Raw genomic sequence first — 56,980 nt, 5'->3', positions numbered from 1 at the left:
GGTGTTCAGGCCCGCGGTGACGAGGTCACCGATCGACTTGGCGAGGGTGGAGATGGCCCAGGGCAGATCGATCACCGTGCTCGCCTCCGCCACGGCCTGCACGAGCTTGCCGGTGAGCCCGGTGACTATCTTGGCCAGTTCGACCGCGTAGTCGACATTGGCCTTGGCGATGTCGAACAGCCACTGGCTGATGAACTCCGCCTTGACCACGGTCTCGTCGACCGCCGCCTTCTGCTTGATCGCCTTGGAGTTGTAGGCGCTGGCCGCGTCCCCGGTCCACTTGGCCAGGTTCTGGTTGTCCGGCTCGGTGGTGACGAAGGACAGGTTCGACACCGGAGACTTCACATCGGTGACCCAGCGGAAGCTGATGTTGATCAGTGAAAGCACCGGCAGTTGGTGCTCCAGGGCGTGATCGACCCGATCGAGAACGTTGTTCAGGCCGCCCCGGACGTCGTCCAGATTGTTTTTGATCCACCACAGCGCGGCCGGCCCGAGCAGCCACTTCCAGCTGTTCACCTTGTCCACCAGCTGGTTGAAGCTCTCGATCGCGGTGTCGATGCCGGTACGGATCTGGTCGAAGGCCTTGTTGAACGGCTCGCCGTACTCAAGCTGACTGGTCGTTGGCTGCACCCTGTCGTCCTTCGCGCTCAGTGGGTGTAGATCTGGTTGAGGTCCAGAGAGATGACCGCGTCGGCGTCGTCGTACTCGTCGGCGATGCGCCGAAGGGCGTCACCGATCTGCTCGAACTCGGTCACCGCCCCGCCGAGGACACCGACCAGGAAGCGGTGGAAGTCCCGGTAGGCCGCGGAGTGCAGGACGACGTTCGCGTCCCCGATGAAGAAGGCCGAGGCGTCCAGGTGCAGCTGGTCCGCCGCCAACTTGATCAACTGCGCCCGGTCGGACAACCTGAGCCACTTGCCGCCTTCGTCGCGCACGGCCTCGGTGATGACGGAGACTTCCTGCATGTCGAAACCTCAGGGTCGATTCTGGGAGCGGACCAGAGCGTACGTCCGGAACAGGGCATGCGCCTCGTACCGCAGGGCGGCGGCATCCAGCTGAGCGATCCGGCGGACGTCACCGACAATCGAGACGACACCCCCGTCGCGCATCCGCAGGGTCAGCACCCCGGACGGGCTGGCGACCTCCTGTTCGGACACCATCTGCGGCGGGCGAGCCAACCCTTCGAGCTCGATGTCGAGGTCGTGCAGGGTCTGCCAGGTCTGCCGCAGCCACTGCTCGTCGTCGGGTCCGACCTCGCTGGTGCTGGCGGCCTCGCCGGTGTTGTTCGGCTGCGGCCGGGCGGCCTCGTTGGAGTCTGCTCGCAGCTGCCGCAGGGCGACGGTCTCGACGGCCGCCTGCACCGCGGTCGTGTACGCCGTGAAGAGGGCCTCCGGGGCACCGCTGACCCCGACCCGGCTGCGCCAGTCGCGGGTCACGGTCACGTCCTCGACCTGACCGGCGGAGTCCACGACCACGGTGATGGCACCCGTGGGGTCCTGACCGGAGTGGGTGCTGGGCCGCCGATCGCTCTCCGCCCGACGCAGGGCCAGGGTGACCTGTTCCCGCAGTTCCTCGTCGCTGCCGAGGGAGTCCAGGGTGGCCAGGGACAGGCGTATGTGCCGTCTGTCTTCGCCCATTTCTCCCACCCCGTAGCGTCGACGAAACACATCGATACCGTCTTCGAACGCGAAGCAGGGTCACCGTACCGCAGAAGGGTGACGGCTTCGATCCCCTGGCCCCGCTGGGCGACGCCCTGGTCAACGCCATGTACGACCCTCCCCTGCGCCGCGCGATGCGGGTCGACCCCCCGGCCTGGCTGATCCGGGCCGGGCTGCACCTGGCGCTGAAGACCCGCGCCCGGCTGCTGCGCTGGTTCGGCAGGCCCCGGGCCACACCGTTGTTCGCCGACGGCATCCAGACCAGGACCTACCCCGAGGGGTACGACATCAGCCGACTCGGCCCACCGGAGCCCGCCGCACCCCCGCCGCCCGCGGACTGAGTCACCTCCCAGCCGGCGGACCGCAGGTGGCCTGCACCGTTCAGCGCCGGACGGTCAGGGCGGACCTCCACTCCTCGGCCGGGGTCAGGGGGACGGGTGCGGGGCGTTCGGCCGTCGTGGTCAGCTCGATCCGTCGGCCCTCTTCGGCCGAGCGGAGCAGGGCGGTCATGATGTCGAGTACGTGCAAAGCCAGTTCACCGCTCGCCCGGGGCGGACGGGTGTCGTCGGCCCGGACCAGGTCGATCAGGCCGACCCCCCGGGCGGCGGCCACGTAGCCGGCCCGCGGTTCCAGGGCCCGCCACTCGGGGTCGTCGAGGGCCCGGCGGCGGACCGTGCCGTCGAAGTGGTTCGGATCGGGTACGGCCAGGGTGCCGGCCTCCCCGTGCACCTCGATCGGGGCGGCCGTCGTTCCGACACCGTCGAAGCTGGTCGTCAGGGTGGTCAGGGCACCGTCCGCGTGTTCCAGCACCCCGGTCACATGGGTCGGCACCTCGACCGGGATCCGCTGCCCCTGGCGGGGACCGGAGCCGATGATCCGGACATCCCGCAGCCGACTGGCTGCCCCGATCACCGCCCGGACCGGCCCTAGCAGGTGGACCAGCGCCGAGAGGTAGTACGGCCCCATGTCCAGCAGCGGGCCCCCGCCGGGGGCGTAGTAGAAGTCGGGTTCGGGGTGCCAGCGCTCATGCCCGGGGGTGACCATGACCGCCGATGCCGCCATCGGGCGGCCGATCAGCCCACCCTCGATGGCCGCGCGGGCGGTCTGGGTACCGATGCCCAGCACGGTGTCCGGGGCACACCCGACCCTCACCCCGGCCGCAGCCGCCCGGTCGATGATCGACCGGCCCTGCGGAAAGGTGGCCGTCAGGGGCTTCTCGCCGTAGACGTTCCGGCCGGCCTCGATAGCGGCGCCCGAGATCTCGGCGTGCGCCGCCGGGATGGTCAGGTTGAGCACGGTGGTCACCTCGGGGTGGCGCAGCAACCCCTCGACACTCACCGCCTCGGCACCGGGGATCGCGGCGGCGGCCGCGGCGGCCCGGGCCGGGTCCAGGTCGGCCACCGCGACGATCCGCACGGCGGGATGCCCGGCGAGGGTCTCCAGGTACGCGCGGGAGATGAACCCCAGACCTACGATGCCGACGCCGTGCGGGTCGCCCACACCATTCCCCTCTCGATGACGGTACGCACGCTCGCGTGCTCCAGCACGTCGAGGCTGTGTCCCGGGGTGGTCACGACGATCCGCCCGGCGCCCCAGTGTCGGGTCCAGATCGCCGGCGAGGTGACCGGCCGGTGCCACGGCTGCCATTCCCGACTGGGGTGGGTGGTGGTGGCCAGCACCTCGATCAGGTCGTCGTGCAGCACCCAGTACTGCTCGGTGACCAGTTCGAAGTCCTCGATCCCGGCGGTGATCGGATGCTCGGCACCCAGGGGGGTGATGGTGATCGAATGGGGGAGGAAGTTGTCCTGCTCGGTGCCGCAGCGGTCCTGCGGCCGGACCCCGGGGTGGGTGGCGAACTGGCCGCCCACCAGGTGCAGGTACTCCGCGTTGGCCCGGAAGGAGTCGACGATGCCGCCGTGCCAGCCGGTGAAACCCGTACCGGCGGCGACCGCGGCGGACAGCCCGGCCACCTGCTCCGCGGTGATCTGCGACATCGTCATGCACTGCACTATCAGGTCGGTGTCGGCCAGTTCGGCGGCGTCAGAATAGATCTCCGTCGACTCCTCCACCCGGACCGTGTATCCATTGCCTTCCAGGAAGGGAATGAACAGCTCCGTAGCCTCGACCGGCCGGTGTCCCTCCCACCCACCTCGGACCACCAGGGCTCTGCGCCGCGCCACTGACCCTCCTTTCCGGTTCGTCGCTGGGGGGGGTCACTGCTCCCACCCGACCGACGTCCGCATCATCCATCGACAACCGTACCCGTCTTGCGGTCTCCACAGTGGCGCAGCCGAGGCACCCTGCGGGACCGGACGGATACCCCGTTTGTCGTGGAGTCGACTCAGGTGGACGCCCCAGTCCGACATACGACGGTAAGGAAGCCGAATTCGCTTCGGGGTATGGCTACACTCTGTCCGGCCCTCGGCTCAAGCCGATCGGCCGCCCGCGATCCGGTAGGGACGAGGAGACGAACTGTGACCGGTCCAGAAGCGGCTCCGCCGGGGGTCGACATGAACGCTCCGAGCATCGCCCGGGTCTACGACTTCTTCCTCGGCGGCAAGGACAACTTCGCCGTGGACCGCGCGGTCGCCGAACACGCGGTCCGGATAACCCCGGACGGCCCGCAGGCCGCGCAGGCCAACCGCGCCTTCCTGCGGCGGGTGGTGCGCTTCCTCACCGCCGAGCAGGGGGTCAACCAGTTCCTGGATCTCGGCTCGGGCCTGCCCACCCAGGGCAATGTGCACCAGGTGGCGATGCAGCACGACCCCCAGGCACGGGTGGTCTATGTCGACAACGACCCGATCGTGCTGGCCCACGGGCGGGCCCTGCTGGCCGGCGACGGCGCCACCACGGTCGTCCAGGCCGACATCCGCTCGCCGGAGGCCATCCTGCAACACCCGCAGGTGCGGCAGGTGCTGGACTTCGACCGCCCGATCGGGTTGCTGCTCTTCGCGATCCTGCATCACCTCAGTGACGACGAGGACCCCAAGGGGGTGGCGGCGAAGCTGATCGAGGCCCTGCCCTCCGGCAGCTACGTGGCGATCTCCCACTTCCGTGATCCCGGTGAGCGGCACCCGGAGGCCTCCCGCAAGGCCCACGAGGTGGAACGGGTCTTCAACGAGTCCCTCGGCACCGGCCGGTGGCGTACCGATGAGGAGATCCTCTCCTTCGTCGAAGGCCTGGAGGTGCTGGAGCCGGGGCTGGTGCCGCTGCCCGAGTGGCGGCCGGAGCCGGACGAGACCACCGCGGACCAGAGCGACACCTACCACACCTTCATCGCGCTGGTCGCCCGCAAGCCGTGACGCCCACCCGGCGGCGGCCGATCTCCCTACGGGTGGATCGGCCGCCGCCGGCGCGTCAGGTCGACCTGGCCGGGCACCGGTCGGAGCGGGCGCCGAGCCCGCCCGCTCCGACTCCCTGGCGCAGGACTACCGCTTGCGTACGGTCAACTTCTGGTGGTTGCCGGCGTGACCCTGGTAGGTGGGGTTGCCGGAGTAGGCGACATGCACCTGGTACTGGCCGGGTTGCAGATCGGCGGTCGGCAGGTCGACGACCACCTTGCCCTCCACCAGCGACACGACCTGCACGGCTCCCCCGAAGGTGACCGTGACCTCCCCGGTCGGGGTGGCGGCCTGCTTCTTCGGCCCGCCGGCCGGCTCGACGGTCACCTTCAGCTCGAAGGTGCCGCCACGGGCGACCGACGCCGGGGCGGCCTTCGCCTTGACCTTGACGGCCTTGGATCCGGCGGGCACCTGAACTGAGGCCGTACCTTCCGAGGCCTTCAGGTAGTCGTGGCCGAGGTACTCGGCCTTGACCGTCCGGGTGCCCGCGGGCAGGCCGGTCGGCAGGGTGACCGTGGCCGCGCCGTCGTCCAGGTAGGCGACCGTCGACCAGGAGCCCAGGCTGAAGCGCACCTGACCGCCGGTCTGGAACCCGTCAGCCGCGGTGACCGTGGCGGTGGCCGTGGTGGTCTGGGCCCCGCTGGCGTACGCCTCGACGGTCACCTCCGTGGTGGTCGTGACATCGCTGTTCGGGATTCCCCGGATGTCGTTCCACTCCCGCAGGGTCAGCGGGATCACCGTGCCGTGCCGGGGACGGACGACCCCGGCGTTGGTCATCGTGATCGCCTTGGGGTTCCAGGTAGGTGCCTCGATGTCCTCGTGGCAGGCGGCCTGGTAGCCACCTCCGTTGGTGTACCGGTCACCCCACAGGTAGAACTGGCCGGGGCAGGCGGTGTCACCCGGGTTGGCCTTGAAGATGATCGGCCCCTCGTAGCCCTGGTTGGCGACCCAGGTGGTACGCCCCAGAGCCGGGGCGAGCAGGGTCCAGTTGTCGATGTCGCTGTCCAGGAAGTCGGTGTGCTTCTCGGAGAAGATGTCCGAGCCCTGGTTGCCGGCCTCGTTCTTGGTCACCCGGTAGTAGTGGTCGCCGACCTTGATGGCGGTCGTGTCGATCCGGGACAGGGGGGCCGGGTCCTGCCAGACCTGGGGTGGTGAGAAGGTCTGGAAGTCACGGGTGGTGGCGTACCACATCTGGGCGTTGCCCTGACCGGTCCGGTTAACCGGGTCGTCCCACAGGGACTGGGCCCAGAACACGACGTAGGCGCCGATCTCCTCCACCCACAGGGATTCGGGGGCGAAGGCGTTGCCGGCGTCGTCCGGGGCGACCTTCACATGCCGCTGCGGGGTCCAGTTGACCAGGTCGTGCGACTCGAACACCTCGATGTACTGGGTGTCGTTGATGTTGTACCCGCCCTGGTCGTACCAGTTCAGGTCGGTGGCGATCATGTAGAAGGTGTCGCCGTCGGGTGAGCGGACGATGTGCGGGTCTCGAAGGCCCTGGTCTCCCAACTGGGAGATCAGGGACGGGCGACCTCCGGTCAGACCGGTCCAGTCCAGGGCGGTGTTGCCGTTGGAGGTGGCGAACATGATCTGCTCGCCGTCGGCGATGCCCTCACCCTTGAAGTACCCCAGGAAGTACCGCTCGTACTCCTCGGAGCGGGGCATGGCGGTGATGGTCACCGGGAAGGACTTCGTCTTAGAGGCCCCGCCCTTGGTGATGGTCGCGGTCAGGGTGGCCTCGACATCGGCACGGCCGAAGACCGGGCGGGTCACCTCACCGGTCGGGGTGACCAGGTCGGTGGTCGACTTCCAGGTGATGGTGGAGCCGAACTCGCCGTCGGCCGGCAGGTGCAGGTTTCCGCGTACGTCGTCGGTGGCGTACAGGGTCAGGTCGAAGGTGTCCCGGTCGACCGCCTGGGCGTCGTCGAACTCCGCCTTGACCACCACGGGGATCTCCCGGGTGACCACCTCATCGGCGCCCTTGCGCAGGGTGGCCGTGAGGGTGGCGGTCGCGTCGGGCTGGCCCTGGGCGGGTCGGGTGATCCGGCCGGTCACCGCAACCTTGCGGGCACTGGGCACGGCCGGCGGGGTGTAGACCTCCACGACGGAGGGGTCCGAACTGGTCCAGGTGATGGCCGAGCCCGCCACCGAACCCACCTTGGGCAGCACGATGTCCCGTACGATCGCGCTGGTCAGGCCGAGGTCGATGGCCTCGGCGTCCGCGCGGACCCCGATGGCGACGGTCCGTTGCGCCAGGGCCCGGGTCTCCTCGACACTGACGGCCCGGTCGTAGATCCGGAAGTCCCGGAGGGTGCCGCGGAAGGAGTAGTGGCCCGAGTTCTGCGAGCGGGCTAGGAAGTTGCAGGTGGTGCCGGCGGCGTTCACCGAGGGCGGGGTGCTCAGGTTGGGCGCCGTGGCGTGCAGCACCCCGTCGAGGTACAGCCGGCCGGTCCAGCTCGTGCCGTTCGGGTTCAGCGACTGGGTGTAGGTGACGTGGGTCCACGCCCCCTCGGTCATCCGGACCCGGTTCTGTTGCAGGTTCGTGGAACCGACGGCCACCCGGAACCGCTGGGTGTTCGAGGCGAAGATGGCCCCCTGGCCCCCGGTGTCGGCGTCACAGGAGCCGGACTTGGCGCCGAAGCTCCACATCTGGTGCTCGCCGACGTTCGCCGGGTCGATCCACACGTCATAGTCGACCGTCAGGTTGGTCATGCCGGCGGTGAGATTGTCCGGCAGCTTCACGTAGGCACCTTCGAGAGCGCCTTCGTACGACTCGGGGTTGAACCTGACCCCGTCGCCGGTCAGTGTCGCCTTCTGCGGATTGACCAGGGTGGCGTTCGCCGCCGAGCCCGCGCTACCGGAGTTGACCAGTGTCGTTCCGCTGGTCTCGTCGAGGGCGAAGCGGTGCACCAGGCCCTCGTTGAGCTGATCGTCGGCGGCGTGGGATGGCGTCGGTGCCAACGACGCCGCGGCAAGCGCACCCAGTGCGATGATGGCGATGGCTCTACCTCTTCCTGACCTTCGCTGACCCGATCTCAATGGTCCTCCCAGGGTGGTGGTGGTGGTGGGACTCTCTGAAGTGGACGAGAGCGTTGTTAACGCTAACTTCGGCTTACTCGCAGGTCAACGCCACGTCAGGACCTACCGGGGCGCCTTCAGTTGGTCGGGTCATCCAGCGGTGCCCCGCCGGTGCCGTCGAGGTGCGGCGAGGGCGGACATCGTCGTGAGTCGGGTTGTCGACTGTCCGCTCAGTCCTCGAGGCCGGTCCCACTCGCGGTACTGTCCGTCTGCTGCTGTGGTCGGTGCGGCGCAGCCGTCCGCCGCCCCTGCGCCACTGAGCGACACCGCCAACGACCACGGAGGAGGCCGCCGTCGACGAGGAGGCGCTCGCCGCGTGGCGCAAGGCCGCGGCGCATGTCGACCGGCATGAACTCGCTGCGGCGCAACGGGTGTTGCGCCCATGGGTGGACCGCGAGGATCTCCGCCCCGGGGTCCGGGCTCGACTCCTGCTGGACTGGTACTGGCTGTCGGCCGCCCGTGGCCGGCGGGCGGAAGCCGCCGCCGGCTACCAGACGGTGATCGAGCTGGCTGCCGCCGAGGACCTGGGGGAGCTGCGGTCCGAGGCCTTGCTGGAGGCGGGCATCCTGGCCCGCAACGACGGGCGGCTCGACGACGCCGAGCAGCTGCTGGTGCGGGCCGGTGAGGTAGCGGTCCAGCAGGAGGACTGGCTGCGGGCCGGACAGGTCCTGGCACAGCGCGCCGCCGTCGCCCACCAGGGCTACCAGTTCCTGCCCGCCCGGGAACGGCTGGCCGAACTCGCCGAGGTGCTGCAGCGGTGTCCACCCTCGGACCGCACCGACCAGCTCCGGGCCGACCTCTGTCATCGGGTGGCCGTGTCGGCCCGGATCGCCCGGGACTTCGACCTGGCCCGGGAGTCCCTGGCCGAGGCCCGGGACCGGTACGCCGCCCTGGGCCGCCGGGTCGGGGCGGCAAACGCCGAACGCGAGCTGGGCGCGGTACTGGACCAGGTGGGTGACACCACGGGCGCCCGCCAGGCGTACGAGCGGGCGTTCGTCCAGTACCTGCGGGCCGGCCGGCCCCTGGGCGCGGCGCACGCCGCTCGTCGGCTGGGGCAGATGCGGCTGCTCGACGTGCCGGAGGACCCCGACGCGGCCGGCTACGCCCGCCGCCGGTTCGAGCAGGCGCTCCGGCTCGGCGACGGGGAGCCGGGCAACCGCCTGGGCTGCGAGTTCTTCCTGGCCCGGCTGGACCGGTTGACCGGCGACCTCGACGCGGCCGAGGCCCGGCTGGCGGCGCTGCCCTACGACGACTTCCCTAATCCCCGGGACCTGTCTCAGGTCGCCCTGGAGTGGGCCATGGTGTCCCTCGACCGTGGTGACCGGGCATCGGCCATCGAACTGCTCAACCAGGCGGTGCTGCCGCTGGATGCCGACCGGGACCCGAGTGCGGCCTCGATCGCGCACTACTACCTCGCGTACCAGCTCATCCTCGACGACCAGGTGGAGGCCGCCCGGGACCACGCGGTCATCGCGTTCACCCTGGCCGAGAAGGCCGGCCGTCGGCTGGCCGCCCCGGACGACCGGGAGAACTTCTACCAGGATCAGCGGCAGACCTACATCCTGGCCATGCACTGCGCCGCCCGTGCCGGCGACGGCCGGACGGCCTTCGCGGTGGCGACCGCGGCCCGCGCCGAGGCGGTGTCCGCCTTCGTGCAGACCGGCGCCCGCCTCAGCGAGGACCTGCGGGAACTCGTCGACGCCATCGTGCTGGCCGGGGACTCCCCCGAGCTGCCCGAGCTGTACCGGCGGCTGGATCGGGCGGCCACCGCGGAGCTTCGGCGGGCGGTCACCCCACAACCGGCCGGCCTGGCGGAGACCGTGGCCGCGCTGCCGCCCGGCGGACACGCCCTCATCCTCGACGTGCTGGAGGACGAGACCACCATCTGCAACCGGGTCTGGTTGCCACCCGACGGCACCCCCCGGGTGGACGAGGTACGCCTCAGCGACGAGCTGCGGGCCTGGCTGGACCGCTACCACGCGGCCGAGCCCGGCACGGCCGCCGTCGCCCAGGAGGCCGAGCTGGCCGCGCTGGGAGAGGCGATCATCCCGCCCGGATTGGCGCAGGTGCTAGCCGCGGGCGGGCAACCACCGCTGGTCGTGTCGACCGGTGGGCTCCTGGGCCCGGTGCCGGTGGCCGCGGTCCGGGTCGGCTCGCGCTACCTGGCGGAACTGGCCCGCATCGTCGTGGTTCCGGCCATCACCCTGTGGACCTCCCTGCGGGCCCGGCCCACCCGGACCGGCGTGAGTTTCCGCGCCTACCTGGACCCGGATCTGCCCGGCACCCAGCGGGAAGAGACCCTGCTGAAGGAGGCCTTCCCGCAGGCGCAACTCCTGTGCCGCAGAGACGTCCGTCCGACCCTGGCCGAGGCGGACGGCCTGGGCGGGATGCTGCTCAGCGTGCACGGCACCGCCACCAGCGGCCTCGGCCAGGCGCTGCTGCTGGCACCGGACGACCCGCTGACGGCGGCGGAGTTGCTCACCTGTCGACTGCCGGAGGCGGTGCTGATGCCGGCCTGCTGGGCCGCCCGGCTCGATCTGCGCGGGGCGCAGGAACCCTTCGGCCTGCCCATCGCGGCGCTGCTGGCCGGTGCCCGGTGGGTGCTGGCCGGCACGGTGGAGGTCTCCGGAACGAGGACGGCCACCCTGCTGGGCGCGGTCTACCGGCGGCTGGCGGCCGGACTGGCCCCGGTGGACGCCCTGCGTGGGGCGCAACTGGACTACCTTCGCCGCTACCCCAACGCACCGGTGGCGCTGTGGGCGGGCCTGACCATCGTCGGTGACGGCTTCACCCCGGCGACCTTAGAGGCGGCGGAGCCGCTCGATGCGGGGCCCGGATGCTCGGGCTCCTAGGATGCGCGTGCTCGCTCACCGTGCTCAGTCCTCGACTCCCAATGGGGCGGCTGTGCCCGGGGGTCAAAAGTCCTGGAACCGCTCCGGGTTCAGCCAATCCGTGCCCTCGGTCTGGACGGCGTAGCCGAGACGTCGCAGCAGTTGGGCCACCTGGTGATGGCCCCGGCTGCTGGTGCCGTCCAGGTGAACGGAGTACCGGCCGTGGAGTTCCGCCGGTAGGTCCGCCTGGCCGAGCCGCACCAGGATCGTGCGGTCGGGCTGCAACGCGAGGGCCATGCCGGCGAGCACGTCCGGCGACCCGCCCGGACCGGGGGTGAACAGCACCAGGGCGGCGGTGTCGTCGGCGAAGGCCTGCCGGAGCACGGTGCTGCGTTCGGGGGCTAGGCTGCCGGTCCGCTCGACCAGATCGCCGCACTCCAGCGGACGCAAGCCGAGAGCGCCGAGAAACTCGAAGACCTTGCCGGCGGTTTCGGTGTCGCCGTGGATGACCAGCAGGTCCCGTTTCGGCTCCTCCCCCGGTGTCTGCGGTAGTTCCGGGGGAGTCCGCCGCGCCGGGGGTGGCACCGAGCCGCCGAGCCACAACCAGGCCGGTTTGTCGTACGACTTGACCCGTACCCGTTGTGGGATGAAGTGAGCGGCGTTCAGGCCGGGATGACCCTCACCGACGACATCGGCGTGCAGACGGTCCGAGATCAGGGCCAACAGGTCCGCGTCGGGATGGTCCGTGACGGCCTGACGCAGGACCTCGCTGTCGAGCAGCCGACCGGTCTCGATGATGGTGGCGCCGATGAACCCGACGGCCCCGGACGAGAAGGGCCCGACGGCCGCCGACAGACGCAGCCGGATCCGATCCTCCGGATGCGCGGCGTTGTCGGCCGCCACCCGCCCGTGCCAGCCGTAGAGCAGCTTCGGCAAGGCCAGATGGGGCTGGACGTACGCGGGAAGCACGACCATCATCCCGTCACCGGCGTCCTGATGATCCGTGTCGTGCAGGTCCAGATCGAGGTCCTTCAGGACCCGCTCCACGATCCCGGCCAACCGCCGCTGCACCTCGTCCTGTCGTGGCCAGCTGCGGCCGGAGTACGAGACCACGTCGACCCCGAAACTCATCCGCTGTTGCACCGTGGCCGGCGGCGTGGGCCGTGCGGTCGCGGGCGGTGCTGTCGCGGGTGGTTCGGGTGCGGGTGGTTCGACGACGGCCGAGCGGACGGGTGCCGACCTGGTCACGGGTGGCAGCAGTTGCCGGGTCCGCTGCGCCCGTACCCGGATCTGCTCCAGGAAGTAGCCGTCGTCGGCCAGCCACTGCGCCAACGCCGGCGCCAAGGCCCGATCAGTGGGTAGTGGCTCCGGCAGGGCCGTGGTCATGTTCGCGCGGGCGATGTCGACACTGCGCTGCATGCTGTTCAGGGCCTGCAGGGCGCCGATCACCGCGGCCTCGTCGGCGGCCAGTCCGTCCGCCTCGTCGCCGAGGGAGCCGCCGCCGGCCAGCAGTTCGGTGATCCGGTCCAGCCGGGCGGCGGTGCGGTCCCGGAGCCGGGTCAGTTGGCTGCCGTCCCCCCGGACCCGGGCCGCGTACCGCAGCTTGGCGGCATGCATCAGATAGCGGCCCAGCGGCGGCAGGAGCACGTCCCCGGAGCTCCAGGTGAACCGGCTGAGCCGGTCGTCCTCGTCGGGCCGGCCGAGCACGACCAGCCGTCGCAGCGGGTGGCCGCCGCCCGGGGTCACCTCCCAGAGGGTGAAGTGGTCGAGGGTCGTCTCCCTGGTCCACCACCGCTCACCGTCGTCGTCCTGCTCCGGCACCGCCGCACGGACCTCGGCCTGCGCCGGGTCGGCCGACTTGGCCTGGTAGATGGTGGCGCCGCCGAGCAGGGCGCTGAGACCGCCTGCGGTCAGCGCGGACCACCACCGGCTGTATTCGATCCACCCGGGCGCGACGGCGGCGCCGAGCCGATTCCGCCGCACCGGTGGGGCCAACGGGGTGGCCATCACCAGCGAGATGTTCAGCACGTCGTGCTCTCGACGCGCGATCACCTGGAAGTCGACGGCCGGGTCCTGAAGCCCGGCCAGGGCCCCCTCCGGCAGATCCGTGTCGACCGGCAGGTCCGCGGGCAGCGAGGTGCCCTCGATCGTACGGGTCATGCCCAGTTCGGTGCGGCAGGCTTGCCACAGCAGCGCCACCTGGTGCCGTGCCAGCTCGGCATCCGGCCCGGTGAGTGGCGCGAACAGGTGCGCGACGAGTTCCTGCTCAACGATCGGGTCGGTCACCACGGCCGGCTTCCGTTCGCGACCCGTCCTGCTGCTTGCCGCTCTGGCGGTCCTGTTCCGCGGTCAGCGAGTGCACGAGGGTGTTGCGGCGTTCGAGCAGCGGCTCCGGGATGCCTCTCGTCTCGGTCTGTCCGATCCGATTCGCCCGTACCGGTCCGCTCAGCTCCAGCTCGATCAGGACCTCACGCGCCTGGTCGACCTCACCGGTGTCCAGGGTCGCGCTCAGCCGACTGAGCAGGGATCCGATGTGTTCCCACCGCTCGGGTATCAGCTCCCACAGGACGATGTCCTGCAACAAGTACAGCGCGTCACCGACGGTTTCGGCGTCCCAACGCTCGCGGGGTCCCATGGCCATTCACCATAGCCACTTCGCGTGCTGCGCGCGTGACCCGATCCGCTGACATCTTCGCGTCTCATGATCGGAATCTGGCAGCACCCGGCATGGGATACATGCCGGGTTGCGAGGGATGCCTTATCGCTGCTTTCCACCACGCGGCTTCCTACCACGGGTACCGCGCCAGGTCGCGAACAGCGAGGTTCCAACAGCAGTGACCGCGGCGAGCGCGGCCGGCCCGGCAGCGAGATAGATGGCGCCGCAGGCGAGCAGGATGACGACAAGTGCGAACAGTTCAATCAGCTTGGTGTTCATACGAGTACTACAGCCGGTTTCCCAGCCGTTTCCTGCATCCGGCGAACGGTCCCGGCGGGACTCGAAATCGGCTCACGTACTCATCGTTCGGCGTCTTTCGCCTACCTTCGACCTCGTACAATGGGGACGCTGTCGAAGAATCTCGGAGGGCTGCCGATGGCACGGGACGAGCCCGCCGAAGAGTCGAGCGGTCAGACATACGAAGGGGAGCTTGCCCGCTTCGCCGCCGACCTCACGGCGCTGCGCATCGAGCAGGGCAAGCCGTCGCTGCGGGAGATTGCCCGCCACGCCCCCGCCGGTCGGGCCCTGTCGGAATCGGGTGTGAGCGAGGCGCTGAGCGGTCGGCGGTTGCCCAGCATCGATTTTCTGATAGCGCTGGTCAAGACGCTGCTGACGCTGGGCAATCCCCAACGCCGGCCCCCGGCCGACGACGATCCGCGTCTCGAGCACTGGCGGCAGCGCTGGACCGCGCTCCAGCGGCTCCAGGTGAACGAGCGGCGCCACCGTCTGACGACCAGCGCGACGGCGGTCGAGGAGCGCCCTCCCGTACGACGGGGCACCACGGCGGGGGCACCCGGGAAGCCCTTGCGCTGCTTCGTGGCGATGCCTGGTGAGACCATGGGTGCTTCGGCGGCGTGGAGCGATGTCACCGAGATCCGCGAACAACTGCTGGAGCCGGTTGCCCGGCTCATCGGTGAACAGACCGGCCGCGAGGTCACCCTCGTCATCGAGAAGGAGAAGACGACCTCCGGGGTCATCCATCGGTCGATGTTCGGCGAGGCACGCGATGCGGAGATCTACATCGCCGACCTGACCGGCGCGAATCCCAATGTGTATCTGGAGCTGGGGGTCCGCTGGGCGACCCGCGACAACGTGACGATCGTCATCTGTCAGGATCTTGCCGAGGTCCGGTTCAATCCCCTCATCGTGCGGATCATCGAGTACGGCAGGAATCGCATCGCCGAATCCGTACGCCGGATCACTCAGGCCGCCCTCGACGGCCTTGAGCACACGGAGTTCGTCGACAGTCCCGTGCGCGACATGGCGCCGGCGGTCGTGATGTCACTCGAGGACCTGAACGCGATGCGGCAGGAGCATGCCGACATGGCCGCCGCGCTGGAACATCTGCGCCGGCAGTTGGGGGAAGATCTCGTTCTCGCGGCCCGCAACGCCTCCGATTCCCGGCGTAGGGTGCTGCTGCTGGAGAAGGCTGTCGAACAGAATCCGGCGAGCTGGCAGGCCCATTTCGAGCTGGGCTTGATCTTCCGCCGGGAAGGGAAGAACGCGGAGGCGGTCCAGACCCTGCGGATCGCCACCGAACTGCGTCCGGACCATGCCCCGGCCTGGCGCGAGCTGGGCACCGCTCTCGGCAAGATGTCCGGCTCGATGATCGAGGCGACAGCGGCGTTCGAGCGGGCGCTGGCCCTCGACGACAGCGATGCCGAGACCTGGGCCACCCAGGGCGGCCTGCTCCGCCGTCTGGCGCGGACCACCACACCGGGCGCCCTGGACGAATCCCTGCTCGACCGGGCTCTCACCTGTTACCGGCGCGCCGCTGAGCTGGCACCGAATCAGCTGTACCCCCTCATGAATGCGGCTCGTATCGAGCTGCTGCTGGCCGGATGCCGACGGACGAACACCGCGCCCGTGCGTGCCAAGATCGAAAATATCGAGTACCTGGCCCGCTTCGCTGTGAACAGCAGTGGCCAGGAGCCATGGGCAGCGTTCGACCTCGCAGACATCCTGCTGCTGACCGGCCGTACGGAGGAAGGGCTGAAGATGCTGCGCGTCGCGGCCGACCTCTGTCCCCCGGAGCAGCGCACCGCCATCCTCATAACGGCAGCCGAGCCGATGAACGACCTGTTGACGGTCGCTGCCGCCCTTGAGCCCGGGGTCTCGGCCGCCCTCCGAGAGGCGATCGAACTCTGCAAGACCCTTGCGTTCCGGCACTGAGTCACCCCGCTGCCGGCGCGGCGGCGACAACCCGGCCGCCACCGGCACGGGTGCGACGGACCGACCCGGCCGCCGGCCTCGATTTCGAAAGAAGACCTGATGACTGATGTGTTCGACCTCGCCGCCCTGGTGACCGCCCGGCTGGACGCCGTCAACGGCCGCAGCCGCGAGGAGATCGGCCTGCGCATCCTCAAGGTCACCGAAGAAGCCGGCGAGGTCGCCTCGGCGTGGATCGGCACCATCGGCCAGAACCCCCGCAAAGGCATCACCCACACCACCGACGAGGTGGCCGCCGAACTGGCCGACGTGGTGCTCACCGCCCTGGTCGCCATCACCAGCCTCGGCCACGACCCACGCCAGATCGTCACCACCTGCATCGACAAGGCCACCGCTCGCCTCGACACCTACCGGACGCAACCGCCCGAGTGAGTACCCTCCGCGCTACCGGTACCGGACCGGCACTGTTCTTCGCGGCGGTCCCGGATCCGGAGGTGGGCAAGAACCGGCTGCACATATGCCTTGAGCCCTCGGGGCGAGGATGAGGTCGGACGCATCCTCGCGCTCGACGCGACCACGGTGCACGACCGCCGCAAGCCCGACGGCCGCGGCTGGGCCGTGCTGGCCGACCCGGACGGCAACGAGTTCCGTGTGCTGCGCAGGCGCCGCGGAGCGTGCCGCCGGCCAGAACGACCAGCAGGCAGCTCCAGATCCTGCCTGAGCTCGCCACCCAGGATTGACGGCATCAGCGGGATAGCGGGCGGGGTCCCGCGCGTCTGTGGTGGGGAATGAGGCGTACCGGACGGAGCACAGCTGTTGGACGACGAGGCTAGAGCCAGGTTCGGCGAGTTCGCGCAGAACCGGACCGCCGCCCTGATCAGGGCGGCCTACCTGCTCACCGGCGACCAGCATGCCGCCGAGGATCTGGTGCAGTCGGCGTTGGCCAAGACGTACGCAAAATGGCCGACGATCCGGCACGAGGATCCCGAGGGGTACGTGCGCGCGGTGATGTACCGCGAGCGGGTCAGCTGGTGGCGACGCCGGGGACGGCTACGGGAGACGCTGGTCGGCTCGCCGGTCGAGCGGGAACAACCGGACGACAGCGGTCATGCCGACCTGCGGTTGACCATGCGGGCAGCCCTGCTGCGCCTTCCCGTGGCGCAACGCGCGGTGCTGGTCCTGCGGTACTACGAGGACCTGCCCGAGCAACAGGTGGCCGAGGTGCTCGGCTGCTCGGTCGGGACGGTCCGCAGCCGGACCCACCGGGCAGTCGGTCGGCTGCGTGAGGTACTGCCCGGTACCGAACTCATGCTGGAGCTGAAGCGATGAACACCTCGTTCGACGACCTCATCCGATCCACCCTTACCGATCTTGCTGAGGAGGCAGTCCCGATGAATCTGACAGATTCCGCCGTCGCTCGGGCGCGTAGGCGTCGTACCCTCACCGTCTCGGTGGGGGTGGCGGGCGCCGTCGCCACCCTCATGGTCGGCACGCCGCTGGCCCTGGCGGTGACCCGGGACGGCCCGCCGCCGTCCGTACCCGCCGACCGATCGCCGGCGGACCTCCCCAGCCCAGTCCCGATCAGCCCGGACCCGTCCCCGCCGGCCGGCTTCCCCAGCCCGGTCCCGTCCCCGCCAGTGGACCTGCCCAGCCCGGTCCCGGTCAGTCCTCACCCCTCTCCGCCGCCGGGCCTGGCCAGCCCGGTCCCGATCAGCCCTTTCCCCTTCCCGTCAACGAATCCGCCGGGTCCCGGCACGGGTTCCTGACTCCGTCTGGGAGCTACGCGGATGGGGTCCAGGTCTGATAGGGCCAGGAGCCATTGGTGACGGCCCGGTGCACCATGCCCGGTGCCTGGGCGGTGACCTCGCGGACGAGCCTTGCGGCAAGCCCGAGCATCTCTTCCGGGCGCTGCGGCATGGCCATCAGCAGCGGCCCCACGATGGCCAGGTGTTCGACGGCGATCTGCCAGTTCTGCCGCTCGATTGCCAGACGGGCGATGAGCAGCAGCGTGTTCGCGTACTCCCAGACCGCGTGCTGGTCGCCTGACCTGGCCAGTTCACGGCGGATGGCGCAGGCGCGTTCGGCCAAGGGTGTCGCGCTCGCGGGCTCTCGGCGTTCGAGGAGCGCGGCGGCGAGGTTGTGCAGGGCCACGCCGAGCAGTCGGCGCAGCCGTGGGTTGTCCGCGTCCGCGCAGCGGTCGACGACCTCGGACCACAGCATGACGGCGTCCTGAGGGCGTCCGGCGGCATCCGCGACCGTGGCAGCGTCGATCATGTGGGTGATCGCGTCGATCAGGGTGTCCTGTGCCGGCAGGCTCTCGTGTCGTCGGACGGCGACGACTACGGACAGCCAGGCGAGGTCCCAGGCGTCGTCGCTGTGACCGATCTGGTGTCGGAGCATCGCGCGCTGGTAGAGGGCTGCGGCCCAGAGACGTCGGGCGTCACTGCGGGTCGGCTCCGATGTCGTCCCGTCGTACAGGCTCAACTCGTCGGCGAGTTCGGCCAGGACGCGGTCGGCTTCGGCTGGTCGTTCCTCATAGGACAGCGAGATTCCGTGGTCGAGTCTGGCGGCGTAGTCGGTGATCGCCGACAGGTCGGCGGGCGGATGGTTGCCGGTTGCGGGGTGGGTCACCCGCGACTCCGCTGCCAGCCGGGCCGCGAATCCGCCGGCGATGATGTCGGTAGGTGGGGGTTGGGCCAGCAGATCCAGGTAGGAGCCGCGCAGCCGCCATGCGCCGGGGCCGGGGATCACCAGCATTTCCGGTACGGCTTGGGGCAGCTGCGCCAGCGACGCCTCAATCTGCGTGAGTCGCTTCTGCGCTCCCGAGCCCTGAAACATCTGAACCAGGGAGTACTGCTCGGTCAGTGCCACCCGCATCAGGTCCGGCCGCCCCAGGGTGTCGGCTACCCGCGCGAAGATTTCGAGGGCGTCCATCAGGTCGATCAGGGCGGCCGCGTCCCCGGTGTCGCGGGCCAGGCCACGCTGGAGGTCGACCAGCTCGGCGGCCAACGGTCCCAGGACGCCAGGGTCCGCCTCACCTCGCATGGTGACCAGCCCGGTCAGTGCCGCAGTCCGGGCACGGCGCGCGTCGAGGCTGTCGGTGGGCCGGGGGTCGACCAGCCGCCATACTCCTTCGATGATGTCGCGCCCGCGATCGGCCAGCCCGGTGGCGGCCAGGATCTGACCCGCCTGCACGGTACGGATCACGGCGTCGGCATAGTGCTCCGGATCGGCGAGCAGATCACCGGCGAGGGCTAGGAGTTCCTCGGCCTGCTCCCGAAGTTCGGCGACGTCACCGCCGTCGGCGAGCCGTTCCAGCGAGAGGTTGAGAGTCGCGCGGCCGAGGGCGTGCAGCAGACGCCCCGGATCGCCGAGACGACGGGCTGCGGCAACGGCCCGCTCGACGGCCGTACGGGTGTCCGGGCCGAGACCGACTCGCGCGGTCATCTCGTCGGCGGCGGTGAGCAGACGATCGACCTCGGCGGGGGTACTCATCACGGTCGGAATCTGCACTCGTGCGCCAGTGAGGTAGCACCTAGTGGGGGCATGTCGCACTTCTACCAGGAGCATGCGACAAGATGAACAAGACCGATGCGGTCTCGCGGATGCCATGAAGTTCCGCGAATACGTCGCCATAGCCATATTCGGCGCGAAGGCAGACTGATCCGGTCCTTGCAGGGCACCGGGAGTGGAGCGCGGCAGTGGCATGATGCCCGTCATGGACTGGGGACCTGCCAAGCGGCGACGACTCAGAGGCCTCACCCTGGTTTCGCTGTCCATAGCGATCATGCTCTATGCGGTCGGGCTACTGCTGAAGGCGTTTGCCAGCGGCGATGATGACGAGGTGGCACGCCTGCCGGGTACGCCAACATAGTCGCGCTCGTACTGGCTCCGCCTGATGGGAGAGGGCCGGGAGTTCGTGTGGTGGAAACTCCACTCGGCGGTGTCGGTGCTTGAACCAGGGCGCCTGTTGGCCATTTCAGGAGGACTGTTCGGAGGCTGGATCGGCTCGATGGTGACGCTGCCGCCTGATGCGGGGTGGCGCAGGATCATCGTGGTGGCTGCGTTCGCCTTCGTCGGTCTGGCCGGAGCCGGTGGTGTCAGCGCCGTGCTGTTGGCGGCTCTGTACCGCTGGCTCAGCGCTCCGGCGCCCGTCGAACGGACGGCCAGTCCGATTTCGGTCCTACGGCAGGACCGGTTCGCAGCGCTGCTGGCGTTGCCGCCGCACCTGTTGGTGGGCGGGATAGCGGGAATGTACCTCGATGTCGATCTGAGTCAGATACAGATGGAACAGGCGGTGAACGTCGTCGCCGTCGTGATCGGTATTGCCGTCGGAGCCGCGGCATGGATCGGCTACACCCTGACTTCCACCGCGTGGGGCTGGTTCTGCCTGATTCATGTGCGGCTGGCATTGACCGGGGCGCTGCCCTGGCGGCTGATGCGCTTCCTTGCCAACGCTCATCGGCGGAGAGTGCTGCGCCAGACCGGGCCGGTGTACGAGTTTCGGCACAGCAGGCTCCAGGACTTTCTTCGTACGCACAATGATTGAGACTTGCCGGGCGGACGTCTCGCGATCGGCTGTCGGGGGGCGGCGGTAGCGTCATGCCGTGATCGACCATGGGTTTGTGTGCCAGGGCTGCGGACAGCGCCATGACGGGCTGGCCTTCTCCTACGGCGCGTCGGCACCGGTGTACTGGCGTGACGAGTACGACGGCGACGAGCGCAGCGTCCTGGAAGACGAGATCTGCGTCATCGACGCGCAGCACTACTTCGTCCGGGCACGGCTGGTCATTCCCGTCGTCGACGCCGACCAGGACTTCGACTGGGGTGTGTGGGTGTCGCTGAGCAGGGACAACTTTGGTCGCACCATGGACTTGTGGACGACGCCAGGCCGAGAGCAGGAGCCGGCGTACTTCGGCTGGTTGTCCACCGAACTTCCGGTCTACCCGGTGCAGACGCTGAATCTCAAGACTGAGGTGCACACCGAGCCGGTCGGCACCCGGCCGCATGTGGTGCTCGAACCGACTGATCATCCGCTGGCCGTGGAACAGCGCACCGGCATCACGGTGGCCCGGGTGCAGGAGATAGCCGAGTTGCTGCTGCATCAGTGACGCATTCGCCGTTGACGCGCGGGGGTCAGGCATGGATCGGATGGTGTGCGGCGCCCCCGGCGTCAGTAATGAGCGAGGATCTGGGTGACAGGGTGACCGAGAAGTGCGGCGACCTCGGCGAGCTCCTCGGCGTTGAGTTCGTACTGGGCACGAGTCGGGTTCATGGCGCTCACCTCGAATCGGGCGAACCCGACCGGCCAGTCGTAGCGTAGCGAGTCCGGGGAGACGTGCGCGCCGCAGCAGGGCACAGAGACCTTCGTGCCGGCGAGCCCTTCACCGTGCTCCTCGATCAGGTCGTGGAACCATTCCACGTCGAGGTCGCCGTCGCAGTTCGCGCAGGAGATCCGGGTGGTGTTCCCACCGGCGTCGATCAGGGTCACCTGGTCGTAGAACTCGTACTGGACTTCCTCGACGTCGTCCTCGGGGCCGGAGAAGAGCCGAGCCACGTACGCTGTCGCTGCCGCGGCGCACTCGGGCGTGGGCTGCCACTGCCGGTCGGTCGGGATCAAACGGATGTACCCGTCGCTCACGGTCCCCAGCATGCCCGACAGGGGTCACGCTTGATCAATCATTGCTCCGGCGGTCCGCTGGGCTGCTGAGCCGACGCGGCATGCGTCAAAGGCGAAGTGTTGCGTACAGTTCCTGGTCGGACTTGGGGTGGGCCGGGGTGGATCCGGCGCAGGAACGGATGAGACAGCGACAGCATGACGGCAGACATCACTACCGAAAACGGTCACAGCGGCATCGACCGCAGTCAGCTGGAGACCTGTCTCAGCGTATTTGCGGCCTTGGAGGATCTGCCTCCGGATCATCCCGATGTGATGCGGGTGCAACGTGCCACCGCGAAGCTCTACAAGATGATCAAGCAGCGGCGCCGTACGGAACGGCGGGACGCCATCCTTGCGGCCGACGAGGCGGTGACGGCCGCCACTGCCACCGGCGCTCCGGGGCGGATCGACGACGAGACGCAGGGCGTCCCGCTGGCCTCCCCCACCACCGGCACCACGGCCGGTGTCCTGCACAACCCGCGTGGCTGCTACATCTGCAAGCAGCGCTACCGCGAGGTGGATGCCTTCTACCACCAGCTCTGCCCGTCCTGCGCCGCGTTCAACCGGGAGCGCCGTAACGCGCGTACCGACCTGACCGGCCGGCGGGCGCTGCTCACCGGCGGCCGGGCGAAGATCGGCATGTACATCGCGCTGCGGCTGCTCCGCGACGGCGCGCACACCACGGTGACCACCCGGTTTCCGCACGACGCGGTCCGCCGGTTCACCGCGATGCCCGACAGCGCGGACTGGCTGCACCGCCTCCGGGTCGTCGGGATCGACCTGCGCGACCCGGCGCAGGTGATCGCCCTCGCCGACTCGGTCAGTGACCAGGGGCCACTCGACATTCTGATCAACAACGCGGCGCAGACCGTCCGCCGCTCTCCCGAGGCGTACGCCCAACTGGTCGCCGCGGAGGCCGCCGCCCTGCCGGACGGCCCACTGCCGGAGATGATCACCTTCGCCAAACCGGCCGGTAGCAGCGGAGTGGCCGGCGGTCTGGCCGCCGGGCCGCACGCGGCGATCACCCCGCAGGCGCTGACCGCGCTAGCGCTGACCAGCGGCTCCGCGTCGCCGGAACGGATCGCGGCAGCCACCGCCATCGACGCCGGCGGCCTGGTGCCGGACCTCGCTCCGGTCAACAGCTGGGTGCAGCGGGTGCACGAGGTGGACCCGGTCGAGTTGCTCGAAGTGCAACTGTGCAACGTGACCGCGCCATTCGTGCTGGTCAGCCGGCTGCGACCGGCGATGGCCGCCGCGACGGCCCGCCGCAAGTACGTGGTGAACGTGTCGGCGATGGAGGGTCAGTTCGCCCGCGGCTACAAGGGGCCGGGACACCCGCACACCAACATGGCCAAGGCCGCGCTGAACATGCTGACCCGCACCAGCGCCCAGGAGATGCTGACCGACGGCATCCTGATGACCAGTGTCGACACCGGCTGGATCACCGACGAGCGGCCCCACCCGACGAAGATGCGGCTCGCGGATGCCGGCTTCCACGCCCCGCTGGATCTGGTCGACGGCGCGGCCCGGGTCTACGACCCGATCGTCCGGGGCGAACAGGGCGAAGACCTGTACGGCTGCTTCCTCAAGGACTACGCACCCAGCCCCTGGTGATCAGCCCACCCACCCGCCGTGTCTTCCAGGTGGCCGCAGCCGGCGCTCCGGACTCTTTAACGCGCAACAATTTTGAATAGCTGCTTGTTACATTTTTACATCAGTGGCCGTTGATGGATGGTCCGAACTCATCGGCTAGCATATGCCCGTGATGGTCGCCCCTTTTCCCATTTCGGACGCGTGTCGCCGTCATGTTCCCAGTTGAGCTGCCCAGCGTCTGGGCCGGCCGGGAGAAGGAACTGGCGGCACTGCACACGGCCGTCGAGGCCACCCGTCAGGGCCAGGGGTCGGTGCTCTGGGTGGAGGGTGAGGCCGGCATCGGCAAGTCCACCCTGGTGGCCACCGGGCTCACCAGCGGCGGGCTGCGGCCCAACGAACTGCTGTGGGGCACCGCAGACCAGTTGTCCCACCGCTTTCCGCTGCGGGTGATGCTGGACTGCCTCCAGGTGCGACCGCGCTCGCCGGACCCCCGCCGGGCGCGGATCGCCGAATTCCTCCAGGACCACCGACCGGGGCTGTTCGCCGCGGACGACATCGCCTACACCGCCACAGAGATGCTCGTGTCACTGGTCGACGAGCTCTCCACCGACACTCCCACCGTGCTGGTCCTCGACGATCTGCAATGGGCGGACGAGGCGTCGCTGATGCTGTGGCACCGGCTCGCCCTGGCCGCGGAGGAACTTCCACTCCTACTGGTCAGCGCTACCCGTCCGGTGCCGGCCCGTCAGGACGTGCAGACCTTGCGGGCGGCGACGCTACGCCGGGGCGGCACCCTGCTTCCGGTCGGCGCGCTCGACGCGGACGACGTCCGTACGCTGGTCACCGGAATGCTCGGGGTGCCGCCGGGACCCGCGCTCGACCGCCTGCTCGGGCGGGCCATGGGCAATCCGCTGTACCTGCGTGAACTGCTCGACGCCCTGGCCCGGGAGCAGCCGGTCGGCGCCGCGCTGGCCGACGGCGAACTCTCCGACGACGCCTTCAAACGGGTTCCGGCCTCCTTCACGGCCGCGCTGAGCGACCGGCTCAGTGTGGTCTCGGTGCCGACCGCCCAGATGCTGCGCACGGCGTCACTGCTCGGCGGTGAGTTCGCGGTCACCGACCTTGCCGCGCTGCTGCGCCGTACGGCCAGCGACCTGGCAGAGGGCTTGCAGGACGCGGTCGCCGCCGGCATCGTCGTCGGGGTCGGCGACCAGCTCGCCTTCCGGCATCCGTTGATCCGTCAGGCCCTGTACGACAGTGTGCCGGCCGCGCTGCGGGCGGCGCTGCACTGCGAGGCGGCGAAGGCCCTGGTGTCCGCAGGCGCCGAACCGCTGCGGGTGGCCCAACAACTACTGGCGGCCGGCCGGCCGGGAGACGAGTGGACCCGTACCTGGCTGGTCGAGGCGGCGCCGGCACTGGCCGCGAGGGCTCCGGACATCGCGCTGGAACTCCTGCAGCGGGAACTGGAGGCGAGCCAACTCGACCGGACCGACCGGGTCGCGCTGACTGTCGAACTCGCCCGGGTACTGCTCGGCGTTGGGCGCCATCCGGAGGCCGCCGACCGGGCCCGGCAGGCGCTCGCCCTGGCGACCCAGCCGGAACACCAGGTCGAGATGTCCTCGATACTGGCCCGCACACTGTTCCACCAGGGCCGCAACGAGGAGGCCGTGGACGTGCTCCGAAGCGCGCTCGGCCGCCCGGACGTGCCGGCGGTGTGGCGGGCCCGCCTGCTGGCCTCACTGTCGATGTTCGAGCGGGCCAGCACCGGCGAGTTGGACACCGCCGACGGCACCGCGCGTCAGGCGCTGCGGGTGGGAGAGGAGGCCGGGGACGCGTTCGCCATCGCCTACGCGTTGACCGACCTGTGGCTGACGCACTCGATCCGGCGTGACCACGACGCCGCCCTCGGCTACGTCGACCGGGCGCTGATGGTGCTGGGCGACGCACCGGAACACACCGACCTGCGCACCTTCGCCTTCGACGGTCGGATTTTCAGCCTGCAGAACCTCGACCGGTGGCCGGAGGCCGAGGTGACGCTGCGCCGCGCCCGCGACCTCGGTCAGCGGGCCGCCGGATCCGGTCAGGGCGTCTCGCCGCTCACCGCGGCCGTGTTGCTGTACTGGCTCGGTCGGTGGGACGACGCCCTGGCTGAACTCGACACCGTCGACGGCGACACCACCGGCCTCACCTACTCCGGGCTCCGTGAGCGAGGACCGGCGTTGCTCTGGCACGGTGTCGCCGCGTTCATCGCCGGGCGCCGTGGCGACAACGGCACCGCGGCCGAGCACCTCCGGGCGGGTCTCGCGCTGCCCGTCCGGACCGTCGCCGACCGGGAGAACCGTGACTTCCTGCTCGCTGCCCGCGCGCTCGCGGCCGAGCAGGAGGGGGAGCCGGCGCGGGCGCTGTCGCTGCTGTCGGCACTCCTGGAACGCGCACCCGGCGAAATGACCCTGCTCCACCAGTGGATGCCCGAACTGGTGCGACTCGGGATGGCGGTGGACGACCGGGCGGCGGCGCGGGCGGCGTTGCAGGCCTGCCAGGCGGAGGCGGCGGCGGAGTCCCCGTCGGGTCGGGCCGCCGCGGCGGTGCGCCGGTGTCAGGGCCTGCTCGACGAGGATCCGGCGCCGCTGCGTGAGGCGGTCGCGTACTACCGATCGGTCGGGTCACCGGTGGAGTTGACCGGGACGCTGGAGGACCTGGCCGCGGTGCTCGCCGGGGGCGGCCAGCAGGCGGAGGCGAGGACGCTGCTGAGTGAGGCGGTCGATCGGTACGACGCCCTCGGTGCGCTCTGGGACATCCGTCGGGCCGAGGGACGACTACGGCGGGCCGGCGTCCGTCGGGGTGTCCGTGGCCCCCGGCCGGCCCGCGCCCAGCGCGGCTGGGAGGCGCTCACCCCGACCGAGACCCGGGTGGCCGTCCTGGTCGCCGAAGGAAGGTCCACGCCAGACATCGCCCGAAAGCTGTATCTCTCCCGGCGTACCGTGCAGACCCACATCTCGCATGTGCTGAGCAAGCTCGGCGTACGGAGTCGGGTGGAGATCGCCCGTGAGGCGTTGCACCGGAGGCCGTCTCCGGTCCTGGAGCCGGACGACCGGACACCACCGGCCGCTCGGGGGCCACGACGCACGGCTCCGCCGGGGACATCCGTCATCTGACGTGGAGTCGGTGCGCCGGACCTGCGGTCCCGGCCGGTCTCCTCAGGCCAGGGCACACTGCCGGGGGTCGGGATCCGGCTACCGCCGGGGCCGTAGCGGCTCACGTCAACTAGCCGATGTCCGTGGCGGTCCGCTGAGCCAGGCTGGGTCTACGCGAGAGCGACCGACGCCAGGACGGAGGACTCCGAGGATGGGGTATTCAATCCACCAGACGATCCGGAGCCGGGCGGCCGAACGGCCGGCACCGGAGGTCGGGCCGCTGTCCGGGTGCCCCGGTCCGTCGCTAGTGGTGCGCTGTTTCGGCGGGTTCCAGTTGACGATCCCCGGGCGGCAGTTGGACTGGACGAGGGTACGGCCGAAGGCCCGGGCCCTGCTGCGCTTTCTGGCCGCCCACGGGGGGAGGCCGGTGCACCGCGAGGTCATCCTGTCCGGGCTCTGGCCGGAGCTACCGGTGCGGTCCGGCATCCGCAGTCTGCACGTCGGGGTCTCCACGCTTCGGGCCTTCCTCGAACCCGGCGTGCGGCGCGGTGAGTCCACCTTTCTCCGGCGTGACGGCGAGTCCTACTGGCTGGCGCTGCCACCCGCGGCGCTCTGCGACGTACGTTCCTTCGAGGAGGCGGTCGCGGCCTGGCGCCGGAGGGTCGGTACGGGGCAGCGGTCCGCCGAGGCGGCTGCCCTGCGGGCGGCCCTCGCCCAGTACGCGGGCGACCTGCTGCCGGAGGATGGACCGGCCGAGTGGGTGGTGGCCGAACGCGACCGTTACCGCACGTCGGCGGCGGAGGCGGCGGCGACCCTCGCCGCGCTCGAACTGGAGGCGGGGCACCTAGCGACGGCGGTCGCGGCGGCACGGCGCGGACTGGAGATCGACGGATTCCGTGACGACGCCTGGCGGGTGCTGGCCGAGGCGCACCAGCGTGCCGGCGATGCGGCGGCGGCCGCGCGGACCCGCAGCGCGTACGGCCGGGTGTTGCGGACGCTCGGGGTGTCCGGACCGGCCTGGGCGGCGTGAGAACCGCCCTCAGCGTCAGGAGGAGCGGCGGAAGATCTCCACCTCGGCGATCGCGGTACGACGGTCGGCGGCACCACCGTAGCTGTGGCGGACGGTCAACCGGATCCGCATCACGTCCGGGAAGACCCGGCGGAAGGTCTGCGGACCTGCCTGGTCGGCAAGCCGCAACGTGGTGGTCTCCGACCCGCCCTGACCGTTCCAGACGGTCAGTTCCAGCTCCGCCGGTCGGGCCTGTCGAAGGAACACGTCGCGCTGGGCCGACACACCGGAATGGATGATCAGGTCGAGCAGCCGGAACGGCGTGTTGAAGGCCAGTTCCACGTACTCGCCGCTGCCCGGGCCGTTTGCCGCCGGTGCCCAGTAACTGTTGCTGAGTCCGTCCACGACCAACTCCGCGGGGTGGCTCCGCGCCTGGCTCGAACCCCGCACCGACACCGGACTCACCGGTTCCGGATCGGCGATCCGGTCACGTACCGCGTCGCTGGCCCGGGTGCCGAGCTGGACCACGCCGTAGCCGAGACCGGCCAGCAGGGCGGAGATGAGCAGCAGGGTGCCGATCCGGTGGACCACCCCCCAGCCGCCCGAGCGGGGCCGGACCAGCCACCGCACCCCACGGATCAGGGCCCGCCAGAGTCGACGCCACCACGAGACCGGGGCCGCCGGTCCGGGCCGGACGGAGTCGAGGGCCGCCCCGCACCGCCGGCAGAACCTCCGGCCCCGTGGGTTACCGGTCGCGCAGACCGGGCAGACGACATCGCCGGAACCCTCCTCCGGTTCGGGCGGACGTTGTCGCACCACGGGTCGGCGGGCCTGCGGCCGAGCCGGCTGGACCGCCTCCACGACCGAGCCGGCCAGCCGGTCCGGCGCGCTCCCGGTCTCCGGCACGGTTCCCGGGTCCGCCGTGATTCCCGCGTCCGCCGTGGTTCCCGTGTCCGTCGTGGTTCTCGCGTCCGTCGCCGGAGGCGACGTGCCCCCTGCCTGAGGCGGCGCATTCCCGGCCTGTTCCCATTCCAGGAATGATCCGCAGACCGCGCAGAACGCGCCGCCGGGTTCGGCCGGCGCGCACCGATCACAGCGTTCCATCGTCGTCACCCCCGGCCACCCGGCCGTCCTCGATGACCACCCGGACGTCGCACGGTACGTGCGCGGGCCGGTTGGCCTCCACCAGAGCCCGCAGCCGGGCCAGCGGAACCAGGTCGGGGTCGGCCACCCGCACGGTCACCGTCAGGGCGCACACCGGCGAACCCGGCAACGGCCCGCCCGGAGTCGAGGACCAGACCGTACCGCCGTTCTCGGTCACCTCCGGCAGCACCCCGAAGACCGTCCGTACCTGCTCGGCCAGGCCCCGAGCCGTGCCGCGTACCCGGTGCAGCGCCACCGCGCTGTCGACCGCCTCGCGACGCTGCCGCAGTGTCCACCCCGGCGCCGTCTCGGCCGCCACCCAGCCGGCGAGCCAGTCGACGAAGTCGGCCGGCGCCAGTTGGGGATCCAGATAGGCGGCGAGGTTGTCCAGCGTCGAGTGCACCGGAGCCAGCACCTCGTCGAAGGCGGCGAGCAGTCGTCCGGCCAGCTCGTCGCTGCCGTAGATCGCCGGCAGTCGGCTGCCGAACGGATGTGGTGTGCCGAGGCCCGGCACCGCGCCACGCATCGCCACGCTCCTCTCTCCGGCCGGGGCCGGTCTCAGTGTTCCTCCACCCGGACCTGGTGCTCGTAGGAGAAGACCAACGCGTGCCGGTCGAGGGCCACCCGGGAGGTCGCCGTACCACGCCGGCCGGTGACCGGGTCGGCGGTGAAGAGCAGCACCTCCTCCACCAACGCGACGCCGGGCAGATGCTGGAGCACTCCGAAGAGTTCCCCGGACTGCACCGGCCGGCCGAACGGCCAGCCCGACCCGTCCGGCCCGCCACGCAGCGGGTTGAGATAGCCGTAGAGCGCGTCGAGCGCGGCGGTCCGGAGCCGCTCGACGGCCGTCCCGGGCCGGGCGGTCAACCGGGCCGCCACGGTGACGCCCTGATAGAACGGTGGCTCCACGGCCAGGCGTACCCCGATGGGTCGGCGGGCGTCCAGGTGCTCGGCGACGGTCGCCAGCATGTCGTCGGGCGGGATCAACTGCTCGAAGCGCAGTCGGTCACCCGCGTCCGCGACCGCCTCGGGCACGACGAGGACGCGTACCCCGCCGGCTTCGGCGCCGTCCCCGGCGGCCAGGCAGCGGATCCGGGCTGCGGCCGGCATCGCCTGTCCGGCGATCAGCTCGTAGTCGCGCGCGGTGACCGCCCGGTCCTGGGCCCGCAGCTGCACCGGACCCCGCTGTCGGGCGCTCTGCACCGACTCGCCGTCCACCCCACCGGCGGCGGCCTCCCGGTTCTCCACCCGGCTCACGTACGGCACCGAGCTGCGCAGCATCGAGATCGCGCCCCGGGCCACGTTGCCGCGTCGCCCGCCGCCGGTGCGGTACCGGCGGACCCGCAACCGGGCGCCGTTGCGTGGCACCGCGCCGTACCGGCGGAGGGTTCCGTCGGGTTCGCGGACGGCCGGGCCGAAGGCCACCTCGCCGGTGGTCCGGTCCACCGTCACGCACCGTTCGTCCGGACCGGTGCCGCCGAAGGCGTCCACCTCGACCCACTCCTGCCAGCCGGTGCCGTCGGAGACCTCGACCACGAACGGCTCGTCGTCCGGGATCACCGGCGGACGGAGCACCCGGAAGCGTTGCCCCGGCACCCCCTCGGACTCGCCTAGGGACTCGCCGACCACGGTCTCGGCGTGCACCCCGGCGACCGTGCCGCCGACGGTGAAGGCCGAGGCGGCCCGGATCGTCGGCGACGCCGAGTAGAACGGCTGGCCGGGCTCGGCCGCCACCAGCCGGCACCGCAGCCAGCCGGCCCGCTGGCCGCCGACCGTGGAGGTGGTGTGTCCGGCCGGCACGTGCAGCACCACATCGCCGGGCCGGTTGAGCCCGCCCGTGGAGTCGCTGTCCACCTCGCACTCCACCCAGCCGGCGCCGTCCCACGCCTCCCAGCGCAGCGGCGGCTGCCGGGGGTCGACACCGATGCCCTGGACCCGGCTCTCCAGGCGCAGTACCACCGCGCAGGACGGGACCGCCGAGTCCAGGCCGAGCAGCAGGGCGTCGCCGACCGCGGGCGGGTCGGCGAAACAGGAGACGTCCCGGCCGTCCCACACCTGGTCGGTACGGTCGGCCGCCGGCCCGTCCGCGGGGTGTACCCGCAGGTGGACCAGCTCGCACGGCACGATCGCCAGGTCGGCGGCGGTAGTGAAGACGATTGCCTCCTCCGTCTCGGTACGGACCGTGCTGGCCTCGGTACCGGCCCGCAGCAGCACCGCCTCGGCCTGCGGGGCGGCGAGCCAGAAGGTCAGGTCGGCCCGGGCGGCGGTCGGCGGGAAGAGCCGGACGCCGATCAGATCGAGGAAGGCCAGGTAGTTCTTCTCCGGCACCCGGTTCAACCGGTACAGCAGCTCGTCCGTCATCTGGGCGAACGCCTCGATCAGGGTGACGCCCGGGTCGGAGACGTTGTGGTCCGTCCACTCCGGACAGCGCTGCTGGATGAATCGCTTGGCGTCGTCGACCAAATGCTGGAAGCGACGGTCGTCGAGGTTCGGCGCGGGCAGGGCCATCAGTTCCTCGCCTCCGTCTCGGGCCCGTCGTGCGACGGGATCACGTAGAACGGGAAAACCAGGTTGCGGGGATCGTTGGTGCCCCGCACCAGGTACCGGATGTCGATGTAGAGGGTGCCCGCCTGCACCTCGTCGAAGCCCACGAGCACGTCGGTGACCTCGATCCGGGGCTCCCAACGGTCCAGCGCAGCCCGCACCTCGAAGGCGATCTGCCCGGCGGTGTTCTCGTCCGCCGGAGCGAAGACGTAGTCGTGCACCCCACAGCCGAACTCGGGACGCATCGGCCGCTCGCCGGGGGCGGTACCGAGGATCAGCCGGATCGCCTCGATGATCTCCCGCTCCCGGTTGACCAGGGCGATGCCGCCGCCGGCGTCCAACCGGAGCGGGAACGCCCAACCTGCGCCGATGAACTGCTCCGCCACCTCGCTCAGCCCCCGATGAGAACGCTGGCGGCGCCGGTCAGGATCGTGGCCGAGCAGGTGGTCCGGTCCCCCATCCGGGCGGCGGGGAAGCCACCGATCAGCACCTGTCCGCGTACCGACGGCGGGCCGGGCAGCACGACGTTGCCCGGGCCGAGGGCCAGGTGCGGCGGCGGGACCGGACAGGTGCAGAGCGTGCCGACCACTGCGGCTGGCAGGCCGCCGATCAGCACGCTGGAGACGCCGAGCGTGGGTCCGGCGGCCGGCACCGGCGCGCCGGTGCCGGGCGGTCCGACGGTACCGGTGGGCGCGCCGTGGCCGATCCGGTCCCCGATCCGGGCTGCTGGTGGCATCGCGTCTCTCCTTGCTCTGGCGCTGGGGCGGTGGTCTCAGTTGATCCGTACGACCCGGCCGCTGACGGCGACGCTGGCCCCGGTGAGTTTCAGTTCGCCGGCTCCGGCGTCCACCGACACGCCCCGGCCCTTGACCGAGACCGGTCCACCCGACTCGACCGACACCCCCCGGCTCCCCTCGACGCTGACCTCCGTTTTGGCCTCGATCACCACGCTGCCGTCGCTGCGGACCACCACCGAGGTACCGGCCCGGTCCAGGTGCAGCAGCAGGTTGTCGGTGCCGCTGTGGGTGCGTATCCGCACCCCCTGCGGGGTGTTGGCGGTGGGCCCGTCGAGCAGTTCCACCCAGTTGCCGGTGCTCCGGCGGCCGGCGGCCCGGCCCTGGCGGGAGGCGAACGAGAGCCGGTTCACCGCCCCGCTCGTCGGGTCGACCAGCGGTACGTCGTGCGGCGAGGGCTGGTCGACGCCGTTGTAAAGCCCACCGACCACGTACGGCCGGTCGAGCAGTCCCTGTTCGAACCCGACCAGCACCTCATCGCCGACCTCGGGGCAGTAGACCCCGCCACCGCCGACCCCGCCGAGTTGCACCGTGCGGACCCAGTCGGTCTCGTACTTGTCGTCCAGCCACGGGAACCGCAGCTTGACCCAGCCCCGGTCCCGGCGTTCCGGGTGGTTGCGGTCCATCGCGGCGTTGACGTCGGTGACCACGCCGATGGCCAGTCCCGGCATCCGGGCCGACCGGGCCGGGGACCGGTCGCCGCCGGCCAGCCCGGACAGCGACCGGTCCCGGCCGCCGCTTACCGTCAGCCAGGTCTGGTAGAACCGCGCCGGGCCGAAGACGTGCCGGCTGGTGGTCACGGTGTACTTGCCGGCGAACGGCTGCCCCACCCCGGTCAGCGCGAACGGCACACCGGCCCGCAGCCGCGGGTTGCCCCGGACGGTCACCTCGAGTTCGGCGAGGCCGGCCGCCACCCGGGCGGCCAGGGCGCGGGACACCGTACCGACCTCGGCCAGGGTCTCGTACGGCACGTCGGCGACCAGCATCTCCGCCGTACCGAACCGGGCCGCCACCTCCCCGGCGGTCACCGGGAGGCTCAGCTCGTCGCTGTCGCGTACCGGGCTGCGCCCGATCACCGGCTGGCGGGTCCGGCGATCCCAGCCCCGCACCTCCACGTCGGTGAACTGGCCGACCGAGGTGACGGTGGCGCGCATGGTGAGCACGTTCCCGTCCACCTCCGCGACGAAGTCACTGCGCTCGGCGGTCGTCTGCGGGCCCGGGGCGGAGGCGGCGCGGACGGGTCGACGGAACTCGAACTCGCCGTCGACCACCGCCACCTCGGCGTCGTTGTCGGCCGCCAGCATGGTGAGGAACTCCCAGTCGCTGACGTTCGGTTGCGACACCACCTCGTAGACCACGGTGGTGGGATCGATCCGGCCGATCGGCAGACCGGCGGACCGGGCCAGGTCCCGGGCGATGTCGGAGGCCTTCTGGTTGCGGTAGCTGGCGACCCGTCGACCGCGCATCAGCCGGTGCGACAGATCCATGGCCCGGATGGTGGTGTAGGTGCCGGTGCCGTCGAACTCCGTCTCGGCGGTCACCACCTCTCCGGTGAACAGTGCCGTCTCGCCGGTGCCGTCGCCGGTGCGCACCGCCACGGTCAGCTTGCGGCCGATCTCGATCCCGGTCTTCTCCAGCAGCAGGGATCCCGGGTCGCGGTAGCGCAGGGTCGCCGCCGCCGGTACCCCGGAGCCGTCGTCGACGGAGCCGTACACCAACTCGTCCGCCCACGGATCGGGAAGCTCGTCCACCGGCAGGCCGACCTTGAGCAGATTGGTGAGGTTCCCCTCGGACACGCGATCTACCTACCTTCGCCAGCGAGGGCGACCGTCCCGGCCGGCGGGCCCAGGTCGCGGGACGGCACGGGCCGGAACTCGTCGGCGGCGGGCAGCAGCAGCTCGGTGCCGGGGCGGAGCCGGGTCGGGTCGTCGAGGTCGTTCGCCTCCGCGATGACCCGCCACACCGTCGGGTCGCCGTACTCCCGGTGGGCGAGCAGCGGCAGCGAGTCGCCGTCGACCACCCGGTGCATTCGTCGGGCGGAGCGACCGCCGGAGGTGGGGTTCTGGCCGGGCTTGCTGCCGCTGATCTCGGTCAGGGTCAGGTCGCAGGTCGCCCGCAGCGGGGTACCGGAGCTGTTGAACAGGGTGTACGTCGCGGTGACCTGGCTGACGTACGAGTAGAACGAGACGGTCTGGAACTGGCCCCAGGTGAACTTCACCCACGGTGGCGACGGCGCCTTGGCCGCGATGCTGGCCATGGTCGGCGTGCAGCAGGACAGCAGGGTCTCGACCCGTTGCTGCACGGTACGGCCGTGTGTGTCGGTCACGTCGAGGAACACCGTCAGGGAGAGGGTGCGCGGCTCCGAGCCGCTGAACTCCGGAATCCCGACCTGCTCCGCGCCGCGGACCACGTGCGGGATCCAGGCCGCCGACTTGGTCAGGGTCAACTGGTTCGGGTTGAACATGAAGACGATCGGGCCGTCGAGCCGGCCGCCGGGCCGGTTGCCGCCGCCCTGTGGCGGCTGGTAGCGCTGGAGGAACGCGGAGACCTTGCCGGTCGGTCTGGTCATGACGCCACCGCCGTACCGGTCCGGCACCCTGGGCGCGGCACCTAGCCCACCTCCAGGAAACCGTTGTACGCGAGTTCGATGCTCTCCGTCGCCGCCTCGGAGCGACTGGGCCCGAAGGACGGACCGGTCCAGCGCACGAGTACGACGTCGGCCAGGCCCCACTGCACCAGCAGGGCCCGGTCGGGCCGCAGTGCCGCGATCTGGGCGGTGCCCCGGGTAATTCCCTGAGGCAGGGTGGAGAGCAGGCGGGCCACCTTGGCCGTGTCCGGAATCAGCGGCCGGGTGAGGGTGACGTTGGTGTAGCGCACCCGGGACGGCAGTTGCCAGACGAAGCCGTTGTTTCCGCCCTCCTGGTGCTGCTCCACCTCGACCTCGCAGCCGAGCCCGTCGCACGAGTTCCAGTCGCCGAGGTCGATCCCGTCGATGCGGAGTCGGAAGTGGACACTGGTGCCCGGATCGGTACCGGTCATCGGGCACCGTCCAGCCATCGGCCGGTACGCTCCCGGCCCAGCCGGAGTTCGGCCCGCAGCAGCCGGGAGATCGGTTCGACGAGGCGGTGGGCCAGTTCGTCCAGTGCCCGGCGGTCCAGATGGTGGAACCGTTCGGCGCTCTCGCGCTCCTCACGTCCCGGGCCCGAGGAGCCGCGCGGGCGACCGCCCGTGGGGTCCGAACCCGCCGTCGTACCGGTGCTGCCGGTGCTCCTCACCCGGCCGGCGGTCGGTGGGTCGGCCGTAGCCGACCGCTTCTGAACAGCCGGTCCGGACCGGGGCGGCGTCGGCGTCGGAGTGCTGCCGGCGGTGCAGGCGTGCGAGGCCCGCTGCACCGGCAGCGCGGCGTCAGCCGTTCGGAAGGAGGCCGCACTCCCAGGAGCTGTTCCGACTCCGGCCCCGGCGGCACCGCCCGCCGCCGGCCTGACTCCGGCAGCCGGAACCGGGCCGGGCATCGACGGCACCGGCACGGCGACGGCGGACGCCGGTCGCGGACCGGCGACCTGCCGGCGGAGTGGTCGCGTGGGTGTCGGCCGAGGGAGCAGGGCCGGGGTGGTCCGGGTCTGGACGCCGGAGGAAACTGCTGCGGGACCCGTCATGGCGGGTACCTCCCTGCTGGTTGGCGGAGTCCGGCCGGTCGTCGTGGCGGTGCCGGCCGACGGGTCCGACCCGCCGCCGGAGGGGCGGCTCCAGCGGATCGGCACCGCCCGTCCGGCCGGGCCGGCGGGCAGCGTCGTCACGGAGGCCGCGCGGTGTCCCGGCGGGGTCGCGGTGGTGCGACGCAGGATCGGCAGCCCGGGCCGTCCGCCGAGCAACGGAACCAGGTCCGGCCGCCCGCCGGCCGGTCCGCTCCCGGCGGCACCCCGGGCCGGGGCCGCTCGACCTGCCCGCCTCGCGGTCGGCCCGGCATCCGCCGCCGGCGCGGTGGTGACCGAGGCCGGTGAGGTGCTGTGCGGAGGTGGTAGGGCAAGGTCCGGACGCGGCGGGGCGGTGACCGACGCCGGCAGGGTGGTGTGTGGTGGCGGCGGGGCGGTGACCGACGCCGGCAGGGTGAGGTCCGGACGCGGCGGGTCGGTGATCGGAGCCGAGGACTGCGGTCGGAGGGCCGGCACCCGGGTGCGGGATTGCCCGGCGGACCCCTCGGGGTGCGGCCGTTCGACCGGCAGCCGGGAATGCGGTTCGCCGGACCGTTGCACCGACCGGGCCGCTCGGCCCGCAGCGTCGGTCCCGGCCGGGACCGCGCCGCCACTCGGGGCAGCACCCCCACTCCGGGCCGGGCCGCCACTCCGGGCCGGGCCGTCTCTCCGGGTCGGGCGCGGCTCCGGCGGCGTGCGCGGCGTCGACGGACCGGACGAGCCGGGTGCGGCGGCGGAAGGGGTGGCCGGGTTGGCGGAAGGTCGGGGCAGGTCGGTCGGGGCGGAGCCGGCCGGCGGTCGGGACCTGGTCACGAGTCGGGGCCGGACCTCCGGGTCGAGCGGGGCCCCGAGGCCGACTGGTGGTCCGGACGGCGGGCCTGGCCGGTGGACCGGTGGACCGCTCGGACCCGCTGGAACGCCCCGAGACGGTCCGTCGCCGGAGCCGGAGAGGCCTGCCCCGGCGGTCGGGCCAGGGGCGGTCGGGCTGGGGCGTGGCGTCGCAGCGTCGGGGCCGGACGGGCCGAGTCGGACCAGCGGGATCGGGCTGTTAGCGGGGACGGTGGGAGCAGCGGGCACCGCAGAGGTGCCGGGACGGTCGTGCGGCGCGGTCCCGCTCCGCCCAGATGCGCCGGACGGACCGGCAGGTCGACCTCGGTCCGGCTCAGCTGCTCCGGCCGTACGCCGTGCCGATGGGGTGCGATGGCCGTCCACACTCGACCGTTGCAGCGGAGTCCCGGTGCTGGCGTCCGCACCGGACCTTCCGGCACCGGACTCCGGAGGCGTCGACCGGGGCAGGGGCGAAGCCGGCCGGAGCACCGTGGCCGGAGCGGACGGGTCGGGCGCCGGCAACACGATGGGTTCACCGAGACCGAGGCGGGGGCCCGAGGCACCGGTGCGGCGGACTCCTGACATCGGCGCGTCCGGTGCCTCGGACGCCGGGCCACGCCCGGTCGGCGCCGCGACGACCGGAGGCGGGGTGGCCGCGCCGGGCCCGAGCGGGGAGGGATCCGTGGCGGCGGAGACCGGGGCGACCGGCGCCGGGGTGCTCCGCGACGGCCTGGGGGAAGGCGCCGAGGCGGCGGCGCCGGAACTGGCGGCGTTGCCGGGGGAACCGCCGGGATCCGCACCGGTCCGGGCGGCGGGGGCCGGTGGCCGGGCGGACTGACCGGTGCGGTCGGGCAGGGTGCTGGGAAGTCGTCGAGGCGCGGCGGCGACCCGGGCGACCGTCAAGGGCGTACCGGTCCGGCGAGCCGGGGACGGGCGTACCGGCGTCGCTTTCGCGGGGGGCGGGGTCGCGGCGGAACGGGTCGGCGGCGCACCTGCGGCCTCGGTCGCCGGAGAGGTGTCGGGTCCAGGCGGTTCAGCGAGGGGCGGGGAGGGTGGGCCACTGTCGGGTCGACGCAGTACCGGTAGGACCCACCGGGGCGGTGCCGCCGACGCCGGTGCCGGTGGGAGCGGACGGAGCAGGTCGTGCGCCAACCCGCTGGGGGCGTCGGGGCTGACCAGGTGCGCCGGTGGGCTCCGGAAGGCGGGGTTCTGCCAGGTGGCCAGCCGGTTGCGGAACCCGACCGGGTCGCTGAGCGACACCTCGGCACCGCTGACCAGACCGGTCATCGGTGGCACGTCCCGCCAGCCCGGATCGGCGATGCCCCGGGTCGGTCCGGGGGCCGGAGCCGGGGCCGGGTCCGCGGTGGTTCGGGCTCGCTCCCCCCGCCGCCGGAACAGGTCTCGTAGGCCCATGGTCGGTCACCGCCCCTCGTTGACGCGGTTGTTGATGGCAGCGATCTCCTTGACGTAGCGCCGTCGCTCGTCGTGACGCAGGTCGAGGATCTCGTCCCGGGACCAGTGGAAGTGGTAGGCGACGTACGCGACCTCCTCGTAGAGCCGGTCGGCCGCGTACGTCACGATTCCCCCGGGCGACCACCGGCGAGGTCCACCTCGAAGCCCGAGGCGCAGTGCGGGCAGGTGACCGCCGCGCGACTGTGTCCCTCCGCGTTGATCCGCCGGTAGAAGTCCTGCAGGAAGGCCAGGTCCGAGGCGAACAACTGCTCCACCTGCTCGGCCCGTACATCGGTGATCGTGCCCAGCCGGGTGATGACCATGCTGAGCAGCACCACCGACAGGTACGCGGGATTGTCCTTGACCCTCAGGTCGACCAGCGGGGAGAGTTCGTCCCGGGCGGTGGCCAGCCGCATGCTGCCGTCCCGGTGCACGGTTCCCGTCTCGTCGACGTACCCCCGGGGCAGTTCGAAGGAGAACTCGGTCTGCAGCCGGGGCGGGGCGGACGGGGTGGTGGGAACAGCCGCCGGGGCCAGGTCCTCGCCGTCCGGCGGCTCGTCCAGGGCGGTGCGCGAAACGGTACGTCGCCTCATCGACCTCGCGGCGTGCCACCCCGGCCGTCCGGGCCGGATGGCAACGTCGCTGCCTCCCTTCAGAGGATCGGTGCAGATGCACGGGGAAGGTCACGGATCGCCGTGGACCTCAGGAACTGGTGATCCCCTCGAAGACGATCGTGATCTTCTCGGTGGCCGGGGAGGTGTCGCCGGCCCGCAGGCTGGGCCCCTCCCACCGGCTGACCCAGGCGTTGGTCAGGTCCCACCGGCGCTGCTCCGCGTTCTCCGCGTCCACGATGATCACGCTGATGTTCTGCCGGGCCGTGTTGATCGCGCCCTTCTCGTAGGTGTCCTTGATCCATTCGGTGAAGGCGCTGCTCTTGTCCAGGCCGCGGGTGATGGTCACCTCGCCGCCCTTCCGGGCCCCCGGGATCTTGCGGATGATGTACTCCCCGGTCGGGGTGACCTGGGTGACCTCGATCGCGTCGAGTTCCACGGTGAGGCCGCTGACCTCCTGGACCGATTCGACCCGTGCCTTGCCCAGTTCCACCTGGAACCGGTGGGTAACGAAGGTGTCGCCCGTCTCCGCCATCGCTGGCTACCGTCCTTTCCTAGCCGTCACATCGAGGTCTGTGGTGCGTACGCGTCGGGTCATTCGGAGACGAGGCTGGTGCTGTCGGAGTACTGCGACATCCGGAAGACGACGAACTCGGCGGGCCGCACCGGGGAGACGCCGACCTCGCAGACCACCCGGCCGAGATTCACCGACTCCGGCGGGTTGGTCTCCCGGTCGCACTTGACGTAGAACGCCTCGCTGGCCGTGCTGCCGAACAGCGCCCCGGCGCGCCACTCCTCGGTGAGGAAGGCGGCGATGTTGCGCCGGATCGTCCCCCAGAGCCGCTCGTCGTTCGGCTCGAAGACCGCCCACTGGGTGCCGAGCAGGATCGACTCCTCGATGTAGTTGAACAGCCGGCGCACGTTGATGTAGCGCCAGGCGGGGTCCGAGGAGAGGGTCCGGGCACCCCACACCCGGATGCCGCGACCGGCGAAGGTGCGGATGCAGTTCACCCCGACCGGGTTGAGCAGATCCTGCTCGCCCTTCGTCACCGTGTTCTGCACCTCGATCACGCCGCGCAGCACGTCGTTCGCCGGGGCCTTGTGGACCCCGCGTTCCGCGTCGGTCCGCGACCACAGGCCGGCGACGTGTCCGCTCGGCGGCAGGAACCGGTGCTGCCCGCTGGCCGGGTCGAACACCTTGATCCAGGGGTAGTAGAGGGCGGCGAACCGGGAGTCGTACCCCGCCTCGTCCTGTCGCCAGGTCAGCACCTGCCGGGCGGTCAGCTCCGGCGGCGGGTCGAGGACCGCCATCCGGTCGCCCATCTGCTCGCAGTGCGAGATGACCCCCAGTTGCACCGCCTTGACGTCGTCGAGGCTGATCCGGCCCTGCTGGTACGCGCACATCAGGTCGGGCACCGCGACCATGGTGATCTCGTCGACCGCCTCCAGTCCGCCGAAGCCGGTCCGGGCGTCCGCGTCACCCACGTAGTCGTCGGCGGAGATCCGGGCGGGCAGGCCGGCCTCCTCGGTCGGCACCGGCGGTACGCTCACCGACTGCTTCGAGGGCCGGGCCAGCGAACTCGCCGGTGCCGCCTCCTCGATCGCGATCAGCTTGGACCGTTCCCGTACCTGGTTGACCACGTACGCCTTGGTGTTGCGCTTAGCGGAGACGTCGAACGCCTCCCGTTCCGTGCCGCCCTGCCGGACGACCAGCCGGAACCGGTCCTCCGGCACGGACTCCCCCTCGACGTCGGCCACCTCCACGGTGAGCTCACCGGCGTCACCGGAGCCGGGCAGGGCGGTGACGGTGAAGGTGCCGAGCGCCACCGGCGGCCCGGCGGCCGTGCGGCCCGTCCCGGTCGTCGCCTCCGGGGCACCGACCCGCACCACGTAGCAGAGGCCGCCACCGTTGGCGAAGTAGCCGTACACCGCGTGCGCGAGATAGGCGTCGTCGACCGCCCCGCCGAAGGTCTGGACGAACTGGCTCCAGTTGGTCACCAGGGTCGGGGTGTGGAACGGCCCCCTGGCGGCGAAGCCCACGAAGGCGGCGACGGCGGTGCCCACACCCTCGATCGGGCGCGAGCCGCTCGGCACCTCCTCCACGTACACCCCGGGTGACAGGTACGACGGCATGACACGCTCCCTCGGGCACGACGGCTATCCGTGAGGAGAAGTCTGGTCACGCTCGGCACCGGCGACCATGACTCGACGGGCGGGCGGCGGGGAAGCGGCCACTACCCGAAGGGGCAGTCCGTCCGGAGTGCCGTCAGATGGCGGATGTCTCTCCGGACGGGGGCCGGAGAGGCTCCGCGTACCCGGGGTACACCTCGGAATGTCTCCGCCGCGTACGCGGCCCGGATTTCCGGAGTGCTCGGATGCCCATCCCCAGGCGACACGTTCCCGCCGGGATCGTGCTGGAACCCGCCGCCCGCCAGTTCGCCGAGGCGACCGCGCGACCGCCGTACCTGCACGAGCTCGGGCCGGATCGGGGCCGGGAGATCCTGGAGGACCTCCAGTCCGGGAATCTGCCCAGGCCGGAGGCCGACCTGGACGAGCGGGTGGTGCCCTGCGGACCCGGCGGTGGGATCGTGGTGCGGGTGGTCCGGCCCTCCGGTGCCATCGGCCGGCTGCCGGTGATCCTCTACTTGCACGGCACCGGCTGGGTGCTCGGGAGTCGCCGCACCCACGACCGGCTGGTCCGGGAACTGGCCGCCGGAACCGGGGCCGCGGTGGTCTTCCCGTACTACAGCCTGGCGCCCGAGGCGTGCTACCCGGTGGCGGTCGAGGAGTGTCACGCCGTGCTGCGCTGGCTCGCCGACCCGGGCGCGACCGACCTGGACGGTGAGCGGATCGCCGTGGCCGGTGACTCGGTGGGCGGCACCCTGGCGACGGCGGTGACGCTGCTGGCGAAGCGACGCGGTACGCCGAGACCGGCCGGGCAGGTGCTGTTCTACCCGGTCACCGACGCCCGCTTCGACACCGGGTCGTACCGGATGTTCGCCGAGGGCTTCCACCTGCGTCGGGACACGATGCGCTGGTTCTGGGACCAGTACGCGCCGGACGAGGCGGCCCGGGCCGAGGTGGCCGCCTCGCCGCTGCGGGCGACTCCGGAACATCTCGCCGGGCTGCCGCCGGCGCTGGTCATCACGGCCGAGGCTGACGTGCTGCGGGACGAGGGCGAGGCGTACGCCCACCGGCTGCGGTCGGCCGGCGTCCAGGTCTCGGCGACCCGCTACCAGGGCATCATCCACGACTTCGTGATGCTCGACGCGTTGCGCAGCACCGAGGCGGCCGAGGCGGCCATCAACCAGGCGATCACGTTTCTCAAGCGGGCACTGCGGTTGGCCTGAGCGGGGTGGCGGATGGCCGCCCACGCGACCGCCGGTTCCCGATCCGCCCCGCGTGCCTTACCCGGAAATATGCCCTCATGGTCACCGTCGACTGCCCGCCCGGCGCGCAGACTTGCGAACGGCAGAAAATCTTGCGGGCCGGAGGGAGCGCGATGCGGGCCGGGGAGTGGCGCCAGGACCAGGGCGAGCGCGGTACGGGAGGGGCGGTCCGTCGCGGTGACGCCGCCTCCGGTGCCCGACCGGAACATCCGATCATGGCGCTTCAGCACGCCGCCGGGAACGCGGCCGTCGCCGCTGCCCTCTCCGGTGAGTACGGAAGCGCGCCCGCCCTGCCGGTGCAGCGGGCACCCGGCGACGCCCAGTCGACCGCGACCGAGCAGGCGGCAGCGGACTACACCTCGCGCCTGTCCCGGGGACCGCTGCTCAGCACCGCCGAGCAGGCGGAGATCGAGCGGGCCGGTCCGGGCAGCGCGGTGCAGGCCGAGACCGGGTCGTTCGAGGAGGCACAGGCGTACCTGGACGCCAGCAAGTACTACGACTGGCTGCAACTGCCGCCGGGGAAGCGACTGTACGTCGCCACTCTGGCCTGGCAGAGGCGGGCGGATGCCGGAGGTATCCGCGACACCCCCGCGTACGTGCTGGCCCGGGGCATCATGATGCGGTCCGCGCCGGAGGGCGACCCGCTGCGCGAGGAACTGGAAGCGGAACTGACCACCGACGTGCGCGACACGTTCGCGGCCACCCTCGCCGCCCAGGACCTCCAGGAGGGCACCGCAGCACTCAGTGCGCAACAGATCGAGGAGTTCAACCGGAAGAACCAGCAGGCCAACACGCTGCTCCGGCGGCTCTTCGTGATAATCCAACAGGGTCTGGAGGTGGCCGGGGCCGAGGGGAAGAACTCGGCGGACCGGCAGTGGCGACGCCACACCGGAGCCGTGGCGCGGGCTCTCGCGCACGGCGGGCGGGTCAACGTCCGGGTGGAGATCCCCCGGGCGGAGACCGCGGAACCGATCGGTGGCAGGTCGCTGCCGGAGTGGTTGGGGATGCGGAACCTGCCGAAGCGGGCGTTCAGCACGCACGACATGACCGGCGGCAGCGAGGAGACGCTACGCGAGGTCGGCGGCGTGAAGGCGACGGCCGGCAAACTCCTCAAGTACCCCCGGCGCGACGAGCGTGGCGCAGACATCGCGGCCGGTGGGATCGGCAGCCGTGACTTCAACGGCGACGTGGTGCTACCCAACGGCCTGCACGGTCACATCCTGCTCATCTACAAACCGCCCACCACCAGCGACATCGGCTGGCTCCAGATCGGCCTGGAGACCACCGCCCCCGAATCGGTGAAGGACACGGTGCTCCACGCGATCGGGCTGTCCAAACCGGATCCGAACGCCCCGAGGAATCCAGTCGGATACCGCCACACCGCCAAGTCCACCGAGGCGACCGCCAACCCGGCGTCCAGCGTCGGTGGGCTCAAGCAGGACAAGATCGGGACGGGCAAGCTGGACACCATGCGGGTCACGCTCGACGGCGACTGGTTGCGCAAGCTCAAGGCGGAGGACGCCAGACTGACCGAGCAGATCAACCGGGCGGGCAGGGACGAACGCAGACTGCGGGAGATCTTCCACGCGCTGGTCGGCACCGACGAGGACTACGCGCAGCTCATGGCCGATGAGCTGCCGGCCGCCGCCGGGCCCGAGTCCGACGACCCGGACCGGATCGAGGCCGGCCCCCGGTGAGGCCGGCCTCGACCGTGGTCGGACTGACACCCGACCCGTGCTCTCTCGACTCACCGCGGCTCCGGCGGGACGGGGCGCAGGATCTTGCCGTCGTCGGAGTCGTCTTCGAGCCGTACGGCGGGGACGTCGAGCAACTCGTTGATGCCGGGAAACCGGTCGGGCAGGGCCACGTCGCCCGCGATCGCCGGGGTCGATTGGGCATTTACGTGGGTACGGGCGTGCGACTCGCCGGCCTGCATCAGGTACTTGCCCGGTTGGCCGCCCGAGGCTACGGTCTGCGCCCGGTCCCGCCGGACCACCTGTTCACCATAGGTGTTCAGCAGAACGGCGCGGCTGTGGATGTTCGTGCCGACGCGGCGCGCGGGCCGACCGCCGGTGCCCTTTACCCGCATACCCGTGCTTCGCGCCTTGGCCAAGAACCCGGCGAGGTCGACGGCGAACCTCGCCCGGTAGCTGTCGCAGAAGTTGCTCAGCTCCCGGCTCATCTCGCCGCCGGCGAGGTACGCGTCGACCAGGCGCTGGTGCACGTCCTCCCGGAGCGACTCCAGATACATCGTCTGCACCCCGTTGTTGTGCAGCCGCTCCATGTGTTCGACCGCCCAGGCGAAGAACGGTTCCTCATGATGCGCTCCGCCGATGACCAGACCGTCGTTGACGGTCAGGAGCATGTCCGTCGCGTCGGCCGCCGGCATCGGGACCCCCCGCAGCATGGCGGCCGTGACGTCCCGCCGGGCCTGCGCGTTCTCGTCGCCGGACTCGTTCGCGTACTGCGTGGCCCGGTCCACCGCATCGGTGGCGAGCTGCTGGTCCCGCGCGTCCTGGGCCTGCCAGTACGGCAGGGACGCCGGGTCCCGGCGACCCAGTTGCTCCATCATCTCGGCGTTGCTGCGGGCACCGGTGGCACCGCCGGTCATCGAGACACCCGCCTGTAGGGCCACGTTGGTCAACGCGGTGCCGAGGTCATATCCCGTTCCCAGTGGACTCATCTCACTCTGCGAGGTCAGGTCCGTGTCGAGGGTGATGCGCTGCTTGTGCGGGGTCCGCCCGGTAGCCGCATGGTAGGCGGCCTCCAGCTCGGTCCAGGTGGTCGGGTCTTCCACCTGGGTGGCGGGGCGCCGTCTCGAGTGCGACCGGCGTGGCCCCCGGACCTGGACCGACGGGCCGGCCGGTTCCCGGTGCAGTTCGTCGGCGGTGACCCGCTGGACGGACGGTGTGCCCGTCGCCGACTCCGTGGGTGCGGACCCGGCCGCCTGCGACACCGGATGGACCTCATGTACGGGCGGCGGTGTGCTCAGGGCACGATGGGCGTTGGCCTCCGCCGCCCGCTCGAAGGCGTCGCCCGGGTCGGAGACCCGTAGGCCGTTACCGTCCTCGGTACCGGCGACCGGGCCGGAACGTTGCTGGATGACGTGGGTCAGTTCGTGGGCCAGGGTGTGCCGGTCGCTCCCGCCCCGGCCGAGCACCACGTGCGGTCCCGACGTGAAGGCACGGGCTTCCACCTCCGCCGCCGAGCGTTCGGCGAGCGCACCGGTGTGCAGGCGTACGTCGGAGAAGTCGGCGCCCAGACGGGCTTCCATGTCCCGCCGTACCGGCTCGGCCAGTGGGCTGCCGGGCGAGCGCAGCACCTGGTTCACCGCCGATCGCTGCACCGGCTCCGACTCGTGGCCGTGGTCCGGGTCGGCGCAGCGCATCCGCTGCACCGCGCGGGTGGCGGCGGCGTTACCGGCCCGGTGTTGCAGGTCCAGGATCCTGGCCGCCGCACCGCCCGGCCCGACGCCGGCAGGCCCGACGGGCACCGCACCCGTCTCCGGCCGGGCCTGCTCGGCGCCGGTGGTCTCCGACCGGGCCGGGGTGACGGGGCGGGCCGAGACGTCACGGCCAGCCGGATCGTGTGCTCGCATCGCTGCCCTCTCGTCAGTGGATCCGCGCGGGTTCCCCGCGTGGTTGATGCGCGCCGAACTCGCTCTCCAGCAGCAGTCGGCCGAGCTTGCGGTACTCCCGCTGCACCGCGCCGACCAGGTCCGCCATCCGCACCGGTCGGCCGGCCTCCGCAGCCAGGTACGCGGCGGTCACCACGCATGCCCGGATGCTGCCGCCGGCCAACTCGAAGCGGCGGGCGCAGAAGTCCAGGTCCAGGTCGGGGTCGCGGGGCAGTTCGGTGCCGAGGCAGCGGTCCCAGAGCGCCCGCCGCTGCGCCACGTCCGGCATGGCGAAGTCGACGATCAGGTCGAGCCGTCGGGTGAACGCCTCGTCCAGGTTGGCACGCAGGTTCGTGGTGAGCACCGCGACGCCGTCGAAGGACTCCATCCGTTGCAGCAGGTAGGCGCTCTCCAGGTTGGCGTACCGGTCGCGAGCGTCCTTGACCTCCGACCGTTTGCCGAAGATGGCGTCCGCCTCGTCGAAGAGCAGCAGGCCGTTGACCTCGGCCGCCTCGGTGAAGATCCGTTCCAGGTTCTTCTCCGTCTGGCCGACGTACTTGTCCACCACGGTGGACAGGTCCACGACGTACAGGTCCAGGCCGAGGTCGGCGGCGACCACCTCCGCCGACATGGTCTTGCCGGTGCCGGAGTCACCGGCGAACAACGCCAGCACCCCCCGCCCTCGCCCGCCGCCGGGGCGCATCCGCCACCGGCCCAGCACCCGGTCTCGGTACCGCACCCGCAGCGCCAGCTCGCGCAACTGGTCCTCGACCGAACCGGGAAGCACCAGGTCGGTCCAGTCGACCCCGGGTTCGATCCGCCGGGCCAGCCGGGCCAGGCCGCCGGCGTTCTGCCCGCGTACCCCGGCGCGCAGGTGGTCGGCGTCGATCCGGTCGGCGCCGGCGAAGAGGGCCAGCTGGTCGGCGGCCTGCGCGGCCCGCCGCACCTGGTCCGGGCCCAGCAGGTACGGCGCCAACTCGCGCGCCGGGTCCACGCCGTCGAGCCAACCGGCGGGCCGGTCCGCGTCCCGCGCCCCACCGGCCGCCCGCCACAGCTGGGCCCGACCCCGCTCGTCCAGCGGCGGGGCGGTGACCAGCAGCGGTGCCCGACGTGTCCAGTGTGGATCCCACTCGGCCGACCCGGTGAGCAGCACCGGCACCGGCTGGTCGGCGACCCGGCGAAGCAGCCGGGCGTGCTCCGGCCGGCCGACCGGATCCAGGGCCTGCACCGGGCCGACCACCAGGCCGGCGCCCCGCAGCCGGGCCTCCCGCACCGTCGCGGCCAGCGCCTCGGCGGGAGCGGGGTCGGCGGCCAACGCGTCCAGGTCGAGCCGGAGCACCGATCGGCCGGCCCGGAGCAGCGCCGCGACGGCCAGGTCGTCGGCGGCGCAGCCGGGACGCTCCTGCAGGTAGCCCAGGTCCACCCCGCAGCGCAGCGCCGCGCCGAGCCGCGCGACGGTTCCGGTCCACTCCGAGCTGTCCGTCCGGCCCGACCCGTCCGAGGCGTCGGCGTACGCGGCGGTGGCCTGGTCGGCCGTCGGCCAGGCCACCTCGGCCAGCCGGGCGTCCGGCATGTCGTCGCCGAGCAGGTGCGCGGCCACCCGGTCGGGCACCCGCAGCGCACGGGACAGGTACGGCTGGTCCGGGTGCTCGACCAGCAGCAGCCCGCCGGCGATCAGAGGCGCCCAGCCGGCGAACCGGGCCCGGTCGGCGGCCTCCCCCGGCGACCTTCCGCACAGTTCCAGGGCCAGCCCCACGGTCGCCCGGCGTCGGCTGACGTCGTCGTTCAGATAGCCGTAGAGCCGCTCGTACCGGGCGTCGACGTCGGGTAGCAGCGCCACGAGCAGCACCTCGACGTCCAGTCCGGTGAGACCGAAGGCGGCTGCCAGCCGCCGGAGGCGGGATTCGGTCCCGGCCCCGTCCGCCCGCTCCCCCGCCGGATCCACCGGCTCGGGTCCGCCAGACCGGGCCATCAGCCGGTCGATGTCGTCAGGCGCCAGGTACAGGCCCCGGAAGGGGTCGTCCGGTTGGGGGTCGTCCCGGCGGCGATCGGCGACCAGTCGGGCCACCCGCGCCGCGACCAGTCCGAGCCGCTCCCACAGGTACGCCGTGTCGTCCGCGCCGCTCACCGCCGGTCGTCCCGTTGGCTCGGTCGCCGATCGTCGGGACCGGTCGCGGCCCGCTCCGCCCCGCCGTCGGTCCGTTGTCGGGCCGGGCCGGTGCGGGTACGCAGGCCCGCCGGCCGCCCGGAGGTGTCGCCGACCAGCACCGTGCGCTCCTGTACCGGTGGCGCGGCCGGGATCCGGCGGGTGGACACCGGCGCGATGATCACCAGGTCCAGCGAGGGTTTCAGTTCTCCACCGAGCGCGCTCCACACGTCGGCCAGCGCCCGCCCCTCACCGGGGGGTGCGGCGACCGACATCGGCACCGACAGGCTCAGCGTCGCCAGTGAACCGGTCAGCCGGGCGGCCGGCAGTTCGTCGTACCGGACCAGACCGGCCAGCAGGGTGGCGAGCAGCCGGTGCTCGTCGGTGGGCCGGTTGGTCCACGCGGTCAGCAGGTAGGACAGCGCGTAGAAGTGCGGCGAGTCGTGCCAGGCCACCGTCCGGCCGGTGGCGTCCCGCTCGGCGACCCGACCTTGGAAGTGCCGTGACCGGTCCTCCCGGATGTCGTAGAGGAACAGATTCACCGTCGGCGCGTTGCGTCGGGCCGCCCACTCCCGGGTGGGCGGGTCGAACGACACCTCCGCACCGGTACCCGCCATCATCTCCTCCAGGACCAGCCCGCGCAGTCCCTCGTCGACCTCGTGTATCACCCGTCCACTCCCATCGTCGTCACCAGCGCCGGTGCAGCAGTCCGGGTGGCTGCTGGGCCGGCAGCACCACCAGGAACGGGGTACGCACCGGACTGAACCCCGTGCCGGTGGCCACCGCCTGTCGGCCACCCAGCCGGTCCTTCGGCAGCACCAGCAACTGGGCGGTGAAACTGCCGTCGGCGGCCGGGCGCACCGGCGGGGCGGCGGCGGTGATCCCCAGGTCCCAGGAGAGCCGCAGCGGCCGACCGGGTGGGAAGTCCTCGCCCCGGATCGAGGCGACGAACCCGGGCGGTCCGATCGACGGCACCGCCACGATCCGCGGGGCGAGCACCCGCAACGGCCTACTGGCGGTGTCGTTGTCCGGGTCGGCGTTGCCGCCGGTGGTGCGCACGGTGCCCCGGACGGTCGTCTGCAGCGCCGCCTCCGGGGAGAGGGTCCCGGTGACGGTGGCGGCGGCGCCCGGGGCCAGGTCCGGCACCGGGCAGCCCTCAGCCGGGCAGTTGGCCAGTGCCCCGCCGACCGATACCCCGCCGGGCAGGGCCGGTTGGACCCGCAGACCGGTCGCGGTCGTCCCACCGGCGTTGCGCACCGTGTACCGGACGGTGACGGTGCCGCCGACGTACCCCGGCTGCGGGTCTACCGAGACGGTCAACGCCGGATCGGCCGGGCTGCCCGGCGGTGCGGGAACGACGCGTACCGTGGTCGTCGCACGGTTGTCCGACGGGTCGGTGTCGATCGGGTCGGCCTCGACCGACCAGGTCAGCTCGAAGTCGCCCGGGGCGGTGCCCACCAACTCGACCCCGATCTCGACGGTACGGCCCACGCCGAGACGGCCCAACTCGCAGCTCAGGGTGGCGAGTGCACACTCGCCGACCGGGGTGTCGAAGCCGGTCACGGAGAGCCCCGGTGGAACCTCGAGACTGCCCCGGACGGCGTCGGCGGCGGCCGGTCCCTGGTCGGTGACAGCGAGCCGCAGGGTGGTCCGGCCGCCCACGGTGGTGCCGGGCGCGGGTACGGACACGGCGGTGGCGACGTCGAAGCGGCGTTGCCAGGTCGGCTCCTTCTGCCGTCCGGGCAGGTGCGCGGTCAGCGGCCGGATGCTGCCGTCCCCGAGGTCATAGCTCCACAGCGCCTCGGGCGAGTTGTTGTCCTCGGCCCGGCGCGCCGAGAAGGTGAGCCGCTCGCCGTCCGGTGACCAGGCGACGTCCCGTGGCTGGTGCGGACCCTCCTCGCGGTCCGGCACCGCAAGGGCGCAGGATCCGCCGCCGGGCAGCAGCAGCCGGCACCGGTTGTCGGCCAGGTCGACCAGGATCAGGCCGTCGGCCTCCCGGTTGAACACCAGCCGGGTGCCGTCCGGGGAGAAGGCGGCGCTGTCGTCGACGACCGGGCAGTCGTAGCCGCAGATCGTCTCGGTCATGTCCGTCTGGTCAAGTCCGTCCGCGGCGTTGGCGGTCCAGACGTGCGTCAACATGTCACCCCGGTAGGTGCCCCGGGTGAAGGCGAGCCGGGTGCCGTCCGGCGACCAGGCCGGCTGAGCGTCGTCGAGTGCGGCCAGGTCGTCCCGGACCGGCAGCTCCAGCAGGCGCCGCCCGGTGTCGGCGTCGACCACCTCGATCCGGGACGGGGTGCGCGGCGCCTCGGGGCCGTTCCCGGGCGAGTTGCGGACCAGGGCTAGCCGGGTGCCGTCCGGCGACCAGGCCGGGTCCGTCTCCCGGTCACCGCGCCCCCGCCCGGCGATCGGCAGCAACCGGGGCCGGCCGCCGTCGGCGTCCACGATCCAGATCCGTTGGGTCCGGACGCCGTCGACCGTCTCGAACCGGCTGACCGCGATCCGCTGCCCGTCCGGCGAGTACGCCTGCCGCTCCAGCCACGGATCGCCGTCGACCGGATACCAGAGCAGTCGGGAATCGATGATCGCCCCGGGATCCTCGCGCAGCACCGGCACGCGCAGGTCGCGGGGATCCACCCCGTCCGGACGGATGTCCTGCAGGGTGGCGGTGGTCCGTTCCAGGGCGCTGGTCCGGGCGACCAGCAGCTCTTCGGTGTCGGTGCCCGGGGCGGCGTACCAGGTGGGGTGGCTGACGTCGCGGTCCTCGGCGAGCCGTGGCACCACCACGCACAGGCACGGATCGTCGCGGACCAGCACCGAGTAGATCCGATCGACGGTCCCGGTCGTTCCACCGTCCGGCAGGGTACGGCTCACGAACGCCACGGTCGCCCCGTCGGCCGTCCACGCGGGCTGCCGGGCCTGCCAGGCGGGCAGCAGCATCCGCGTCCGGTCGGTGCCGTCCGGCGCGATCAGCCACACCTCGGGGTGCGGGCCGGCCGGACCGACGGTGTAGGCGATGCGGTCGTGCGTCGGGTTCGGGTCCCAGGACGGCTCGGTGGCCCCGGTGGATTCGGCGGTGATCCGGGTGACCGGGCCGCCGTCGACGGCGACCCGGTAGATCTGCGGGAGGGTGTCCGTACCGCGTAGCCCCGCAAAGGCCAGCGTGCGCCCATCCGGCGACCAGGTCGGCCAGGTGTTGTCGCCGGTTCCGTCGGTCACCCGTCGGGTGTTGCCGCCGTCGACGTCGACCACGTAGATGTCCTGCCCGCCGCCATCCCGGCCGGCGGCCGAGCTGTAGGCGATCCGGGTGCCGTCCGGGGAGAGCACCGGCCGATGCTCGTCGGTCGAGTTCCGGGTGACCCGGCGTACCGGACCCTCGCCTCGGCGCAGGTACACCTCGGTGGTGCGCTCGTCGCGTCGACTCACCCAGGTCGTCGCCGACCCGCGGGCCGAGATCTCGTCGTCGAAATGGTCGGGTCCGGACTCGTTGAGCGGGGCCGCGGTAGCTGCCGGTCCCTCGCCCCGGATGATCCCCAGGCTGCGGTGCCCGGTGCCGGCGTACGCGATCCGCTGACTCACCTCAGGGTTCGGCGGCGGGCCGGGCGCCGCCGTCGGAGCCGGCGCGGGCGCGGCCCGGCCCTGGCTGACGAACCCGGCGGTGGGCGGCAGCGCACCGATGAGCAACACGGCCAGTACGGCGGGGATTCCGATTGAACGTCGCAAGTGGACCTCGACGGGCGTGCGATGGATGAAGGTGACCGGCGGCCGGCCACCATCGTCCGGCGGTTCCCGGTCGGCCGGTGCGGACCGGGAGGCACCGTCGGGGGCAACGGTGCTGGCCCGTTCAGGCAACCCGCCGCCCCGGTGCTCAGATCAACCCGTTGCGCAGGGCGTACGCCACGGCGTGCGCCCGGTTGCGAAGCTGCAACCGGCTGGTGACCCCGTGCAGGATGTTCTTCACGGTCCGCTCGGAATAGGAGAGCTTGCTGGCGATCTCCCCGGTGTCGAACCCGTCCGCGACCAGCCGCAACACGTCCACCTCGCGGCTGCTCAACCCGAGCAGGGTCAGGCCGCGCGGTTCGAGTACCTGCCGCTGAAGTCGGCCCACCTGGGCCATCAGCCGACCGAGCAGGTCGGCGGGGAGGGCACCCTCGCCACGGGCGACGGCCAGGACGATGTGGCTGAGCCGCTCGGCGCTCGCCTCGGATCGCCGGACCACTCCCACCACGCCGTGCTCCACCGCGAGAGACAACCCGGCATCGTCGATCCTGGCCGGCACCAGCACCAGTTTGGCCCGGCCGGCCCGGTGCAGTCGGCGTAGCAGCCGGGCAGCCGACTCGTCGAGGGCGTCGATGACGACCAGCGCGACACTCTCGGGTGTCTCCTGGCCCGGCTCGACCACCCACAGGTCCGGCCGGGAACGGAGCTGACTCTCCACTCCCAGCCGCGAGATCGGGTCCTCCGCGTGAACGCTTACGGTGACACGGTGCACAACAACTCCCAGCACAGCTCGATGCCCCTGTCCAGGGCTTCCGTTCCGGACGGTGCCGCCGCGCCGGTGTTGCACGGCGATACGGCAGAGGGTGCCGGACGAGACTTCGCGGGCACCTAACGCGGACCTAACGGGCAGCGGTTCTGCCCGCATCGGTACCCCGGCGGCCGGTTTCCGGCCGCTCCCGCCGCGCCTACGGTCGGGGCCATGAGCATCTCGTTGGGCCTGGTGGACACTCCGGTGGTGGTCGTGCCGGGCGAGAGCGTCGACATCCCGGTGACGGTCCGGAACTCGGGTGACGTCGTCGAGGGGTACGACCTCGACGTGGTCGGCATGCCGAGCACCTGGGCGACGTTCGACCCACCGAGAGTCTCCCTCTATCCCGGCGCGAGTCAGACCGTCACCCTCACCGTCCGACCGCCCCGGTCCTCCGAGGTCCGCGCCGGAGAGCTGCCGTACGGCGTCCGGGTGGTGCCGTCCGAGGCACCGCAGACGGCCACGGTCGAGGAAGCCGTGCTGACCATCGCGCCCTTCTCCGAGGTGACCGGAGAGCTACGGCCGCAGGTACGCCGGGCGCGACTCGGCGCCCGCTACCGCCTCGCCGGCGTCAACGGCGGCAATCTCGAGGAGACGCTGACCGTCACCGCCGTCGACAGTGCCGAACAGCTGAACTTCGCGCCCCGACCGCGGCCGACGACCCTGGCGGCGGGCGAACAGTACACGACCGTCCTCGGCGTACGGGCCCGGCGACTGCTCTGGCGAGGCACCCCGAGACACCTGCCGTTCCGGGCCGTGCTGAGCGACACGACGGGCCGGGCCGTCACCCTGGACGGCACCCTGGTGCAGCAGCCCGTTCTCTCCGCCTGGCTGCTCAAACTGCTCGCCCTGCTGCTGGCTCTGCTGCTGCTCCTGCTCGCCCTCTGGTTCGGGCTGCTGCGTCCGGCGGTGACCTCCGCAGCTCGGGAGGCCGTCGACGAGGGCATGGCGCAGGTCGCGACCGAGGCGGAGGTGGCGGCGAGCGAGGCTGCCGGCGTGGCTGCGCGAGACGCCATCGAACAGGAACGCGCAGCGGCTCCCCCCGCACCTCCGGCGCCGCCGCCGGCTACCCCCGAGGGTAATGACCGCGCCAGCGGGGACGGACAGTTCGCCACCGCGCTGGTGCTGCGGACCAACCCCGGGGGGTCGGCGTCGAGCAGCTACACCGTGCCCCGCAACCGGGTGCTGCTGATCACGGATTTCCTGGTGGACAACCCGCAGGGAGACACCGGGACCCTGACCGTGACCGCCGACGACGTCCGGGTGGTCACCTACGCGCTGGAGAACTTCCGTAACCAGGACTACCACTCGGTCACCCCGATCAGGGTGCCGGCCGGGTCCCGGGTGACCCTCACCGTCGTCTGCCGGCAACCGGGCACCCCGGTCGGTGCTCCCACGTCGAGGACCTGCCAGGAAGGGCTCTACCTCAACGGCATCCTCGCCCGGTCCACCCGGGCGGGCTCCTGAACCTCCGGAAGGTCGCCGCGATCCTCGCCAACCCTCGTACACCGGCGCATCGATTACTCTCACAGACCGCTTGGCAGATCGCGCTCAACGCCCGCGCCGGTACGAACGGGTGACCTGCCCGTCGGATAGCTTGCCCTATGCCCGTCATCGATCTGAGTGCGCCGGCCCGCCCTCCGTCGCCTCGCAGGACGACAAAGCCGCGGCTCGTGGCAGCGCTGGCAGTCATCGGGCTCGGGTCCCTCAGCGGCGAGCCGGTGAATCCGCCACAGCTTGCCCCTGAGGTACGGTGCGAGTCATGGCAGGCATCCATCGCGGGTGAGGTACGTCCGGCCACCGCTTCGACAGGGAGTGCCCCATCCGGCGCAACTACGGAAGCGCGCGTGGTGGCCATCATGGATGGTCGAAGCGGCTGCGTCGTGTCGATGCACCGATGGGGTGAATCGCCGTTGGTGTTCCAGTCCGGGGATCGCGATCTGGTCGCCATCGTCAAGATGGACGGCGACCGAAAGCGCTGGACGGTGCTGGTGTCGGGCAAGCCGCTGGGCGAGGAACTCGTGCGGTGGGAGGGCGACGACCTGGACGCCGGACTGTCGCGGGTGAGGGCCACACTTCGGGAGCGGGTTCCGGGACTGCTCGACTGACGGTTGTCTCGGCAACGGCGTTTCCGGCGATCGTGGTGAGCCGGTTTCCGCGGCGACCGTGGCCCTGACGTCGGCGGAGAAGTGAGATCGGTGCGGTACCGGGATGCTCCGATGATGACGTGGAGGTCCGTGCCGGGGCAGAAGGTGCGGCGCACGGCCGCGACGAAGCAGGCGATGGACCACGGCACGCCGACAGCCCTTGGCCAAATCATCTTAGTCATTAAGATAATTGCATGAGCACATCAACCGGCTTCTCCGTGGCGATCTCCGGTGCCGGCCTCTCCGGCCTCTGCCTGGCCCAGTACCTGGTGCGCAACGGCATCGACGTGCACGTCTACGAACGCGACCCGGGCCCCTTCGTCCGGCAGCAGGGCTACCGGATCATCCTCGACCGGTACGGGCTGGAGGCGCTGCGCACCAGCCTGCCCCGCCCGCTGTACCGCCTGGCGTTGGCCACCGGCGACGAGCCCGGCGGGCAGCTGCGCTTCACCGACCGGCGGCTGCGGGACGCCTTCACCATCACCTTCAAGGACAAGACCCACACCACCCGCCAGGTCGACCGGCAGACCCTGCGGTCGATCCTGCAGTCCGGGCTGGACGGCCGCATCCACTACGGCAAGGCCGCCGCCGCGGTGGACGACACCGACCCAGCGAGGCTGCGGCTGCTGTTCTCCGACGGCACAGCCGCCCCGGCCACCGTCGTCGTGGGCGCCGATGGCGTCGGCTCCCCGCTACGCACACAACTCATGCCGGACGCCGACCCGGTGCCCACCCCGATGGCGGGCATCTACGGCCGGACACCGCTGCGACTGAACGGTGCCAGCATCATCCCGGAGGCGCTGCGTACCAGCGGGGTTCTGGCCATCGCCGACCGACCGGGCCGCGCCTTCTTCTTCACCTCGATGCGCTTCGGCGAGAGCCCAAGAGAGGCCTTCGCGCGCCTGGCCCCGGGCAGCTACGCACCCACCGGTGAGGACTACGTCATGTGGGGACTGCTGCTGCGGCAGGAGGAGGTGCCCGAGGGCACCCGCCGGGACCTGCTGACACTGTGGAACCTGGCCACCCGGATGGGTACGGACTTCCATCCGCTGATCCGCCGACTGATCGAAGCGGCCGAACTGGACACCATGGTGCTCAACTCCTTCGCCACCGGCCGACGGCCGACCCGGTGGGCGGTGCCCCGGGCCACCATGATGGGCGACGCCGTACACGTCATGCCGCCGTTCGGTGCCCACGGCGGCAACACCGCGCTCCGGGACGCCGCCCTGCTGGGCCGCAGGCTGGTCGAGGCCCGCGCGGGCGGCATGCCGGTGGAGAAGGCGATCGCCCGCTACCAGGAAGAGATGGTGCCGTACGCCTTCCGCGCCGTCGACACCGCCGCCGCGCTGATGCGCCGCCTGACCGGAGGCGCGGCCGCACCACACTGGGTGCTGACCCGTGTGTTACCTCGGCTGCACCGGGTCACCGTACCGGAGGCATGATTGCCGGCATGTCCGACGAGTTGGCTCGTAAGTCCGCGATCGCCGACCTGATGCGTGCGGGACGGGAGATGTCCCGACTGTCCATGGTGTTCCGCAACGCCATCGCGGAGCAGTTGGGCCTCACCGTCAGCGACCTGGAGTGCCTGGACCACCTGGCCGAGGTCGGTTCCGCCACCGCGGGGCAGATCGCCGAGCGGACCAACCTCACCACCGGGGCGGTGACCAGCATGCTCCGCCGGCTCCAGCAGGCCGGCTACGTGACCACCGAACGCGACCCGGCGGACCGGCGGCGGGTGATCGTCACCCTGCGGCCGGAGCGGGTAGCCGACCTGGAGCGACCGTACGAGCGGTTCGCCGAACAGACGGGACGCCTGATCGCGGGTTACAGCGTCGAGGAGATCATGCTGCTGGTCCGACACTACGGCCGCATGCAGGAGATGTACCTGGCCGAGTTGGACCGCCTCCGCAGCGGTACGCCGGAGACAAGCGGCTCGCGCCACCGATCTCCTGCGCTCGACAGACCGAGGGGTGAGCCGCCCGTGCGGCAACTCGCCCCTGACGACCAGGAAACTACGGATGGAGCATGACCGCCGGCTAGTCCTGCCAGACGTTCAAAGCCCAGGCGAGGACGTACCAGACGCAGACGTACTCCCGCCCGGAGGCGATTCCGGCGATGTGGCAGGTGACCGGGTCGGGGAAGATGCCTTGGAGCCCCCAGCCACCCGCTGCCAGCGTGACCGGTGCCGCGCTCACCGCCGAGTTGACGGCGGAGACCGGGGCGGCCTGGGCGGCCCCGGCCGTCGTACCCAGGCCACCGGCCACCAGGGTGGCGACCATGACTGTCCCGGCCAGCCGCTGCCGCAACGATCTTTTACGCATCGTGCCTCCTCTTACGAGCCCAGACCGGGCTGTCCGGCCGGCGATTGACGATGCGGAAATGCTAAGCCCGGAAAGGGAGCTGACCGGCGGTCCACAATCCGACTACCACACCGGCGAGAAAGGCAATTTCGATCATCGGTTTCGGATCGCGGAGCGGCGAGTGAGCCGCTGAACCGGCGTTTGCTGCCGCAATGATCCAAGGACCCCGGGTACGTCGACTTACGGTGCTAGTCATCATTCCGATAAACGGATCAGGCCCGGGTATCGTCCGGTCAGGCCAGAGTACAGATCTTGGGCCGGGCGCGATCACGGGAAGTCATCGGGTGTGATGCCGGGCAACGTGGCCAGTAGTTGACCGGCCAGTCGCCGTACGGTGTCGTCGTCGTGCTGGCGACCGAGCCGGATGAGCAGCTCCCGGGTCCGGGTGTCGCGGTAGTGGTGTCGGGTCAGCGCGAGCAACGCGGTACGTCGGACCTCCCAGTCGTCGTCGGTGGCCAGCCGGAGCAGCAGTTCGGGTACTCCGGCGCGGTCCGCCAGGGTCGCGCCGATTTGTTCCACCGCCCGGCGCCGGACCTCGAGGGCCG

Annotated in this window: 51 protein-coding genes and 1 pseudogene (2 of these 52 cut by a window edge); 21 read left to right on the top strand and 31 right to left on the bottom strand. The window is 71.4% G+C overall.

What is annotated here, in order from left to right:
• The 3 genes in view from ACGFIK_RS14955 to ACGFIK_RS14945 are tightly spaced (at most 17 nt apart) and all read right to left on the bottom strand, a layout consistent with a single transcriptional unit that may run on beyond the window.
• Nucleotides 1-630 carry the 5' portion of a hypothetical protein gene (locus tag ACGFIK_RS14955; RefSeq protein ID WP_327026456.1) on the bottom strand. Its footprint begins 120 nt before the window's first position, so 630 of the gene's 750 nt are visible here — the first part of the coding sequence; it begins with the start codon at nucleotides 628-630; its stop codon lies beyond the left edge, outside the window.
• Nucleotides 631-647: 17 nt separating this feature from the next.
• Nucleotides 648-965, bottom strand: coding sequence for a hypothetical protein (locus tag ACGFIK_RS14950; protein WP_327026457.1), 318 nt, complete (start codon nucleotides 963-965; stop codon nucleotides 648-650).
• Nucleotides 966-974: 9 nt separating this feature from the next.
• Nucleotides 975-1,637 carry a hypothetical protein gene (locus tag ACGFIK_RS14945; RefSeq protein ID WP_393339718.1) on the bottom strand — a complete coding sequence of 221 codons (663 nt, stop codon included), beginning with the start codon at nucleotides 1,635-1,637 and terminating at the stop codon, nucleotides 975-977.
• A gap of 95 nt (nucleotides 1,638-1,732) precedes the next feature.
• Between ACGFIK_RS14945 and ACGFIK_RS14940 the strand changes: the two are divergent.
• Nucleotides 1,733-1,999, top strand: a pseudogene (locus ACGFIK_RS14940) (DUF2236 domain-containing protein); the annotation flags it as partial.
• A gap of 40 nt (nucleotides 2,000-2,039) precedes the next feature.
• Here ACGFIK_RS14940 and ACGFIK_RS14935 read toward each other — a convergent pair.
• Complete coding sequence (locus ACGFIK_RS14935) at nucleotides 2,040-3,158, bottom strand: Gfo/Idh/MocA family protein (RefSeq protein WP_393339715.1); 1,119 nt, start codon at nucleotides 3,156-3,158, stop codon at nucleotides 2,040-2,042.
• On the bottom strand, nucleotides 3,128-3,838 hold the full coding sequence (locus ACGFIK_RS14930; protein WP_393339712.1) for a ThuA domain-containing protein: 711 nt from the start codon (nucleotides 3,836-3,838) through the stop codon (nucleotides 3,128-3,130). The genes ACGFIK_RS14935 and ACGFIK_RS14930 overlap by 31 nt, the downstream gene beginning before the upstream one ends.
• Before the next feature lie 294 nt (nucleotides 3,839-4,132).
• On the opposite strand from ACGFIK_RS14930, the gene ACGFIK_RS14925 reads away from it, so the two are divergent.
• On the top strand, nucleotides 4,133-4,960 hold the full coding sequence (locus tag ACGFIK_RS14925; RefSeq protein WP_327026461.1) for an SAM-dependent methyltransferase: 828 nt from the start codon (nucleotides 4,133-4,135) through the stop codon (nucleotides 4,958-4,960).
• Between the two features lie 126 nt (nucleotides 4,961-5,086).
• On the opposite strand, the gene ACGFIK_RS14920 is transcribed toward ACGFIK_RS14925, so the two are convergent.
• The gene (locus ACGFIK_RS14920) at nucleotides 5,087-7,960 is read right to left on the bottom strand and encodes an immunoglobulin-like domain-containing protein (RefSeq protein WP_393339708.1); all 2,874 of its coding nucleotides are present in this window, start codon (nucleotides 7,958-7,960) and stop codon (nucleotides 5,087-5,089) included.
• 503 nt (nucleotides 7,961-8,463) lie between these two features.
• Between ACGFIK_RS14920 and ACGFIK_RS14915 the strand changes: the two genes are divergently transcribed.
• Nucleotides 8,464-10,929, top strand: a complete 2,466-nt coding sequence (locus ACGFIK_RS14915) for a CHAT domain-containing protein (protein ID WP_393339706.1) — start codon at nucleotides 8,464-8,466, stop codon at nucleotides 10,927-10,929.
• Between the two features lie 63 nt (nucleotides 10,930-10,992).
• Here ACGFIK_RS14915 and ACGFIK_RS14910 read toward each other — a convergent pair whose 3' ends face one another.
• The 3 genes from ACGFIK_RS14910 to ACGFIK_RS14900 all read right to left on the bottom strand — a co-directional run bounded on the left by ACGFIK_RS14910 (nucleotide 10,993) and on the right by ACGFIK_RS14900 (nucleotide 13,843).
• Nucleotides 10,993-13,197: a CATRA conflict system CASPASE/TPR repeat-associated protein gene (locus ACGFIK_RS14910; RefSeq protein WP_327026464.1), complete on the bottom strand. Its 2,205-nt coding sequence runs from the start codon at nucleotides 13,195-13,197 to the stop codon at nucleotides 10,993-10,995.
• A complete protein-coding gene (locus tag ACGFIK_RS14905; protein ID WP_327026465.1) occupies nucleotides 13,175-13,543 on the bottom strand; it encodes a CATRA system-associated protein in 369 nt (122 codons plus the stop codon). Before ACGFIK_RS14905 ends, ACGFIK_RS14910 begins: the two co-directional genes overlap by 23 nt.
• A gap of 123 nt (nucleotides 13,544-13,666) precedes the next feature.
• Nucleotides 13,667-13,843 (bottom strand): hypothetical protein, encoded by a 177-nt coding sequence (locus tag ACGFIK_RS14900; RefSeq protein ID WP_327026466.1) that lies wholly within the window; start codon nucleotides 13,841-13,843, stop codon nucleotides 13,667-13,669.
• A 156-nt stretch (nucleotides 13,844-13,999) separates the two neighbouring features.
• Here ACGFIK_RS14900 and ACGFIK_RS14895 point away from each other — a divergent pair, with 156 nt between their 5' ends.
• From ACGFIK_RS14895 to ACGFIK_RS14875, 5 genes are all read left to right on the top strand, one after another.
• Entirely contained in the window at nucleotides 14,000-15,796 is a 1,797-nt protein-coding gene (locus ACGFIK_RS14895; RefSeq protein WP_327026467.1) for a tetratricopeptide repeat-containing protein, read from the top strand.
• 99 nt (nucleotides 15,797-15,895) lie between these two features.
• Nucleotides 15,896-16,225 (top strand): MazG-like family protein, encoded by a 330-nt coding sequence (locus ACGFIK_RS14890; RefSeq protein ID WP_327026468.1) that lies wholly within the window; start codon nucleotides 15,896-15,898, stop codon nucleotides 16,223-16,225.
• A gap of 147 nt (nucleotides 16,226-16,372) precedes the next feature.
• On the top strand, nucleotides 16,373-16,585 hold the full coding sequence (locus ACGFIK_RS14885) for a hypothetical protein (protein WP_327027152.1): 213 nt from the start codon (nucleotides 16,373-16,375) through the stop codon (nucleotides 16,583-16,585).
• A 24-nt stretch (nucleotides 16,586-16,609) separates the two neighbouring features.
• Nucleotides 16,610-17,122 (top strand): SigE family RNA polymerase sigma factor, encoded by a 513-nt coding sequence (locus ACGFIK_RS14880; RefSeq protein ID WP_327026469.1) that lies wholly within the window; start codon nucleotides 16,610-16,612, stop codon nucleotides 17,120-17,122.
• A gap of 62 nt (nucleotides 17,123-17,184) precedes the next feature.
• On the top strand, nucleotides 17,185-17,559 hold the full coding sequence (locus tag ACGFIK_RS14875) for a hypothetical protein (protein WP_327026470.1): 375 nt from the start codon (nucleotides 17,185-17,187) through the stop codon (nucleotides 17,557-17,559).
• A gap of 13 nt (nucleotides 17,560-17,572) precedes the next feature.
• On the opposite strand, the gene ACGFIK_RS14870 is transcribed toward ACGFIK_RS14875, so the two are convergent.
• Nucleotides 17,573-19,291 (bottom strand): hypothetical protein, encoded by a 1,719-nt coding sequence (locus ACGFIK_RS14870; RefSeq protein WP_327026471.1) that lies wholly within the window; start codon nucleotides 19,289-19,291, stop codon nucleotides 17,573-17,575.
• Nucleotides 19,292-19,511: 220 nt separating this feature from the next.
• Between ACGFIK_RS14870 and ACGFIK_RS14865 the strand changes: the two genes are divergently transcribed.
• The 3 genes from ACGFIK_RS14865 to ACGFIK_RS14855 are packed head-to-tail and all read left to right on the top strand — an operon-like array spanning nucleotide 19,512 to nucleotide 20,904.
• Nucleotides 19,512-19,667, top strand: coding sequence for a hypothetical protein (locus ACGFIK_RS14865; RefSeq protein ID WP_327026472.1), 156 nt, complete (start codon nucleotides 19,512-19,514; stop codon nucleotides 19,665-19,667).
• A gap of 24 nt (nucleotides 19,668-19,691) precedes the next feature.
• On the top strand, nucleotides 19,692-20,342 hold the full coding sequence (locus tag ACGFIK_RS14860) for a hypothetical protein (RefSeq protein ID WP_327026473.1): 651 nt from the start codon (nucleotides 19,692-19,694) through the stop codon (nucleotides 20,340-20,342).
• A gap of 58 nt (nucleotides 20,343-20,400) precedes the next feature.
• On the top strand, nucleotides 20,401-20,904 hold the full coding sequence (locus ACGFIK_RS14855) for a DUF2199 domain-containing protein (protein WP_327026474.1): 504 nt from the start codon (nucleotides 20,401-20,403) through the stop codon (nucleotides 20,902-20,904).
• 62 nt (nucleotides 20,905-20,966) lie between these two features.
• Here ACGFIK_RS14855 and ACGFIK_RS14850 read toward each other — a convergent pair whose 3' ends face one another.
• On the bottom strand, nucleotides 20,967-21,434 hold the full coding sequence (locus ACGFIK_RS14850) for a hypothetical protein (RefSeq protein WP_327026475.1): 468 nt from the start codon (nucleotides 21,432-21,434) through the stop codon (nucleotides 20,967-20,969).
• A gap of 174 nt (nucleotides 21,435-21,608) precedes the next feature.
• Here ACGFIK_RS14850 and ACGFIK_RS14845 point away from each other — a divergent pair, with 174 nt between their 5' ends.
• From ACGFIK_RS14845 to ACGFIK_RS14835, 3 genes are all read left to right on the top strand, one after another.
• Nucleotides 21,609-23,066 (top strand): SDR family NAD(P)-dependent oxidoreductase, encoded by a 1,458-nt coding sequence (locus ACGFIK_RS14845; protein ID WP_327026476.1) that lies wholly within the window; start codon nucleotides 21,609-21,611, stop codon nucleotides 23,064-23,066.
• 191 nt (nucleotides 23,067-23,257) lie between these two features.
• Complete coding sequence (locus ACGFIK_RS14840; RefSeq protein ID WP_327026477.1) at nucleotides 23,258-26,200, top strand: AAA family ATPase; 2,943 nt, start codon at nucleotides 23,258-23,260, stop codon at nucleotides 26,198-26,200.
• A 190-nt stretch (nucleotides 26,201-26,390) separates the two neighbouring features.
• Entirely contained in the window at nucleotides 26,391-27,209 is an 819-nt protein-coding gene (locus tag ACGFIK_RS14835; protein ID WP_393339695.1) for a BTAD domain-containing putative transcriptional regulator, read from the top strand.
• A 15-nt stretch (nucleotides 27,210-27,224) separates the two neighbouring features.
• On the opposite strand, the gene ACGFIK_RS14830 is transcribed toward ACGFIK_RS14835, so the two are convergent.
• The 9 genes from ACGFIK_RS14830 to ACGFIK_RS14790 all read right to left on the bottom strand — a co-directional run bounded on the left by ACGFIK_RS14830 (nucleotide 27,225) and on the right by ACGFIK_RS14790 (nucleotide 34,944).
• Nucleotides 27,225-28,094, bottom strand: coding sequence for an NADase-type glycan-binding domain-containing protein (locus ACGFIK_RS14830; protein WP_327026479.1), 870 nt, complete (start codon nucleotides 28,092-28,094; stop codon nucleotides 27,225-27,227).
• A gap of 184 nt (nucleotides 28,095-28,278) precedes the next feature.
• On the bottom strand, nucleotides 28,279-28,857 hold the full coding sequence (locus ACGFIK_RS14825) for a phage tail protein (RefSeq protein ID WP_327026480.1): 579 nt from the start codon (nucleotides 28,855-28,857) through the stop codon (nucleotides 28,279-28,281).
• A gap of 32 nt (nucleotides 28,858-28,889) precedes the next feature.
• Entirely contained in the window at nucleotides 28,890-30,839 is a 1,950-nt protein-coding gene (locus ACGFIK_RS14820) for a putative baseplate assembly protein (RefSeq protein ID WP_327026481.1), read from the bottom strand.
• On the bottom strand, nucleotides 30,839-31,261 hold the full coding sequence (locus ACGFIK_RS14815) for a GPW/gp25 family protein (protein ID WP_327026482.1): 423 nt from the start codon (nucleotides 31,259-31,261) through the stop codon (nucleotides 30,839-30,841). Before ACGFIK_RS14815 ends, ACGFIK_RS14820 begins: the two co-directional genes overlap by 1 nt.
• 5 nt (nucleotides 31,262-31,266) lie before the next feature.
• On the bottom strand, nucleotides 31,267-31,611 hold the full coding sequence (locus tag ACGFIK_RS14810) for a PAAR domain-containing protein (protein WP_327026483.1): 345 nt from the start codon (nucleotides 31,609-31,611) through the stop codon (nucleotides 31,267-31,269).
• Nucleotides 31,612-31,647: 36 nt separating this feature from the next.
• Nucleotides 31,648-33,465, bottom strand: coding sequence for a VgrG-related protein (locus tag ACGFIK_RS14805; protein WP_327026484.1), 1,818 nt, complete (start codon nucleotides 33,463-33,465; stop codon nucleotides 31,648-31,650).
• A gap of 5 nt (nucleotides 33,466-33,470) precedes the next feature.
• A complete protein-coding gene (locus tag ACGFIK_RS14800; RefSeq protein ID WP_327026485.1) occupies nucleotides 33,471-34,238 on the bottom strand; it encodes a peptidase M23 in 768 nt (255 codons plus the stop codon).
• A gap of 41 nt (nucleotides 34,239-34,279) precedes the next feature.
• The gene (locus ACGFIK_RS14795) at nucleotides 34,280-34,708 is read right to left on the bottom strand and encodes a phage tail protein (RefSeq protein ID WP_327026486.1); all 429 of its coding nucleotides are present in this window, start codon (nucleotides 34,706-34,708) and stop codon (nucleotides 34,280-34,282) included.
• Nucleotides 34,705-34,944 (bottom strand): hypothetical protein, encoded by a 240-nt coding sequence (locus ACGFIK_RS14790; protein ID WP_327026487.1) that lies wholly within the window; start codon nucleotides 34,942-34,944, stop codon nucleotides 34,705-34,707. Before ACGFIK_RS14790 ends, ACGFIK_RS14795 begins: the two co-directional genes overlap by 4 nt.
• Before the next feature lie 1,927 nt (nucleotides 34,945-36,871).
• Here ACGFIK_RS14790 and ACGFIK_RS14785 point away from each other — a divergent pair.
• A complete protein-coding gene (locus tag ACGFIK_RS14785) occupies nucleotides 36,872-37,027 on the top strand; it encodes a hypothetical protein (protein ID WP_327026488.1) in 156 nt (51 codons plus the stop codon).
• 581 nt (nucleotides 37,028-37,608) lie between these two features.
• On the opposite strand, the gene ACGFIK_RS14780 is transcribed toward ACGFIK_RS14785, so the two are convergent.
• The 4 genes from ACGFIK_RS14780 to ACGFIK_RS14765 all read right to left on the bottom strand — a co-directional run bounded on the left by ACGFIK_RS14780 (nucleotide 37,609) and on the right by ACGFIK_RS14765 (nucleotide 40,385).
• Complete coding sequence (locus tag ACGFIK_RS14780) at nucleotides 37,609-37,767, bottom strand: DUF6760 family protein (protein ID WP_327026489.1); 159 nt, start codon at nucleotides 37,765-37,767, stop codon at nucleotides 37,609-37,611.
• Nucleotides 37,764-38,234, bottom strand: a complete 471-nt coding sequence (locus ACGFIK_RS14775) for a hypothetical protein (protein ID WP_327026490.1) — start codon at nucleotides 38,232-38,234, stop codon at nucleotides 37,764-37,766. Before ACGFIK_RS14775 ends, ACGFIK_RS14780 begins: the two co-directional genes overlap by 4 nt.
• Nucleotides 38,235-38,343: 109 nt before the next feature.
• Nucleotides 38,344-38,787: a phage tail protein gene (locus ACGFIK_RS14770; RefSeq protein WP_203869023.1), complete on the bottom strand. Its 444-nt coding sequence runs from the start codon at nucleotides 38,785-38,787 to the stop codon at nucleotides 38,344-38,346.
• A 59-nt stretch (nucleotides 38,788-38,846) separates the two neighbouring features.
• On the bottom strand, nucleotides 38,847-40,385 hold the full coding sequence (locus ACGFIK_RS14765) for a phage tail sheath subtilisin-like domain-containing protein (protein ID WP_327026491.1): 1,539 nt from the start codon (nucleotides 40,383-40,385) through the stop codon (nucleotides 38,847-38,849).
• A gap of 242 nt (nucleotides 40,386-40,627) precedes the next feature.
• On the opposite strand from ACGFIK_RS14765, the gene ACGFIK_RS14760 reads away from it, so the two are divergent.
• Together ACGFIK_RS14760 and ACGFIK_RS14755 are read left to right on the top strand one after the other, a co-directional pair.
• Nucleotides 40,628-41,602, top strand: coding sequence for an alpha/beta hydrolase (locus tag ACGFIK_RS14760; protein WP_327026492.1), 975 nt, complete (start codon nucleotides 40,628-40,630; stop codon nucleotides 41,600-41,602).
• A 254-nt stretch (nucleotides 41,603-41,856) separates the two neighbouring features.
• Nucleotides 41,857-43,338: a hypothetical protein gene (locus tag ACGFIK_RS14755; protein WP_393339684.1), complete on the top strand. Its 1,482-nt coding sequence runs from the start codon at nucleotides 41,857-41,859 to the stop codon at nucleotides 43,336-43,338.
• Between the two features lie 50 nt (nucleotides 43,339-43,388).
• On the opposite strand, the gene ACGFIK_RS14750 is transcribed toward ACGFIK_RS14755, so the two are convergent.
• The 5 genes from ACGFIK_RS14750 to ACGFIK_RS14730 all read right to left on the bottom strand — a co-directional run bounded on the left by ACGFIK_RS14750 (nucleotide 43,389) and on the right by ACGFIK_RS14730 (nucleotide 51,892).
• A complete protein-coding gene (locus tag ACGFIK_RS14750; RefSeq protein ID WP_393339681.1) occupies nucleotides 43,389-45,239 on the bottom strand; it encodes a DUF4157 domain-containing protein in 1,851 nt (616 codons plus the stop codon).
• Between the two features lie 13 nt (nucleotides 45,240-45,252).
• Nucleotides 45,253-47,385 (bottom strand): ATP-binding protein, encoded by a 2,133-nt coding sequence (locus tag ACGFIK_RS14745; RefSeq protein ID WP_327026495.1) that lies wholly within the window; start codon nucleotides 47,383-47,385, stop codon nucleotides 45,253-45,255.
• The gene (locus tag ACGFIK_RS14740) at nucleotides 47,382-48,071 is read right to left on the bottom strand and encodes a DUF4255 domain-containing protein (protein ID WP_327026496.1); all 690 of its coding nucleotides are present in this window, start codon (nucleotides 48,069-48,071) and stop codon (nucleotides 47,382-47,384) included. Before ACGFIK_RS14740 ends, ACGFIK_RS14745 begins: the two co-directional genes overlap by 4 nt.
• 19 nt (nucleotides 48,072-48,090) lie before the next feature.
• Nucleotides 48,091-51,123 carry a hypothetical protein gene (locus ACGFIK_RS14735; RefSeq protein WP_327026497.1) on the bottom strand — a complete coding sequence of 1,011 codons (3,033 nt, stop codon included), beginning with the start codon at nucleotides 51,121-51,123 and terminating at the stop codon, nucleotides 48,091-48,093.
• A gap of 145 nt (nucleotides 51,124-51,268) precedes the next feature.
• On the bottom strand, nucleotides 51,269-51,892 hold the full coding sequence (locus ACGFIK_RS14730; protein WP_327026498.1) for a response regulator transcription factor: 624 nt from the start codon (nucleotides 51,890-51,892) through the stop codon (nucleotides 51,269-51,271).
• Between the two features lie 207 nt (nucleotides 51,893-52,099).
• On the opposite strand from ACGFIK_RS14730, the gene ACGFIK_RS14725 reads away from it, so the two are divergent.
• The 4 genes from ACGFIK_RS14725 (at nucleotide 52,100) to ACGFIK_RS14710 (ending at nucleotide 56,104) form a co-directional block, all read left to right on the top strand.
• A complete protein-coding gene (locus ACGFIK_RS14725) occupies nucleotides 52,100-53,395 on the top strand; it encodes a hypothetical protein (protein ID WP_327026499.1) in 1,296 nt (431 codons plus the stop codon).
• Between the two features lie 380 nt (nucleotides 53,396-53,775).
• Nucleotides 53,776-54,036, top strand: coding sequence for a hypothetical protein (locus ACGFIK_RS14720; protein WP_327026500.1), 261 nt, complete (start codon nucleotides 53,776-53,778; stop codon nucleotides 54,034-54,036).
• 233 nt (nucleotides 54,037-54,269) lie between these two features.
• Complete coding sequence (locus ACGFIK_RS14715; protein WP_327026501.1) at nucleotides 54,270-55,517, top strand: NAD(P)/FAD-dependent oxidoreductase; 1,248 nt, start codon at nucleotides 54,270-54,272, stop codon at nucleotides 55,515-55,517.
• Between the two features lie 8 nt (nucleotides 55,518-55,525).
• Nucleotides 55,526-56,104, top strand: coding sequence for a MarR family transcriptional regulator (locus tag ACGFIK_RS14710; RefSeq protein WP_327026502.1), 579 nt, complete (start codon nucleotides 55,526-55,528; stop codon nucleotides 56,102-56,104).
• A gap of 7 nt (nucleotides 56,105-56,111) precedes the next feature.
• Here the strand turns inward: ACGFIK_RS14710 and ACGFIK_RS14705 are convergent, their stop codons facing one another.
• Nucleotides 56,112-56,396: a hypothetical protein gene (locus ACGFIK_RS14705; RefSeq protein WP_327026503.1), complete on the bottom strand. Its 285-nt coding sequence runs from the start codon at nucleotides 56,394-56,396 to the stop codon at nucleotides 56,112-56,114.
• A gap of 306 nt (nucleotides 56,397-56,702) precedes the next feature.
• On the bottom strand, nucleotides 56,703-56,980 hold the 3' portion of the coding sequence (locus ACGFIK_RS14700) for a HEAT repeat domain-containing protein (protein WP_327026504.1). Its footprint extends 3,937 nt past the window's final position; only the last 278 of its 4,215 coding nucleotides appear in the window; its start codon lies beyond the right edge, outside the window — the gene reads right to left on this strand; it ends in the stop codon at nucleotides 56,703-56,705.

Source organism: Micromonospora sp. NPDC048871, assembly GCF_043198155.1.
Taxonomy (GTDB): domain Bacteria; phylum Actinomycetota; class Actinomycetes; order Mycobacteriales; family Micromonosporaceae; genus Micromonospora.
This window is presented reverse-complemented; position numbering and strand designations above follow the sequence as displayed.

Bases quoted from the DNA above. Each gene is read 5' to 3' on its own strand.
- ACGFIK_RS14725 (WP_327026499.1), top strand. From the start codon at position 52,100: ATGAGCATCTCGTTGGGCCTGGTGGACACTCCGGTGGTGGTCGTGCCG.
- ACGFIK_RS14775 (WP_327026490.1), bottom strand. From the start codon at position 38,234: ATGAGGCGACGTACCGTTTCGCGCACCGCCCTGGACGAGCCGCCGGAC.
- ACGFIK_RS14900 (WP_327026466.1), bottom strand. From the start codon at position 13,843: ATGAACACCAAGCTGATTGAACTGTTCGCACTTGTCGTCATCCTGCTC.
- ACGFIK_RS14710 (WP_327026502.1), top strand. From the start codon at position 55,526: ATGTCCGACGAGTTGGCTCGTAAGTCCGCGATCGCCGACCTGATGCGT.
- ACGFIK_RS14825 (WP_327026480.1), bottom strand. From the start codon at position 28,857: ATGCGTGGCGCGGTGCCGGGCCTCGGCACACCACATCCGTTCGGCAGC.
- ACGFIK_RS14810 (WP_327026483.1), bottom strand. From the start codon at position 31,611: ATGCCACCAGCAGCCCGGATCGGGGACCGGATCGGCCACGGCGCGCCC.
- ACGFIK_RS14715 (WP_327026501.1), top strand. From the start codon at position 54,270: ATGAGCACATCAACCGGCTTCTCCGTGGCGATCTCCGGTGCCGGCCTC.
- ACGFIK_RS14875 (WP_327026470.1), top strand. From the start codon at position 17,185: ATGAATCTGACAGATTCCGCCGTCGCTCGGGCGCGTAGGCGTCGTACC.
- ACGFIK_RS14950 (WP_327026457.1), bottom strand. From the start codon at position 965: ATGCAGGAAGTCTCCGTCATCACCGAGGCCGTGCGCGACGAAGGCGGC.
- ACGFIK_RS14795 (WP_327026486.1), bottom strand. From the start codon at position 34,708: ATGACCGGTACCGATCCGGGCACCAGTGTCCACTTCCGACTCCGCATC.
- ACGFIK_RS14755 (WP_393339684.1), top strand. From the start codon at position 41,857: ATGGCGCTTCAGCACGCCGCCGGGAACGCGGCCGTCGCCGCTGCCCTC.
- ACGFIK_RS14760 (WP_327026492.1), top strand. From the start codon at position 40,628: ATGCCCATCCCCAGGCGACACGTTCCCGCCGGGATCGTGCTGGAACCC.
- ACGFIK_RS14835 (WP_393339695.1), top strand. From the start codon at position 26,391: ATGGGGTATTCAATCCACCAGACGATCCGGAGCCGGGCGGCCGAACGG.
- ACGFIK_RS14890 (WP_327026468.1), top strand. From the start codon at position 15,896: ATGACTGATGTGTTCGACCTCGCCGCCCTGGTGACCGCCCGGCTGGAC.
- ACGFIK_RS14705 (WP_327026503.1), bottom strand. From the start codon at position 56,396: ATGCGTAAAAGATCGTTGCGGCAGCGGCTGGCCGGGACAGTCATGGTC.
- ACGFIK_RS14845 (WP_327026476.1), top strand. From the start codon at position 21,609: ATGACGGCAGACATCACTACCGAAAACGGTCACAGCGGCATCGACCGC.
- ACGFIK_RS14865 (WP_327026472.1), top strand. From the start codon at position 19,512: ATGGACTGGGGACCTGCCAAGCGGCGACGACTCAGAGGCCTCACCCTG.
- ACGFIK_RS14905 (WP_327026465.1), bottom strand. From the start codon at position 13,543: ATGGGACCCCGCGAGCGTTGGGACGCCGAAACCGTCGGTGACGCGCTG.
- ACGFIK_RS14770 (WP_203869023.1), bottom strand. From the start codon at position 38,787: ATGGCGGAGACGGGCGACACCTTCGTTACCCACCGGTTCCAGGTGGAA.
- ACGFIK_RS14860 (WP_327026473.1), top strand. From the start codon at position 19,692: ATGGGAGAGGGCCGGGAGTTCGTGTGGTGGAAACTCCACTCGGCGGTG.
- ACGFIK_RS14820 (WP_327026481.1), bottom strand. From the start codon at position 30,839: ATGGCCCTGCCCGCGCCGAACCTCGACGACCGTCGCTTCCAGCATTTG.
- ACGFIK_RS14765 (WP_327026491.1), bottom strand. From the start codon at position 40,385: ATGCCGTCGTACCTGTCACCCGGGGTGTACGTGGAGGAGGTGCCGAGC.
- ACGFIK_RS14840 (WP_327026477.1), top strand. From the start codon at position 23,258: ATGTTCCCAGTTGAGCTGCCCAGCGTCTGGGCCGGCCGGGAGAAGGAA.
- ACGFIK_RS14895 (WP_327026467.1), top strand. From the start codon at position 14,000: ATGGCACGGGACGAGCCCGCCGAAGAGTCGAGCGGTCAGACATACGAA.
- ACGFIK_RS14945 (WP_393339718.1), bottom strand. From the start codon at position 1,637: ATGGGCGAAGACAGACGGCACATACGCCTGTCCCTGGCCACCCTGGAC.
- ACGFIK_RS14750 (WP_393339681.1), bottom strand. From the start codon at position 45,239: ATGCGAGCACACGATCCGGCTGGCCGTGACGTCTCGGCCCGCCCCGTC.
- ACGFIK_RS14800 (WP_327026485.1), bottom strand. From the start codon at position 34,238: ATGACCAGACCGACCGGCAAGGTCTCCGCGTTCCTCCAGCGCTACCAG.